Annotated in this window: 49 protein-coding genes (1 of these 49 running past the window's edge); 26 read left to right on the forward strand and 23 right to left on the reverse strand. The window is 41.6% G+C overall.

What is annotated here, in order from left to right; genetic code table 11:
* The 3 genes from Q0192_RS14070 to Q0192_RS14080 form a co-directional block, all read right to left on the reverse strand.
* Positions 1-758 (reverse strand): efflux RND transporter permease subunit (locus Q0192_RS14070; protein WP_299290189.1); only part of this gene is annotated, 758 nt, incomplete at its 3' end.
* A gap of 240 nt (positions 759-998) precedes the next feature.
* Complete coding sequence (locus tag Q0192_RS14075) at positions 999-2093, reverse strand: efflux RND transporter periplasmic adaptor subunit (RefSeq protein WP_299290191.1); 1095 nt, start codon at positions 2091-2093, stop codon at positions 999-1001.
* 24 nt (positions 2094-2117) lie between these two features.
* A complete protein-coding gene (locus Q0192_RS14080) occupies positions 2118-3389 on the reverse strand; it encodes a TolC family protein (protein WP_299290193.1) in 1272 nt (423 codons plus the stop codon).
* Between the two features lie 314 nt (positions 3390-3703).
* Between Q0192_RS14080 and glgB the strand changes: the two genes are divergently transcribed.
* Positions 3704-5794 (forward strand): 1,4-alpha-glucan branching protein GlgB, encoded by a 2091-nt coding sequence (glgB, locus tag Q0192_RS14085; RefSeq protein ID WP_299290195.1) that lies wholly within the window; start codon positions 3704-3706, stop codon positions 5792-5794.
* A 269-nt stretch (positions 5795-6063) separates the two neighbouring features.
* Here glgB and gap read toward each other — a convergent pair whose 3' ends face one another.
* Genes gap through pfkA form a run of 3 tightly spaced genes read right to left on the reverse strand, consistent with a single transcriptional unit; the run spans position 6064 to position 8896 of the window.
* Complete coding sequence (gap, locus tag Q0192_RS14090; RefSeq protein ID WP_299290197.1) at positions 6064-7059, reverse strand: type I glyceraldehyde-3-phosphate dehydrogenase; 996 nt, start codon at positions 7057-7059, stop codon at positions 6064-6066.
* Between the two features lie 4 nt (positions 7060-7063).
* On the reverse strand, positions 7064-7909 hold the full coding sequence (locus Q0192_RS14095) for a hypothetical protein (protein WP_299290199.1): 846 nt from the start codon (positions 7907-7909) through the stop codon (positions 7064-7066).
* Between the two features lie 6 nt (positions 7910-7915).
* Complete coding sequence (pfkA, locus tag Q0192_RS14100; protein WP_299290201.1) at positions 7916-8896, reverse strand: 6-phosphofructokinase; 981 nt, start codon at positions 8894-8896, stop codon at positions 7916-7918.
* Between the two features lie 107 nt (positions 8897-9003).
* On the opposite strand from pfkA, the gene Q0192_RS14105 reads away from it, so the two are divergent.
* Positions 9004-9699 (forward strand): NUDIX domain-containing protein, encoded by a 696-nt coding sequence (locus tag Q0192_RS14105; RefSeq protein ID WP_299290203.1) that lies wholly within the window; start codon positions 9004-9006, stop codon positions 9697-9699.
* Between the two features lie 108 nt (positions 9700-9807).
* Here Q0192_RS14105 and Q0192_RS14110 read toward each other — a convergent pair whose 3' ends face one another.
* Both Q0192_RS14110 and Q0192_RS14115 read right to left on the reverse strand, forming a co-directional pair.
* Positions 9808-10671, reverse strand: coding sequence for an N-acetylglucosamine kinase (locus tag Q0192_RS14110; RefSeq protein WP_299290205.1), 864 nt, complete (start codon positions 10669-10671; stop codon positions 9808-9810).
* A gap of 130 nt (positions 10672-10801) precedes the next feature.
* Complete coding sequence (locus tag Q0192_RS14115; protein WP_299290207.1) at positions 10802-11503, reverse strand: hypothetical protein; 702 nt, start codon at positions 11501-11503, stop codon at positions 10802-10804.
* 161 nt (positions 11504-11664) lie between these two features.
* Between Q0192_RS14115 and Q0192_RS14120 the strand changes: the two genes are divergently transcribed.
* From Q0192_RS14120 to Q0192_RS14130, 3 genes are all read left to right on the forward strand, one after another.
* On the forward strand, positions 11665-12684 hold the full coding sequence (locus Q0192_RS14120) for a GntG family PLP-dependent aldolase (RefSeq protein ID WP_299290209.1): 1020 nt from the start codon (positions 11665-11667) through the stop codon (positions 12682-12684).
* Positions 12685-12695: 11 nt separating this feature from the next.
* The gene (locus Q0192_RS14125) at positions 12696-13589 is read left to right on the forward strand and encodes an aldo/keto reductase (RefSeq protein WP_299290211.1); all 894 of its coding nucleotides are present in this window, start codon (positions 12696-12698) and stop codon (positions 13587-13589) included.
* Positions 13590-13671: 82 nt separating this feature from the next.
* Positions 13672-14577 (forward strand): DUF1338 domain-containing protein, encoded by a 906-nt coding sequence (locus Q0192_RS14130; RefSeq protein WP_299290213.1) that lies wholly within the window; start codon positions 13672-13674, stop codon positions 14575-14577.
* A gap of 26 nt (positions 14578-14603) precedes the next feature.
* Here Q0192_RS14130 and Q0192_RS14135 read toward each other — a convergent pair whose 3' ends face one another.
* On the reverse strand, positions 14604-15107 hold the full coding sequence (locus Q0192_RS14135; RefSeq protein WP_299290215.1) for a DUF6557 family protein: 504 nt from the start codon (positions 15105-15107) through the stop codon (positions 14604-14606).
* 330 nt (positions 15108-15437) lie between these two features.
* Positions 15438-16460 carry an aldo/keto reductase gene (locus Q0192_RS14140; RefSeq protein WP_299290217.1) on the reverse strand — a complete coding sequence of 341 codons (1023 nt, stop codon included), beginning with the start codon at positions 16458-16460 and terminating at the stop codon, positions 15438-15440.
* 176 nt (positions 16461-16636) lie between these two features.
* On the opposite strand from Q0192_RS14140, the gene Q0192_RS14145 reads away from it, so the two are divergent.
* The 4 genes from Q0192_RS14145 (at position 16637) to Q0192_RS14160 (ending at position 22684) form a co-directional block, all read left to right on the forward strand.
* Positions 16637-17722 (forward strand): DNA topoisomerase IB, encoded by a 1086-nt coding sequence (locus Q0192_RS14145; RefSeq protein WP_299290219.1) that lies wholly within the window; start codon positions 16637-16639, stop codon positions 17720-17722.
* A 287-nt stretch (positions 17723-18009) separates the two neighbouring features.
* Entirely contained in the window at positions 18010-21132 is a 3123-nt protein-coding gene (locus Q0192_RS14150; protein WP_299290221.1) for a TonB-dependent receptor, read from the forward strand.
* A 16-nt stretch (positions 21133-21148) separates the two neighbouring features.
* A complete protein-coding gene (locus tag Q0192_RS14155) occupies positions 21149-22543 on the forward strand; it encodes a RagB/SusD family nutrient uptake outer membrane protein (protein ID WP_299290223.1) in 1395 nt (464 codons plus the stop codon).
* A gap of 6 nt (positions 22544-22549) precedes the next feature.
* Complete coding sequence (locus Q0192_RS14160) at positions 22550-22684, forward strand: hypothetical protein (protein ID WP_299290225.1); 135 nt, start codon at positions 22550-22552, stop codon at positions 22682-22684.
* On the opposite strand, the gene Q0192_RS14165 is transcribed toward Q0192_RS14160, so the two are convergent.
* Together Q0192_RS14165 and Q0192_RS14170 are read right to left on the reverse strand one after the other, a co-directional pair.
* On the reverse strand, positions 22674-23348 hold the full coding sequence (locus tag Q0192_RS14165; protein ID WP_299290227.1) for a MarC family protein: 675 nt from the start codon (positions 23346-23348) through the stop codon (positions 22674-22676). The two genes, Q0192_RS14160 and Q0192_RS14165, sit on opposite strands and share 11 nt — an antisense overlap.
* A gap of 222 nt (positions 23349-23570) precedes the next feature.
* Positions 23571-24905 carry a Gfo/Idh/MocA family oxidoreductase gene (locus Q0192_RS14170; protein WP_299290229.1) on the reverse strand — a complete coding sequence of 445 codons (1335 nt, stop codon included), beginning with the start codon at positions 24903-24905 and terminating at the stop codon, positions 23571-23573.
* Positions 24906-25116: 211 nt separating this feature from the next.
* Here Q0192_RS14170 and cdaA point away from each other — a divergent pair, with 211 nt between their 5' ends.
* A complete protein-coding gene (gene cdaA / locus Q0192_RS14175) occupies positions 25117-25902 on the forward strand; it encodes a diadenylate cyclase CdaA (protein WP_299290231.1) in 786 nt (261 codons plus the stop codon).
* An 84-nt stretch (positions 25903-25986) separates the two neighbouring features.
* Here cdaA and Q0192_RS14180 read toward each other — a convergent pair whose 3' ends face one another.
* The 3 genes from Q0192_RS14180 to Q0192_RS14190 all read right to left on the reverse strand — a co-directional run bounded on the left by Q0192_RS14180 (position 25987) and on the right by Q0192_RS14190 (position 30869).
* On the reverse strand, positions 25987-27528 hold the full coding sequence (locus tag Q0192_RS14180) for an ATP-binding protein (protein ID WP_299290233.1): 1542 nt from the start codon (positions 27526-27528) through the stop codon (positions 25987-25989).
* Positions 27529-27851: 323 nt separating this feature from the next.
* The gene (locus tag Q0192_RS14185; RefSeq protein ID WP_299290235.1) at positions 27852-28235 is read right to left on the reverse strand and encodes a hypothetical protein; all 384 of its coding nucleotides are present in this window, start codon (positions 28233-28235) and stop codon (positions 27852-27854) included.
* A 120-nt stretch (positions 28236-28355) separates the two neighbouring features.
* Complete coding sequence (locus Q0192_RS14190; protein WP_299290237.1) at positions 28356-30869, reverse strand: M1 family aminopeptidase; 2514 nt, start codon at positions 30867-30869, stop codon at positions 28356-28358.
* A 93-nt stretch (positions 30870-30962) separates the two neighbouring features.
* Between Q0192_RS14190 and Q0192_RS14195 the strand changes: the two genes are divergently transcribed.
* Positions 30963-31205 carry a hypothetical protein gene (locus Q0192_RS14195; RefSeq protein WP_299290239.1) on the forward strand — a complete coding sequence of 81 codons (243 nt, stop codon included), beginning with the start codon at positions 30963-30965 and terminating at the stop codon, positions 31203-31205.
* Between the two features lie 32 nt (positions 31206-31237).
* Here Q0192_RS14195 and Q0192_RS14200 read toward each other — a convergent pair whose 3' ends face one another.
* A complete protein-coding gene (locus Q0192_RS14200; RefSeq protein ID WP_299290241.1) occupies positions 31238-31444 on the reverse strand; it encodes a hypothetical protein in 207 nt (68 codons plus the stop codon).
* A gap of 74 nt (positions 31445-31518) precedes the next feature.
* Complete coding sequence (locus tag Q0192_RS14205) at positions 31519-31929, reverse strand: BrxA/BrxB family bacilliredoxin (RefSeq protein ID WP_299290243.1); 411 nt, start codon at positions 31927-31929, stop codon at positions 31519-31521.
* A gap of 153 nt (positions 31930-32082) precedes the next feature.
* Here Q0192_RS14205 and ahcY point away from each other — a divergent pair, with 153 nt between their 5' ends.
* Both ahcY and Q0192_RS14215 read left to right on the forward strand, forming a co-directional pair.
* Positions 32083-33396, forward strand: a complete 1314-nt coding sequence (ahcY, locus tag Q0192_RS14210) for an adenosylhomocysteinase (protein WP_299290245.1) — start codon at positions 32083-32085, stop codon at positions 33394-33396.
* Between the two features lie 133 nt (positions 33397-33529).
* The gene (locus tag Q0192_RS14215; protein ID WP_299290247.1) at positions 33530-33706 is read left to right on the forward strand and encodes a type II toxin-antitoxin system HicB family antitoxin; all 177 of its coding nucleotides are present in this window, start codon (positions 33530-33532) and stop codon (positions 33704-33706) included.
* A gap of 42 nt (positions 33707-33748) precedes the next feature.
* On the opposite strand, the gene Q0192_RS14220 is transcribed toward Q0192_RS14215, so the two are convergent.
* Positions 33749-34738, reverse strand: a complete 990-nt coding sequence (locus tag Q0192_RS14220; protein WP_299290249.1) for a polysaccharide deacetylase — start codon at positions 34736-34738, stop codon at positions 33749-33751.
* A 207-nt stretch (positions 34739-34945) separates the two neighbouring features.
* Here Q0192_RS14220 and Q0192_RS14225 point away from each other — a divergent pair, with 207 nt between their 5' ends.
* From Q0192_RS14225 to Q0192_RS14260, 8 genes are all read left to right on the forward strand, one after another.
* Entirely contained in the window at positions 34946-35692 is a 747-nt protein-coding gene (locus Q0192_RS14225) for a hypothetical protein (RefSeq protein WP_299290251.1), read from the forward strand.
* A gap of 1 nt (position 35693) precedes the next feature.
* Positions 35694-38453, forward strand: coding sequence for a TonB-dependent receptor (locus Q0192_RS14230; RefSeq protein ID WP_299290253.1), 2760 nt, complete (start codon positions 35694-35696; stop codon positions 38451-38453).
* Between the two features lie 4 nt (positions 38454-38457).
* Positions 38458-39606 carry a DUF4249 domain-containing protein gene (locus Q0192_RS14235; RefSeq protein ID WP_299290255.1) on the forward strand — a complete coding sequence of 383 codons (1149 nt, stop codon included), beginning with the start codon at positions 38458-38460 and terminating at the stop codon, positions 39604-39606.
* A 136-nt stretch (positions 39607-39742) separates the two neighbouring features.
* Complete coding sequence (locus Q0192_RS14240; protein ID WP_299290257.1) at positions 39743-42136, forward strand: hypothetical protein; 2394 nt, start codon at positions 39743-39745, stop codon at positions 42134-42136.
* 50 nt (positions 42137-42186) lie between these two features.
* On the forward strand, positions 42187-42369 hold the full coding sequence (locus Q0192_RS14245) for a hypothetical protein (RefSeq protein ID WP_299290259.1): 183 nt from the start codon (positions 42187-42189) through the stop codon (positions 42367-42369).
* Positions 42370-42446: 77 nt separating this feature from the next.
* The gene (locus Q0192_RS14250) at positions 42447-43163 is read left to right on the forward strand and encodes a pyridoxine 5'-phosphate synthase (protein WP_299290261.1); all 717 of its coding nucleotides are present in this window, start codon (positions 42447-42449) and stop codon (positions 43161-43163) included.
* A gap of 199 nt (positions 43164-43362) precedes the next feature.
* Positions 43363-46254 (forward strand): aminomethyl-transferring glycine dehydrogenase, encoded by a 2892-nt coding sequence (gcvP, locus tag Q0192_RS14255; RefSeq protein ID WP_299290263.1) that lies wholly within the window; start codon positions 43363-43365, stop codon positions 46252-46254.
* A gap of 226 nt (positions 46255-46480) precedes the next feature.
* The gene (locus Q0192_RS14260) at positions 46481-46906 is read left to right on the forward strand and encodes a response regulator (protein ID WP_299290265.1); all 426 of its coding nucleotides are present in this window, start codon (positions 46481-46483) and stop codon (positions 46904-46906) included.
* On the opposite strand, the gene Q0192_RS14265 is transcribed toward Q0192_RS14260, so the two are convergent.
* The gene (locus Q0192_RS14265) at positions 46903-47676 is read right to left on the reverse strand and encodes an MBL fold metallo-hydrolase (RefSeq protein ID WP_299290267.1); all 774 of its coding nucleotides are present in this window, start codon (positions 47674-47676) and stop codon (positions 46903-46905) included. The genes Q0192_RS14260 and Q0192_RS14265 overlap by 4 nt on opposite strands.
* A 77-nt stretch (positions 47677-47753) precedes the next feature.
* On the opposite strand from Q0192_RS14265, the gene recJ reads away from it, so the two are divergent.
* Genes recJ through Q0192_RS14285 form a run of 4 tightly spaced genes read left to right on the forward strand, consistent with a single transcriptional unit; the run spans position 47754 to position 52946 of the window.
* Complete coding sequence (recJ, locus tag Q0192_RS14270) at positions 47754-49469, forward strand: single-stranded-DNA-specific exonuclease RecJ (protein ID WP_299290269.1); 1716 nt, start codon at positions 47754-47756, stop codon at positions 49467-49469.
* A 3-nt stretch (positions 49470-49472) separates the two neighbouring features.
* The gene (gene lptB, locus Q0192_RS14275; protein WP_299290271.1) at positions 49473-50210 is read left to right on the forward strand and encodes an LPS export ABC transporter ATP-binding protein; all 738 of its coding nucleotides are present in this window, start codon (positions 49473-49475) and stop codon (positions 50208-50210) included.
* A 6-nt stretch (positions 50211-50216) separates the two neighbouring features.
* Positions 50217-51743: a GH3 auxin-responsive promoter family protein gene (locus Q0192_RS14280; RefSeq protein WP_299290273.1), complete on the forward strand. Its 1527-nt coding sequence runs from the start codon at positions 50217-50219 to the stop codon at positions 51741-51743.
* A 54-nt stretch (positions 51744-51797) separates the two neighbouring features.
* Positions 51798-52946, forward strand: coding sequence for an acyltransferase (locus Q0192_RS14285; RefSeq protein ID WP_299290275.1), 1149 nt, complete (start codon positions 51798-51800; stop codon positions 52944-52946).
* 100 nt (positions 52947-53046) lie between these two features.
* Here the strand turns inward: Q0192_RS14285 and Q0192_RS14290 are convergent, their stop codons facing one another.
* Together Q0192_RS14290 and Q0192_RS14295 are read right to left on the reverse strand one after the other, a co-directional pair.
* Entirely contained in the window at positions 53047-54018 is a 972-nt protein-coding gene (locus Q0192_RS14290) for a polyprenyl synthetase family protein (protein WP_299290277.1), read from the reverse strand.
* Positions 54019-54337: 319 nt separating this feature from the next.
* Entirely contained in the window at positions 54338-54703 is a 366-nt protein-coding gene (locus Q0192_RS14295; RefSeq protein ID WP_299290279.1) for a hypothetical protein, read from the reverse strand.
* A gap of 152 nt (positions 54704-54855) precedes the next feature.
* Here Q0192_RS14295 and Q0192_RS14300 point away from each other — a divergent pair, with 152 nt between their 5' ends.
* Complete coding sequence (locus tag Q0192_RS14300; protein ID WP_299290281.1) at positions 54856-56118, forward strand: sodium:proton antiporter; 1263 nt, start codon at positions 54856-54858, stop codon at positions 56116-56118.
* Here Q0192_RS14300 and Q0192_RS14305 read toward each other — a convergent pair whose 3' ends face one another.
* Together Q0192_RS14305 and Q0192_RS14310 are read right to left on the reverse strand one after the other, a co-directional pair.
* On the reverse strand, positions 56119-57066 hold the full coding sequence (locus Q0192_RS14305) for an acetylornithine carbamoyltransferase (protein ID WP_299290284.1): 948 nt from the start codon (positions 57064-57066) through the stop codon (positions 56119-56121).
* Positions 57067-57258: 192 nt separating this feature from the next.
* Positions 57259-57671 carry the final stretch of an aminotransferase class III-fold pyridoxal phosphate-dependent enzyme gene (locus Q0192_RS14310; RefSeq protein ID WP_299290286.1) on the reverse strand. The gene runs 745 nt beyond the window's last position, so only the last 413 of its 1158 coding nucleotides appear in the window; the start codon falls outside the window, past its right edge; the stop codon is at positions 57259-57261.

The following is a 57671-nucleotide window of genomic DNA, read 5'->3' on the forward strand; positions in this document are numbered from 1 at the left end:
ACGTTGTTTACGTTTTTGATGATGATATTTTGGATCTCGCTGATGTTGTTGATCACCCCAATCCCTCTGACTACGTAGGCCTGGTTGTTTTTTTCGATCACATCGCCGCCCACATTGATATTGCTGCGGTTGATGGCAGTGTAAACATCTAATGAGGTTAGGCCATATTTTTGAAGTAGGGAAGGGTTTACGCTTATCTCAAAATCCTTTTCTTCCCCGCCAAAACTGTTTACATCAGCAACGCCGGGAATGGCCTTAAACTGGCGGTCTAAAACCCAATCTTGTATCTCGGTCAGGTCGTGAATACTTCTAATCTTGCTTCTCAGCGTGTAACGGAAAATTTCACCGGTTGGGCCGTACGGCGGTTCTACTTCCGGTTTTACGCCATCAGGCAAATCGGCATTCAGCAACCGGCTTAAAACCTGCTGGCGGGCAAAGGCATCATCCACATCGTCATCAAAAATTATGCGGACGTAAGACAAGCCGAAAGAAGATGTGGTGCGCAGGTTGGATTTTTTTTGGACCGAATTCAGCACCGTTTCCATCGGGATGGTGATCATCCTTTCCACCTCTTCTGCACTACGGCCGGGCCATTGCGCAATAATGATGATCTGGGTATTGGTTACATCCGGGAAAGTTTCGATCGGTGTATTCAGATAGCTCCAAACGCCAAGCAGGGCAAGTACCCCCGTTAAAAAGAACACTAAAAAACGGTGCCTTAACGAGAAGTAAATTATATTTTTAATGAAACTGTTCATTGTTGGTTATGAGTTAAAATCGTTCTCTTTTTTGAAAATGGTTTCATTGCAACTTGTCTTGCAATTACTTAAGCCTGGTTAAATTTTGTCTTGTTTGTTTCCGATGCTTCTTTTAGCACCTAAATTTTGAAATCCCGGTGCTTTGTTCTACCTGTGCCATTTATGGAAACCAATTTTATAGGCATAAAAGAAGCATGTTGGTTTTAGGGCAGAAATTTAAACAGGCCCTTGCTAAAGCTTTTATTCTTCGGTCAGCGCGTCGTACAACAACAATTGGTTTTTGGAAACCAGCATTTCGCCGGCTTTCAATCCTGATGACAGGTAGCTCACGTTATCTACTGTTTTTATCACATTAACTTCGCGCACCTCTAATTCGCACTTGCTTTTGTACACCACCACAAAGTTTTTGCTGTCGTTAAAAATAATGGCAGAAGCAGGCACGGTTACCGATCGCGTTTGCTCGCTGTTGGTGATGATAACTGAAGTAAACATTTCCGGTTTCAGCAGCATATTGGGGTTAGGCAAAGTGATTTTTACTTTCATCACTTTGTTGTCCGGGTCCAGCACTGAACTTACTTCGTTTACTTTGCCCGGAAAAATTTTGCCCGGATAAGCAAGCGTAGATACTTTGGCTGCATAACCTTGTTTTACTTTAGAAATATCGCTCTCAAAAACGTTGGCCCAGATCCAAACATCTTTCATATCCGAAATGGTGAACATGCTGGCTGCATTGTCCTGCCGGATAAAACTTCCAGGCGTAACAGTTTTTTCTACAATATAACCGCCTTCTGATGCTTTGATTACATATTGGCCGCTTGCGCTCGTGTTGCCACGGCCGTTAATAGAAAGCTGTTCCTGGATTTTCGTGCTGGCGGCTTGCGCTTTGTTGTAGTTTTCTTTGGCTTCGGTATAATCGCGCTCGCTGGAAATACCGTTTTTATACAAGTATTCTGTTTGCGCTAACTGGCGTTTGGCAATAGCCAGGTCAGAATTTGTGGCCGATAAATCGGTATAGCTGCCTGCCACGTCCGCACTTCGCAGCACGGCCAAAACCTGGCCTTTGCTTACTTTATCGCCCAAAGAAACCCTCACATCGGTAACTTGCCCGCTGGAAAAAGGATAAACTTTGACCACGCGGTTTTCATCAAAAGAAACCTCTCCAGACAGTGTCAGCTCATCTTGCATATTGGTTGTTTTAACCGTATCAATACTGATGATCTTGGCCAAAGAATCGGTGATGCAAACCGCTTTTTTTTGTGCCACTTCTTCTTTTTTATGTTCGCAGGAAGTTAAAAACACCAATACGGAAAAACCGGCTATTAATTCTCTTTTCATTTTTTATAGAGTAGGGTTATTTTTTTAAGGGTTGATTACGGTAGAGCCAACATTAAAGTTAAGGTCGGCGATGGCTTTTTGCAGGTTGTATTCCTGCTGGATCACTTTCAGTTTGGTGTCTTTGTACGATTCAAAAAAATCAACAAATTCAACCAAACCCATTTGTCTCGAACGGTAAGCCTGAACCACGTTTCCAAACAACTTATCGTAAGTGTTATAAAACTCTAAATTGTTTTTTGAGAACAATTGCAAGCTTAAATTATATTGTTCTACAGCCGTTACCACATCATTGCGTACTTGCAGATCGCTGTTTTTAAGCACGTTTTCCTGGTTTTGGATATTAAATTTTGCCGATTTGATGTTGCCCTGGTTGCGGTTGAAAAACGGCAGCGGCAGGCTAATGGCCAAACCATAATAATTGGGCACGTAGTTACTGGCGCGGTCATAATCCACACCAACAGAAATATCAGGCACGGCAAGTGCTTTTTGGTACGATAAATTATGGCCGGCCTGTGCCAAAGCAAATTTGCTGGCCTGGTAATCGCCGCGGTTTGCCCTGGCCGTATCAATCAAAGCATTGATGTTTAACGAAACAGGGTTGGTGGTTGGCGTGCTGATATCCGGTACAATAAACGTGGTTTCCTTAACCACCAGCAAGGTTTTCAAGTCGTTCTCCAGTTCGTTGATTTGGCGTACATTCTCCACCAAATCATTTTCCAAACCAAAAGCAACAGCTTGAAGGCGAACCACATCCCGCAAAGAGGAATTACCAACGCTGTATTGTGTACTGATAGCTTTGACCAAATTATTGGAAGAAGCGATCTCGTACTGAAAGATACGGTTTTGTTCGATCAGGTTATGCAATTGTGCAAAATCAACCTGCATGTTGTAGCGCAGGTTGCGCAGCAAATCATTAAACTGGGCTTGCTGGATACTGGCATCGTCTTGCGCAACTTTTATTTGCTTGCCCCTTTTGCCTGCCGTTAAAAATACCTGGCTGATTTGTGCAAAAAGCTGTCCGTTGCCGTTAGAGTGGTTAAAAAAACCCAAGTCTCTTGAGTAAAGGTTCTGGTCGGTGCTTAAAGCCGGATTGTCCCAAAGCCGGGCCTGCTGGATCAGTGCTTTGCTGGCATCAACATTGTACCGCTGCGCAATCAGGCTGAAGTTGTTTACCAGGAACCTTTTTTCGGCATCCTGAAATTTTAGGGTTAAAGTGTCAGTTTGGTTTTGGGCATAAAGTGCTGCAGATAATGCCATAGCGGCAACTAAACTAACAGCATATTTTAGTTTGAACATATTATGTAACTCAGCGTGTTTTTAGTTAAAGTTTCGATTGATTTTCTTTCTACGTAAAAAGAATACGGCCAGTCTTGATATTACTGTAAAATATCAGTTAGCATGGCATCTTGCCCGAATGCTTCTTTTAGCAGCATAAAATTAGCATTCACAATTTTGTGTATTATTACGGCGAAAGTAGATATTATTCTAATTTTCAATTGCAACTTTATTGTTATTTACCTGTTAAAAACATCATGTTATTGTAAGCAAACGGTAAATTACGTTTACAATTGGTTTAAATATCTGTATTATATCAATAACCCAAAAATATTATGGCAAAAAAAGCAGTTTCCGCAACAGATAAAGCAATAACCAAGGATGCTTCCACCAGACAAAAAAAAGTACCGGCTACTAAAAAAGATGTGGTAAAAGAAGCATCGGCAGAAAGTAAAAAACCAGAAATTGTGGTTTCGGAAACCGGGTTTGCCAAAACAGAAACCAGCCAAACCATCAGCTTAAACCCGGTTGAAGTTTACAGCCGTTTTACCGATTTTGATATTAGTTTGTTTAAAGGCGGCAAGCATTACCGTTTGTACGAACTGTTTGGTTCGCACACGATGGAATATAAAGGTGTAACCGGAACATATTTTGCCGTTTGGGCGCCCAATGCAGAAAAAGTTGCCGTTATGGGCGATTTTAACGGTTGGGATAAACACAGCCATCCGCTTTTTGTGCGCTGGGATGGTTCCGGTATTTGGGAAGGTTTTATCCCGCACGTAGGCGATGGCGCAATTTATAAATATGCCATCCGCTCTTTTTATGGCGAAGAACTGGAAAAAGGCGATCCGTTTGCGTTGCGCTGGGAAGAACCGCCGCGCACCGCTTCCATTGTAACGCACACTTATTTTGAATGGCAGGATGCCGCTTGGATGAAAACGCGCCATCAGCATAACGCTTTAACTAGCCCATACTCCGTTTACGAGGTGCATTTTGGTTCCTGGGCGCGCAGCCCGGAAAACCCTGAACAATTTTTAGGTTACCGGGAAATGGCCGATGTGCTAGTGAAATATGTAAAAGACATGGGTTTTACCCATGTAGAGTTTATGCCGCTGGCCGAGCATCCGTATTATCCAAGCTGGGGCTATCAAATTACCGGTTATTTTGCGGCCAGTACGCGTTATGGTTCCCCGCAGGATTTGATGTTTTTGGTTGATCAATTTCACGAAGCCGGGATTGGTGTGATAATGGATTGGGTGCCTTCGCATTTTCCGGGCGATGCACACGGCCTTTTCCGTTTTGATGGCACCAGTTTGTACGAGCATGAGGATCCGCGTAAAGGATTCCATCCCGACTGGAAATCCTACATTTTTAATTACGGCCGCAATGAGGTTAAATCTTTTTTAATCAGCAACGCCTTGTTTTGGCTGGATCGTTATCATATTGATGGCTTGCGGGTTGATGCCGTAGCTTCCATGTTGTACTTAGATTATTCGCGCGAGGCAGGAGAGTGGGAGCCAAACATTTACGGCGGCAACGAAAACCTGGAAGCCATCCAGTTTTTGCGCGAATTTAACGAAGCTGTTTACGGTAATTATGCCGATGTGCAGACCATTGCCGAAGAATCTACTTCTTTCCCCGGTGTTAGCAAACCAACTTATTTGGGCGGCTTGGGTTTTGGTATGAAGTGGATGATGGGCTGGATGCACGATACCATCAAATATTTTCAGGAAGACCCGATCAACCGGAAATACCATCACCAGCAAATCACTTTCAGCTTGCTGTATGCTTTTACCGAAAACTTTATGCTGCCGCTTTCGCACGATGAAATTGTGTACGGTAAGCATTCCATGATCAATAAAATGCCGGGCGACGAATGGCAGAAATATGCCAATTTACGCGCTTTGTACAGCTACATGTTCACGCATCCGGGAGCAAAACTGCTCTTTATGGGCGATGAGTTTGCGCAATCAGCAGAATGGGCTTTTGGCAAATCGTTGGACTGGCATTTGCTGCAATACCGGCCGCACAAAGGCATGCAGGATTTGGTGAAAGCGTTGAACCAACTGTACAAAACCGAACCGGCTTTGTACGAAAAAGCTTTTACGGACGAAGGTTTTGAGTGGATTGATGACGGCAACGCTACGGACTCTGTGCTGCTTTACATTCGAAAAGGGAACGACCAAAAAGATGATTTGGTTGTGGCTTTAAATTTAACGCCGGTTGTACGCACCGGTTTTCGTATCGGCGTGCCTACCGCCGGAACGTGGAAAGAAATTTTTAATTCCGACGATTTGGATTTTTGGGGAAGCGGGATCATCAACCCGGAACCTTTAAGATCGGAAGACGTTGCCTGGAATTATCGAAACCAATCGGTGCAATTAACCTTGCCGCCTTTAAGCGTTTCGGTACTTAAAAAGGTGTGATAAAAACAGCATGGTTAAAATTGCAAAAAGCCGGCTTAGCAAGCCGGCTTTTTGTTAATACTTCTTTTATCTGGTAAAAAAGTTGGAAAGGTAAAAGGTATCAAATTATAATTCCCCTTTTGATGGGATCAGACTTGTTTTTTGTTAAACACAAAACCTTAAACTTCCATAATGCTTTTTTTATCGTATAAATTACCAGGTTAACAATATTTTTTTAACCTGTTTTTTCAAAAGCGATGCTTCTTTTAACACCTAAAAATTAGTGTAGGTTACAATTTGCCTACCACTTCTGCAATATCAACCAATTTGTTGGAGTAGCCCCACTCGTTATCGTACCAGGCCACCACTTTTACAAACTTATCGTTTAAAGCGATACCGGCGCCGGCATCAAAAATACAAGTACGTGGGTCGCCCAAAAAATCCTGAGAAACCACATCATCTTCTGTATAACCCATGATGCCTTTCAATTCGCCTTCCGAAGCTTCTTTCATGGCATTTTTGATGTCTTCGTACGAAGCTGGGTTTGTAAGTTTAACAGTTAAATCAACCACAGAAACATCAGGGACCGGAACCCGAAAAGACATACCGGTCAGTTTCCCTTTTAAAGCAGGGATTACCAACGTAACCGCTTTGGCAGCACCGGTTGATGACGGGATAATATTTTGTGAAGCGCCGCGGCCGCCCCTCCAGTCTTTGTGCGACGGGCCGTCAACCGTTTTTTGTGTTGCTGTGGTAGCGTGTACCGTGCTCATCAAACCTTCTTCGATACCAAATTTATCGTTCAGTACTTTGGCCAAAGGGGCCAGGCAATTGGTGGTACAGCTTGCGTTGGAAATAATGGTTTGGTCGGCTTTTAATTCTTTATCGTTCACGCCCATTACAAAAGTAGGCGTATCATCTTTTGCCGGGGCAGACATCACTACTTTTTTTGCGCCTGCATCAATATGTTTTTGGGCAAGTTCTTTGGTCAAAAACAAACCGGTTGATTCGATAATCACTTCGGCACCAACTTCGCCCCATTTCAGGTTGGCCGGGTCTTTTTCGGCGGTAACGCGGATGGTTTTGCCATCCACAACCAAATGTCCTTCTTTAACTTCGATGGTGCCGTTAAATTCGCCGTGGGTAGAATCGTATTTCAACATGTAGGCCATGTATTCCGGGTCTACCAAATCATTGATCCCAACGATTTCAATTTCCGGCCGGGTAATGGCAGCGCGGAAAGCCAAACGGCCGATACGGCCAAAGCCGTTGATTCCTATTTTCATAATTTTAATTTTTATTAAGATGTGTTAACAAGTTGTTGATAGGCTCTTTAATAATATTTGCGATGTAAATGTTTTGCTCTGAGGCAGTTTGATGTAAATATTCCTGATAAGTGGCCGCAATGGTGCCCACAAAATAAACAGGCGTTCCGGGGTTTTCCTGTAATAAAGGAACAGTGTACAACGATAAAAATTTGCGAAAACCTGTTTTTACCAGTTCGGCAATATACGGGTCTTTCATATTGTCTTTTGCAAAACCACGGAAAGAACTTAAAAATACGGCAGGCTGCGGCTGTTTGTACACTTTGTCCAGGATTTGTTTCCGGTCGAAATCAAACTTATCGGTAAATTTCTTTTCGAGTTCTTCCGACAGCGTTTGGTTTAGGTAAGCTTTCACAATTTTCGTTCCGATCCAGTTGGCCGAACCTTCATCTGCCAAAACATAACCTAAACCGAAATGATTAGGTTTGATTTTTTTGCCATCAAAATAAGCCGCGTTAGAACCGCTGCCGAGGATGCAAACAATACCGGGTTTGTCCTGACAGGTTGCCAGTGCCGCCGCGTAGATATCGTCTTTTACAATTACTTTTCCAAACCGAAAAAATTGCGAAAAAGCATTATAAACAATTTGTTTGTGTTTGGGCGAAGCGATGCCTGGTCCAAAGAAATAAATTTTTTTGATCTCTTCAGCATGGTGGATCAGGTGGATATTTTTGTTGAGTAAAAACAGTATGCTTTTTTCGTCACTGGCAAAAGGGCTGATGCCGTTTGTTTTGAAAGACCGGACAACATGTTGCTTTTGTGCCAGTTTCCAGTTTGCAAAATTAGAACCGCTATATACCACTGCAACCATACGGGATCAGATAGATAAAATATCAACCATGTCCAGCAAGTCCTGCTCCAGCTTAAACTCATGGTGCGAAATTGCTTCGTCCAGTTCGGCCAGTTGTATCGTGTTGCCTTTTAAACCAACCATTTTGCGCGTTTCGCCATCAATTAAAGCCCTTACCGCTGCATAGCCTAAACGACTGCCCAGCACACGGTCAAAACTGCTTGGGCTGCCGCCACGTTGCAAATGGCCCAAAATAGTTACTTTCACATCATAAGAAGGCACATGCTCTTTCACCCTTTTTGCAATGTCATAAGCGCCGCCGTTTTTATCGCCTTCGGCAACAATTACAATGCTGGACGTTTTTTTGTTACTGCCCGATTTCAGGTTTTCGATCAGTTCTTCAATCGCGGTTTCTTTTTCGGGCAACAAAATTGCTTCGGCACCACCCGCAATACCGGCACGCAAGGCAATACAGCCCGAATCGCGGCCCATCACTTCGATAAAAAACAAACGGTCGTGTGCATCGGCGGTATCGCGGATTTTATCCAATGCTTCAACAACGGTATTGGTAGCGGTATCAAAGCCTAATGTAAAATCAGAGCCGTACAAATCGTTGTCAATCGTTCCGGGAATGCCGATCACCGGGATATCGTAAATCCGCGAAAAACGTTCGGCCCCGGTAAAAGTACCGTCGCCCCCAATTACGATCAACCCGTCAACATCGCGGTTTTTTAAATTTTTGTATGCTTTTTCTAAGCCGCTTTCTTCTTTAAATTCCATACAACGGGCTGTTTTCAGGATCGTGCCACCCAAATGCAGAATATTGCTCACCGAACGCTCGTTCATATCATACATATTGTTGTTGATCAAACCCTGATAGCCTTGCTTCACGCCCACCACCTGCAGGCCGAAGTAGATACCTGTTCGTACAACCGCACGGATGCAGGGGTTCATCCCCGGTGCGTCCCCACCCGAAGTCAGTACGGCAATTTTGTTTACTTTAGACATTTTAAACCAACTCCTTGTAGCGCGAAGATAAGGTGTAATCTTTACACTAAGTAATATATTATTTATTAAATTTGAAAACACATTCGTAAGCCTGTAAAACAATTAATTTGGAAACATTACTGCCAAAATTTGATTCGGTATTCTCGGTGGATTGTGTCATCTTCGGGTTTCAGGCAAATGAACTAAAAATTTTGCTCATCGAACGCAACCAGGAACCTTACAAAGGCCGAAACGCGCTGCCTGGCTACATTGTTAAAGATGACGAAAGCATTGACGATGCTGCCGAACGTATTTTGTACGAACTGACTGGCCTGCGCGGCCTGCATATGGAACAGTTCCATACTTTTGGCGATGTGGACAGGCACCCGCAAGGCCGCGTAATTACGGTTGCTTATTATGCCTTGATTCGGATTGACGGGCACAACGAAGTAAAACCGGTTACCAATTTTGCCCGCAGCGCGTTTTGGCACCCGGTAAATAAGTTGGACAAACTGCCTTACGACCACAGTAAAATATTTGAAACCGGTTTCCAAAAGATACGCCGCCGGTTAAGTTACCAGCCCATCGCTTTTGAGCTGCTGCCCGAAAAATTTACCTTAACCCAACTGCAAACGCTTTACGAAGCAATCCTGAACAAGAAGCTGGACAAGCGCAACTTCCGCAAAAAAATGCTGAGCTACGGGTTTTTGAAAGAACTGGACGAAAAGCAAAAAGGCGTTTCGTATCGCGCCGCAACTTTGTACCGTTTTGACCGGCGGAAATACAACAAGATTTTTCAGAACGAATTGAACATTAATGGCTGATGCTTCTTTTACCGGCATAAATTTAGTGTGCTAAAAGAAGCATCAGGCTGAAATATAAAAACCTGCTTTAATTTATTTAAAGCAGGTTTCTTGTTTTGAAGGAAAATCTTATTTTGCTGATAAAGGCGAAAGTTCCAAATGGTATTTCACCAAATCATCTATTGGCGAACGGATGATACGGCCAAAAGGCATCCCGTATTCTTTAGCGGTTTCTTCCAAAACATTGCGAAAATTATAACCGACAGAACCAATACAGTTAAAAGAGTAATTTTTATAATCCGGGTAATGGCTTACCAGGTTGCGGAAAAAATCATCAAACGAAGTTTTGACCAAATTGCGCGAGTAGGCAATGTTGGCCGTATTGTCGTACACAAACTTGCTGAAGCTGGCGCAAAAACGGTTGGGCAAAGGCTTGGTATAAACAGTGTCAATAATATCATCGGGCGTTAACTGGAAAGTTTCCCAAAAAACGTCTTTCACTTCCTGCGGCATATAGCCACGCACATAATCCGAAAGCAGTTTTTTGCCGATATAGCAACCACTGCCTTCATCGCCCAAAATATAAGCCAAAGAATTGATTTTGAAAGTGATGTCTTTCCCGTCGTACAAACAGGAGTTGGTTCCGGTGCCTAAAATAGCCGCAAAGCCAGAATTAACGCCCAGCAAAGCGCGGGCAGCAGCCATCAAATCATGGCCAACAAATACTTTTGAAGACTTAAAAACCACCTTTATCGCATCTTCCACAATCTTAACCTTGTCTGCTACATCGCAACCGGCACCGTAGTAGTACAATTCGGTAATGTCGTCCTTTTTTAAATCGGAGGGAAGGTTCTCATTCAGCGAATTAATAATGTAGGCCGTATCAGAAAAAAAAGGATTATAACCTTCGGTGTTGAAATATACTTTTTTTCCGAATTCATTGATCAGGCACCAATTGGTTTTTGTGGAACCGCCATCCGCTATAATAATCATATCAATTAAACTTTTGTGTTAGGGTTTAAAAGTACAATAATAAATAATAAAGCTTATTTGGCTAAATAAAAAAATCCTGTTGTTTTATCAGCAACAGGATTTTTCAGGAAGGAATAAACCGGTAACAAATTTAGCCTGCCGTTTGTGGTTTTGGCGATGCTTCTTTTGCCCTATAAAAATCAAGCACCAACTGGTCTATGTTGCCGTAGCGGTATTTTTTATTCTTTATTTTTTCTACAATTTCGGGCTGGCTGGCCATAATTTCGCTCATAATTTCCACAAAATTATCTTTGCGCAGTTCGGTCAAACTGTTCGGGTCATCGCCGTAATAATAAACGGGTTTGCTTTTTCCGCCGCCACCGCCCAGGTTAATGCCCAAACCGCCACCAATGCCGCTGCCAAAACTGCCGCCGCCAATACCCAAACTTGGCCTGATGCCGGGCGACATGCCACGGCCTCCAGGTGCGCCGCCGGTTGTGGCGTACAGTTTCGTCGGTTCGTTTACCAAAACTTTTACAAAATCAATGCTTCTGCCAGTCCAAACACCTGTCCGTGGCGCATGTGCAACCGTAAAACTGTCTCTTCCGGCAACAAAAGAGTGCACCATCGAAGCGGTTAACTTCTCTTTTTCTTCGCCTTTGTCTTTTCTAAACAAAATAAAACCTTCGCTGTCTTGCGGGCTTCTTCCCGACGGGCTAACAACAATTTGTCCGGGTACTTTTTTGCCGTTGGCATCATAAAAATAACCGTCGTCCCATTGGTTCAAACCCAATTGTGCCGAAGCTGAAAGGGCAGTCAGCAAAAACAAGCCTGTTAAAAAAGGTAAGCGCATTGTGTGTAATTTAATTTCAGGAATAACCATGATTTTTTGCTTTTATTATGCTTGCTCAGACTGTTGTTTTTGTAAAACGTTTATGGCAGTTTAAAATTTTTGTTTTTTGGGGAAAGGATTGCTTTGAATTGCCTTTATTTTGCACCAAAATTAAAATCAGGATGACTGTTGATTTAAGAAGCGATACCGTAACCAAACCCACGCCAGGAATGTTGGAAGCGATGTGGAGCGCCAAAGTAGGCGACGATGTTTACGGCGAAGACGAAACCGTGAACGCACTGGAAGCCAAAGCTGCGGCGATGTTTGGGATGGAAGCCGCCATTTTTTGCCCTTCGGGAACGATGACGAACCAGATTGCCATCAAATGTTTTACACAACCTATGGACGAACTGATTGCCGACCAAACCGCGCACGTTTACCGGTACGAAGGCGGCGGGATTGCCTTTAATTCGGCTGTTTCTACACGTTTGTTAAACGGCGAACGCGGTATTTTAACGCCGGAAATGATCGAACCGGAAATTAACGACCCAAACAATATTCATTTCCCGCACACAACTTTAGTCGTTTTAGAAAACACGGTAAACAAAGGCGGCGGCAATTGTTATCGCTTAGAACAAATCAAACCAATTGCAAATTTATGTGCTAAAAGAAGCATTAAATTACATTTAGACGGCGCACGGATTTTTAACGCTTTAACTTTCACCAAAAACAAAGCCGCGGATTACGGACAGTATTTTGACGGGATTTCCGTTTGCCTTTCCAAAGGTTTGGGCGCGCCGGTTGGTTCTGTTTTGTTGGCCGATAAAAAAAGCATTGCGCAGGCCCGCCGCATCCGCAAAGTTTTAGGCGGAGGGATGCGTCAGGCCGGTTTTTTGGCTGCCGCCGGGATTTATGCTTTGGATAATCATGTTGAACGTTTGCAGCAAGACCATGACCACGCTAAATTATTGGAAGAAACTTTATTAAACTGCAAATGGGTTACCGGTGTTTTGAAAGTAGAAACCAATCTTGTCATTTTTGATACGGTAAAAGAAGCATCCTATTATCTGCAAAAATTAGCTGAAAAAGGGATCAAAGCTTCTGCCAATGATGTGCGCCGCATCCGTTTTGTAACGCATTTGGATGTTAGTCCGGATCAAATTCAATATACAATTGAAGCTTTAAAAAGTCTAAACGAATAAGCGAAGAAAAAATGGAATATTCCAAGTTGGGAAAATCAGATTTGTTGGTCAGCAAAATTGGTTTCGGTTGCATGTCGCTTCGCGGAAATACTGATGACAATAAAACTTTGCTAAACAAAGCATTGCAATTGGGCATCAATTATTTTGATACGGCCGATTTGTATGAAGACGGCGAAAACGAATCCAAAATTGGAACTTTGCTTAAACCCAACCGAAAAGATATTGTATTGGCCACCAAAGTTGGAAACCAAAAACAAGCCGATGGCAGCACAACTTGGAACGCAAGTAAAGCTTACATTTTGCAAGCTGCGAATAAAAGTTTAAAGCGTTTGCAAACCGACTACATTGATTTATACCAATTGCACGGTGGAACAATTGAAGATAATATTGACGAAACGATTGAAGCTTTTGAATTGTTGAAACAGCAAGGCAAAATAAGATATTATGGTAATTCTTCCATCCGGCCAAATGTAATCCGCGAAATTGTTGGCAAATCAAATATTACAAGTGTGATGATGCAATACAGTTTGTTGGACAGACGGCCGGAAGAAACTTGTTTTGAGCTGCTCGAAAAAAACCAAATCAGCGTGGTAACCCGCGGCAGCGTTGCGCAAGGTTTATTGGTTGATAAACCTGCAAAACCGTATTTAAACTTCACTGAAAAAGAGGTGGTAAAAACAGTATTGGCCATTCAACAAATTGCTGGCAAAACCAAAAGTAAAGCACAAGTTGCGTTGCAATTTGCTTTGGCACCAAAAGTTGTTGCCAGTGCGGTAATTGGAATCAGGACGGTTGCACAATTGGAAGATGTGGTTGCAACTTTGAATGTTCCGCAACTTAAACCAGGTGAATTGGATTATTTAAAAAATGCAATTGAACCAAATAAATATGAACAGCATCGGTAGCTTGATACTGTTTTTACCGGCATAATTTTGATATTCAAATTTTCTGTTCTTGCAATTGTCCAATGGTGATTAAAGTAATTGTATGAAATTTAACCAGCAAACAACTTTAGATACTTTTTTAAATATTTTGTTTGAACGTTATCAGTCAAAAGTTCCGGCGGTAAACCAAATTACGGAAGCTTTGATTAAACGGGGCGTGGTTAATTCTCAGCAGGAAATTGTAAACGATCATATCGCTTTTCGCACGTTGCGTGTCCCACATTTGGGCATTGCTTCTTTCGAAAAAATATTTTTGCACCACGGTTACCAAAAGCGCGATTATTATTATTTTGAAGGAAAGAAACTGAATGCTTATTGGTATGCGCCGCCTTCTCCAACTTATCCGCGCATTTTTATTAGTGAATTAATTGTTGATGAACTTTCCACTCATGCACAAGAAACAATTTATCGTTACACCAATGAAATAAATTTTGATCCTGCCGATCAGTTGGATTTAAATAACGGGCAAGAAATTGGCGAGTTTTTCCACCAATCTTTGTGGACATTGCCAACTAAGCAGGATTATTTAACCTTGTTGGAAGAAAGCGAATATGCGGCCTGGGTAATTTACAACCGCTATTATCTAAACCATTACACCATCAGCGTACATGCTTTAAAAACAGGCTACAATACAATTTTGGAATTTGATAATTTTGTGGAAGGCTTAGGCATCAAACTCAATACTGCGGGCGGAAAAATAAAAACAAGTGCCGATGGATTGTTGCTGCAAAGCAGTACGGTAGCCGAAATGCAGGAAGCAACTTTTGCCGCCGGCGAAACTTTAAACATTGCAGGAAGTTATGTAGAATTTGCAGAGCGCAAGGTTTTGCCAGAGTTTAAAAATTTGCCGATAAAAGAAGTACAAGCTTGGCACCGCCGTGATGGTTTTGAAACCAATAATGCCGATAAGATTTTTGAGAGCACTTATATTGGGCAGGTTAAAGGTTGATGGAAAATTAACTGTTAATTGTTTCTTTATTCGTTATCAAGTTCTTTTAAAAAATCTTCCAGTGAAGTTGAATTGTTTTTTCCTTCTTCCGGTGTCATATTTTCATATTCTTCTGCCGTTTTTTTAATTTCTGAAAGTTGCTTTTGGATTTCATTTTCGTCAAAACCCATAAAAGTCATTTCGTACAAACAATGGCTGATAATTTCTAATTCGTTAAATTGATTTAAAGCGTTGCTGCTAACGGTCATTCCCAACCATTCTGTCCAGGGTACAAATTCAATAGCCAAACCTTCTGTTGGATTGTCTTTTTTTAATCCCGAAACAGCAACATAACTTTCTTCATTGGTTTCATCGTCATAACATTGCTGCAATACAATTTCAATAGCACTATCAGATGGTTCCATTTGTAGAAGAATGTCATATACTTTTTCGTATGCTGTTAAACTTTCTTTTTGGTTTGGATAAAGGCTCGTTAAAGTTATGGAAATACTTAACCAATTATTGGTTTCTATCAATTCATTAAATTGCATATAGTTTGGTTTAAATCAATGCCAAGAAATAAAAGGAGTTATTTTGTACAATTCAAAAAATATTCATCTTAATTTATTAAACGCTATCAAATAAAAAACTATACAATTTTTAACAAAAAGTCGATTGAAATATCTTCATCCATCAATAGCTAGTGTATTCCGTAGCCTAATGGAGAAATTTCAAATAGGTTTCTTTGAATTTCAGTTGCAGATTTTGTAAAAAGAAAAACAAGTATCTACTTCTCAAATCGTTTAATAAAAAAAAGCTGAAACTCTCGTTCCAGCTTTTTTTAAAAACTCAATACTCTTTTTATCCCCCTAAAAACAGTATCATCCAATCTTCCGGTCACTTCCTTGCCGTTCTACCATCCAGCCCGGATATTCTTGTGGCAAAGCACTTACTTCATCAATCTTTTTCAATTCATCTGAAGTTAAAGTAAGTTCGGTGGAATGCAAGTTGGATTTCAATTGTTCCGGGTTTTTTGCACCGATAATGGTACTGGTAACGCCCGATTGTTGCCGAACCCAAGCCAGCGCAATTTCGGCTGCTTTAACATCGTATTGCTGGCCTACTTCGTTTAGCACATCAATAATAGCGTAACCTTTTTCTTTATTTACCGGCGGGAAATCAAAACTGTCGCGACGTGAGTTGCCTGCCTTTTCAGTTTCCCTTGTATATTTTCCGGAAAGGAAACCACCAGCCAGCGGACTCCAAGGCATCACGCCAATATTTTCGGCTTTGGCTAAAGGCAAAATTTCGCGTTCAATATCTCGGCCAGAAAGCGAATAGAAGTATTGCATGCCCACAAACTTGTTCCAACCGTGTTTTTCGGCAATTCCTAAACCTTTCATCACCATCCATGCCGGCCAATTGCATACGGCTACATAACGCACTTTTCCGGAGAGTACGATGTCGTTTAGCGAACGCATAATTTCTTCAATCGGCGTTAAAGGGTCAACGCCGTGAACGTACAAAATGTCAATATGCTCCACCTGCAAACGCTGCAAACTTTCATCCACAGAAGCAAAAATATGGTAGCGCGACAAGCCCACCTGGTTTTTGCCTTCGCCCATTTTGCCACGCACTTTGGTCGCGATTACCAAATCGTTTCGGTTCAAACCTAAATCTTTAATGGCTTGGCCCAGCATTTTTTCTGATTGGCCGAACGAATAAACATTGGCGGTATCAATAAAATTGATGCCTGCATCCACCACTTGTTTCATCATATCGTTTGCCCCGGCCTGTTCCACGCCACCGATAGCCGCCCACATTCCGCCTGAACCGAAAGTCATGGTTCCAAAACAAATCTCGGAAACTAACAAACCTGTATTACTTAAAACGTTGTATTTCATAATGCTGTTTTTATCGTATAAAAGTTTAACCTGTCAATGCTTGGTTTTGTTCTGAAAAAGCTTTCGGCGGTCAGCTATCAGCTTTCGGCCATCAACGATTAACCATAATCCATTAACAATCAACTATGAACCACTAACGTTAAAACCTATCAGCAAATATTCCGTTTATTAGCATCATGCAGCAACTCCGTAAACAGTTAGATAAAATTGGCCGCGACCCGCAAATTACCGCCAAAGCCGTAGGTTTAAGATATGTAAACGATTCTTCGCCAGGTTATACCCGCGAAAAAGTAGGCGAGGAATACATTTTTAAGGATGCAAAAGGGGCAGTGGTAGAAGATGAAGAGCTGTTGGAACGTTTCCGCAAACTCATTATTCCGCCAGCTTATACCGATGTCTGGATTTGCCCTTATGAAAACGGGCATTTGCAGTTTACGGGCGTGGATGCGGCGGGGCGGAAGCAATACCGTTACCATGCCGATTGGAACAAGATCCGCAACCAATCCAAATACCACCGCATGGAAGTTTTTGCCAACCATATCCCAAAAATCCGGGAAGTGATTGACCGGGATTTGGCACGAAAAAAATTAGACAAGCAAAAAGTGTTGGCTTTGGTGGTGAGGGTGATGGAACTGACGCACATCCGCATCGGCAACGAAAACTACCGCGAATTGTACGGCTCTTATGGTTTAACTACCCTGAACGATGAACACGTAGAAATTGAAGGCGGAACCGTAAAGTTTGGTTTTAAAGGGAAAAAAGGCGTTTATCACGATTTAAAATTAGAAAGTAAAAAGTTGGCCAAGCTGATTAAACAATGCCAGGATATTCCCGGCCAAGAGTTGTTTCAGTATTATGATGAAGACGGCAACCCGCAGGATATTAAAAGCGACGATGTAAACGCCTATTTAAAAGAAATTACGGGCGAGGATTTTACGGCGAAAGATTTTAGGACCTGGAGCGGAAGCGTACATGCTTTGTATGCGTTTAAAGCAGCAGGCGGGTTTGAAACGACCACGCAATGCAAAAAAAATATCAAAAGTGTTTTGGATGACGTGGCTTTTCATTTAGGCAACACGCGTACGGTCTGTAAAAAATATTACGTGCACCCAACCTTAATTAAGAGTTATGAAGAAGGCCGGATCGAGCGTTACTTAGAACAGATCACCGAAGACAAACCACTTTCTGAACCAGGTTTGAACCAGGCCGAAAAGGTTTTGCTGGAACTGATCGGCAAAGAAAAAATTGCAGAAGCTTTGTAAGAATTTATAGGGGTAAAAACAGTATCTGTATTATTTAAGCTGAAAATAGCTTAAATAATACTTGCTGTTCTTTTGATCTTTGGCCATAAAGGGTAATTCTGTGCTTTATTTCTGCCAAACACTTTCAAAATTTAACTACTGTTGCTAATAATAAAACAATAAATGCTTTTAAGCATAGATTTTTCTTTTTTATTAAAAAAATTGTAAAAATTTGATGGCAAATTCAATTTAAACATAACTTTGTTTTAGTTTTAACAAATTTTTAACATTTGTATTCTAAAACAAGTATGAAAAAACTTCTATTTTTTCTTTTATCGTTTACGGCTTCGCTAACTGTTTTTGCCCAAAACCGAACGATTACAGGTGTAATAACCGATGCAAAAGACGGTTCAGGTTTGCCTGGGGTTAGTGTTACCGTAAAAGAAATCCCAACGATAGGGACACAAACAGATGCAACTGGGAAGTACAGCATTTCTGTTCCTGCCAATGCCAAAACCCTCATTATAAATTATATTGGGTTTGGTACGCAACAATTACCCATTACCGGAAGTGTGCTTAATACAGCCATTCGCGAAAATGCACAGCAATTATCAGAAGTGGTGGTGGTGGGTTATGGCACGCAAACCCGGCAATCGGTAACCGGTTCGATAGCTGGCGTTACGGCAAAAGACATCGCCGAAACACCCGTGCCAAGTGTTGAACAGGCTATCCAGGGCAAAATCCCGGGTGTGGCCATCCAATCCAACAATGGTAAATTAGGGCAGGGGATACAAATACGGGTAAGGGGCACTTCCTCTTTATCTGCCAGCAACCAGCCTTTGTATGTTGTTGATGGTATCCCGATTACTTCTTCCAGCCAATCAGGCACAGATGCGCCAACCAACCCGATAGCCGACATTAATTTTAACGATGTTGAATCATTGGAAGTGTTAAAAGATGCTTCGGCATCTGCTATTTATGGTGCAAGGGCTTCCAACGGTGTTGTTTTGATCACCACAAAAAAAGGCAGGGCAGGCACGCCGCGCATCAATTTTACCGCACAATTTGGCGACAGCCAGCCTTCCAGACACCGCGATTTTTTAAACGCTTCGCAGTATGTGCAATTGGAAGAAAGGGCTGGGCTGGGGGCTGCTACACAGGATTTTAACGCCGGTTATTTTTCAACCTTGGCAGATGCACAAAGCTATTACAAATCCTACGTAGATCGTCGCCTTACGCGTTACGCCGCCGGAAGCACCAACTGGCAAACGTCAGCCGTAAACACAGATTGGGAAAAACTTGCTTTTCAAAAAGCGCCGCAATCGCAATATGATTTAAACCTGTCTGGCGGAACCGATAAAACAACTTATTACATCGGCGGCCAGTATTTGAACCAGGACGGTATTTTAATCGGCAATAATTTTAAAAGATATTCCGGCAGGATCAACCTGGACAGCAAGATGTACAAAAATTTTACGGTGGGCATGAACCTGAGCTTTACCAGGACGATCAACAACCGCGTATCTAACGATGATGCTTTTTCTACCCCGTTGCAAGATGTGGCTTTGTCGCCCATTACTCCGCAATTTGACCCGAGAACAGGCTTGTTAAGCGGTACTTTGCCAAACGGTGTTTCCAGTACTTCAACTTTGGGCGGCACGCTGGCCAGTACCTACCCGGTTTATTATAACCCATTGTTAAGCCTTGGCAATGCTTCTTTTATCACCAATGTTTATCACACTTTAGGCAATGTTTACGGCGATCTTAAAATTGCCAAAGGTTTTTCTTTCCGTACCGAGTTTGGGATTGATCAGATCAACCAAAACGAAGACAGCTATTACAACAGTTTGACTTTCAGGAATACCGGTACGGCCAATGGTTCCGGCTCAGATGGTTATAACCAGGTTTTAAACTATACCACCAACAATTACTTTACCTATAAAAACACTTTTGGCGATAACCACATTGTTGATTTTACAGGCGGCATGAGCTACCAGCTTTCGCAAACCAACTATAACCTGGCAACGGGCACACAGTTTCCTTCCGATGCTTACCGCACTATATCTTCGGCTGCGGTAACAACAGGCTCTTCCGGAAGTACAAATTATAGTTTTGTGGGCTACTTTTTGAGGGGAAATTATGCTTATAAAAACAAATATTTAGTTTCTGCAAGTATCCGCGAAGACGGTTCTTCCCGTTTTGGCAAAGGCAATAAATATGGTGTTTATCCGGCTGGGTCTATCGGCTGGGTTTTAACAGAAGAAGATTTTTTGAAACCGGTAACTGCTTTAAGCAATTTAAAAATCAGGTTGAGTTACGGGCTGACCGGCAATGCAGAAATTTCCAACTATGCAGCTTTAGGGTTGTTTACCGGTACGGCCAGTTACAACGGTGTTGCTGGCCAGGCAATCACACAAATAGCCAATCCGAATTTGAAATGGGAATCTACCGCACAGTTTGATGCCGGTTTAGATTTTGGTTTGTTCAATAACCGTTTGTCCGGTTCGTTTGATTTTTATCGCAAAAACACCTATGACCTTTTGTTTAATGTGAATGTTCCGGGTACTTCCGGTTTTTCTACCCAATATCAAAATGCAGGCAAATTGTACAACCAGGGTTTAGAGTTTGGCTTATCCACACAAAACTTAGTGGGCAAGTTTAAGTGGTCAACTTCTGCCAATATCGCTTACAACAAAAACGTGGTTACCGATGTAGGCGGGCAAATTTTGGGCACGAATGACCTGAACCGTGTACTTGAAGGGCAGCCAATCGGCGTTTTTTATGGAAGGGAATATGCCGGTGTTGACCCTGCAAACGGCGACGCGATTTATTATTTAAATACCACTAACCCCGACGGAACCCGTAACCGCAGCACAACCAACAATTATAATGCTGCCCAAAACGTAGTGTTAGGAAACCCAACGCCAAAGATTAATTACGGTTTTACCAATAATTTTGCTTTTGCAGGTTTTGACCTGGCCGTTACTTTTCAGGGTGTTTATGGCAACAAAATTTACAACAGCGGCGGCCAGTATATGAGCGCCAATGCCAGCAACGGTTTTGACAACCAGACAACTGACCAGATGAACTACTGGAACAAACCAGGCGATATCACCGATGTGCCTGAGCCGCGTCTGTTTCAGGGAAATGGGATTGCAGCTTCCAGCCGTTATTTGTCCAACGGATCTTATTTAAGGTGTAAAATTGTTTCTTTCGGTTATAACCTGCCTAAAGAATGGCTTAGCAAAATCAATGTGGCCAGGGCAAGGGTTTTTATGAATGCTTATAACCTGTTTTTAGTAACCAAGTATAAAGGCTGGGACCCGGAAGTTAATGCTGATTACCAGGCTTCAAACATCAACCTCGGTGTTGATTTTTATTCGGCACCACAACCGCGCACCATTACTTTCGGTTTAAATATTGGTTTGTAATCCCTCAACATAAACAATGATGAAAAAATTGAACATAAAATATACGGTTTGTGCAGGTTTAATGCTTCTTTTATCGGCTTGTAATAAGCAATTAGATTTAAAACCAACGCAAAGCATCGAGACTAGCCAGGCTTTGTTAACGGCGAAAGATGTACAAATTACATTGATTGGCGCTTACAGTAACTTGGCTACGCTTGATGCAAACGGTGTAGAACATTTGTATAGCGGCTCTGTATTTTTAATGCCAGACCTGTTAGGAACTGCCGGGCAAAACATCATAGAATGGGCAGGAACGTACCAACAATTAACGGAGATGGCCAACCAATCAATTACGGTTACCAATAGTTATGTAGCCAATACCTGGCTTACGGCTTATAACGATATCAACCAGCTAAACAATGTACTTTCCGCATTGAATAAAGTAACGGTTCAAGCCGATAAAGACCGGATAGAAGGGGAAGCCAAGTTTTTGCGTGGCATGATTTATTTTGATTTGGTAAGGCTGTATGGAAAAGCTTGGAACGATGGTGACCCGAATACCAACCTCGGCGTTCCGATAATTTTAACGCCGACTGCACAAATTGACGCTTCTTCTTATGTTGCCCGTTCTACCGTTGGCCAGGTTTATACACAAATACTTTCTGATTTGACAACGGCACAAACCAAATTACCGGCTTCTAACAGTTTTTATGCCAATAAATATTCGGCGGCAGCTTTACTTTCAAGGGTTTATATGCAGAAACTAGATTATGCCAATGCTGCAACCGCTGCAAATGTGGTTATCAGTTCGGGTGCTTTCGGTTTAATGCCGACTTACGCTGCCGAGTTTCCGTACAGTACAACCGGCCCGGCACATGCTGACAACACTTCCGAAGATATTTTTGCTGTCCAAATTACTTCGCAACAAGGTGTTAACGCTTTAAACGAATTTTATGGCGGACCAACTTATGGCGGCCGCGGCGATGCTGTCGTTTCACCTTCTTTTCCTGCCGAATTTGAGCCGGGAGATGCACGCGGTGCTTTCTTTTATAACGATGGCGGTTCTCTTTATTCCTCCAAATTTCAAAACCAATATGGCAACGTTAGGATAGTGCGTTTGGCCGAAATGTATTTAAACCGTGCCGAAGCCAATCTGCGTTCAAATACTGCCACCGGAGACACGCCTTTAAACGATGTCAACAAAATCCGTACACGTGCTGGTTTAGCCCCGCTTGCTTCCGTTTCTTTGGCACAGGTTTTAACAGAACGTAGGCACGAGTTAGCTTTTGAAGGCGGTTTCTTTTTGCACGATGCCAAACGGACGATGCAAAGTGTAGGCGCGCTTGAATGGAACTCGCCTAAACTGGTTTTCCCAATCCCGCAACGCGAAACCATTGCCAACCCCAATTTAAAACAAAACGCCGGTTATTGATTTCTGATGCTTCTTTTAGCAGGTAAAAATTGGCATCAAATTTATACCGATAAAAACAGTATGGCCGGAAAAATAGTTACCGGCCGTGCTTTTTTACCGGTAGAAAAACTTTTAAACCAAAGCATCGGTCTCAAAATTTAAACAGAATTTTTAAGCCGGTAAACGCAATTTGTAAGCCTACACAAAATATTAAAAAAGCAGAAATACGGTTTACAATATTTTCGCCGTTTTCGCCAAGAAAATTAATCAGCGTTTTGGTGTTGAAGTAGAAAATGTAAATCAGCGTACACATCACCAATACCGAAACCAGCAAAGCCAAGGTATTGATGAGATAACCGTTCGTGTTATTGGCCGCACTGTGCGCGCTCAAGGTAAAAAGTACCGAAATGGTACCTGGGCCGGTGGTAATCGGGAAAGCTATCGGGTAAAAAAGCTTGCTGGCCACTTGCTCATATCCGTCGTCGGTATTGTTCAATGCTGCATCCCTTGGCTGCACTTGTGTTGTTTTATCGGAAGACAAAAACCCCCAGCCAATTTTGCAGATCATAATGCCGCCAGCGAGTTGTATAATGGGTATGGAAATGCCGAAAAGCTTTAAAATCCATTGCCCGGCAAACAACGAAACCATGCAAATCAAAAAAGCATACAGACTTACATTTTGCACCACTTTGCGCTTGTCTTTTTTATTGAGGTTGAGAAAATACGGACTGACGATAAACGCTGAACCAATTGGGTTGATAACCGGGAACAGCGCAATGATACCGATAAAAACAAGGTTAATAAATGAATGGTAAAATTCGTCCATAAAAGAAGTACCGTTTTAACGTCAGGATGGATAAAGCTAATAGAACATTTTGGTTTTTAAACCTCTAATTATTTTTTCGTTATAAACCCAACTGGTCGGGATTTGCAAATCCCAGCTTTTAAGCTCAGGGTTTCCTAATCCTTTCTTGTGAATTGCCTAAAAAAAAAGAAGCATAACCAGGAGAAACTTCCCGGCCATGCTTCTTTTATGCCTATAATTTCATCAGCTTTCTTTTGGCGGCGTGCCCCGGAAAGCATCCAGTTTGTCAATGCGTTCTAATTGTACAGGTTTGCCGGTGCGGGCAGATTCATAAATGGCTTCCATAATTTTTTGGTCCTGCAAACCTTCTTCGCCGGGCGTATAAGGCGTTTTGTTTTCGATCACACATTCCGAAAAATGGTCAATCTCTAAAGCAAACTGGTTTTCTTCCGGCAACTTCGGGTTCGATTTGTTTTGAACTTTACCTTCTACATGTCCAACTTCTGGCATCAAACCTTTATAATCAAACGCCGGATCCATGCCAAACCAGCCGCCGTTATCAGCATAACAACGGTAATGTTTGGAGTTGTGCGCACCGTAACTGCAAGTATTATTGGCAATGGCGCCACTTGGAAAATACATCTGAAACATCACCGCTTCTTCCACTTCTTTAAAACGCGGGTCGTTGGGCGTGGTATAAGTGGTTGCGTTCACCATATAAGGTTCTTCGCCAAGCAAATAGCGGTTGGTGTTGATGTCGTACAAGCCAATATCAGGCAAAGAGCCGCCGCCCGATAGTGCTTTTTTCAAACGCCATTGGTTTGGGTCGCCGATGTTTTGCACATTAACGGAAGTAATCACTTTTACTTTTCCATATTTTTGCTGGCGGGTAAAATCCTTGATCTGCCGGTTGTTCGGTTCGTACTGGATGCGATAAGCAACCATCAGCTTTTTACCAGCTTTTTTGCAGGCATCAATCATCCTTTCTGCGGATTTGGAAGAAGTAGTCATCGGCTTTTCGCACAGCACATGTTTGCCTGCTTTGGCTGCCCGAACCACAAATTCTTCGTGCATCGCATTCGGCAAAACAATGTAAACGGCATCAATTTCCGGGTTGTTTTTGATGTTGTCGTAATTTTGGTAGTTGTAAATGTTTTTTGGGGAGATACCGTATTGTTGGGCCACTTTTTGCGCTTTTGCCGCATCGCCGCTTACCAAAGCTACCGGTTTCGAGTTTTTGCATGCACCAAAGGCTTCCATAATCTGGCCTAAAGTCAGTTCGCCCAAACCTACAATGGCATAGCCAACACGTTTTTCTTTTGGTAAGATCGAAGGCGCAGCGGGTTGCTCGCCTTCGCTTTTGGCGTGCTGGCTCGGCACTTCTACTTTTACCGCTGCCGACATTGGCCCCGGCCCACTGCCGATGTTTGTGCTTTGTGCGCTTGCCGTTCCGCTTGCTAGTAATTCGCCTGCAACGGTAGCGGCAATAATCCCTTTGCCTGCACTTTCTATAAATTGCCTTCTGTCATATGCTTTTTGGGTTGATGTTTCCGGCTTATGGTCTTTAAAATCTGTCATTTGTTTTGCTTTAGTTTTGATCAGTGTTGATTTCTGTTTCTCCATAAAAAACTCCCGGCCAATACTTTAGTTTACAATTAATTAAATTTTTACCGGTAAAAGAAGTATTGTTCTGTCGCTACAGGTTTTCGCACTAATTTTTTGCCGGTAAAAGAAGCATCAGTTAATTATTCGTGTACAAATCTTCAGCACAACTATTAACTTCGTGCAAATGGATTTGAGCTTTCTGCGTTTTTCTTTTTTTGATGTGCTGGATGTTATCCTCGTGGCTATTATTATTTACCAAATCTATAATTTGATCCGCGGCACCATTGCGGCCAATATTTTTATCGGTTTGGCCATTTTGTGTGCTTTGTATTTTGTGGTGAAAGCTTTGAACATGCGCTTGCTTACCGGCATTTTGGGCAATTTTATGAACGTTGGCATTTTAGCGCTCATCGTGGTTTTTCAGCAAGAAATCCGGCGGTTTTTGTTGCTGGTTGGCCGCAATGCTTCCCTTCAAAGAAATAAAGCCTGGTGGAAATATTTTTTTGGGCGGAAAGAGGAAGATAAAAACAACCTGGCACGTATCAAGCCGATTATTGACGCCTGCAAAACCATGAAAGACAGCCGAACCGGCGCATTGATTGTTTTTGCCAAATATTACGACGAAGAGTTTTTTCACAACAGTTGCGAATATTTGGACGCTAAAATTACCAAACGTTTGCTCGAAAGTATCTTTCAGAAAAACGGTCCGCTGCATGATGGCGCCGTCATTATCTCCGGAAACAAGATCAAATCGGCCAGTTGTATTTTGCCTCTGACCGATAATACAAACCTGCCGCCACAGTTTGGTTTGCGCCACCGCGCCGGCATTGGGATTTCGGAAGCAAGCGATGCTACGGCTTTGATCGTTTCTGAAGAAACCGGCGAAATTGCCTACGCCAAACAAGGAAAAGTGAAGATGGACATCAGTTTTAACGAACTGGAAAAACTGCTGAACAAAGATTTTGACTGATAAAAGAAGCATTTTTGTTTTTTGGTGATGCTTCTTTTACCGGCTTAAAATTGGTTTTTTACAACCGTGTTTTTTAAGTAATGCTTATTCTAAAATAGCTTGCGGCAGCGGTGCCAATGCATATTTTTTGATCAAAGCCAGCATTTGGTAAGGCTCAAATGGTTTTGAAATGAAATCTGTAAAACCGATCAGCATCAGTTCGGCCAGCATTTCCTGATCCATTAAAGATGCCGTAAATGCAATTACCGGTAAGTTCGGATATATTTTTTTCACCTCTTTGATGGCCGTAAAACCGTTCATCACCGGCATTTCCAAATCCATCAAAACCAAAGAATAATCTGCGTTTTGTTCTAAAATATCCAAAGCTTCCTGTCCGTTATAAGCACAAGTAACGGCAGCTTTGTAACCGGTTAAAATTTTCCTGGCAATCATCATGTTGATCTTGTTGTCTTCTGTAACCAGGATATTTAAGCCCAATAGGTCGTCTGTGTCCGGTTTGGCACTTAACAAAGGCGACTCCTTTTTATCGGCAAGTTTAAAATTGATGGTAAAGCTAAACTTGCTTCCCTGGCCTTTTTCGCTTTCTAATTTCAATGCGCTGTTCATCAATTCCAACAAACGGAGGCAAATAGAAAGCCCTAAGCCGGTGCCGGTGTATTTGCGGGTGCTTTCGTCATAAACCTGCCAAAAACTTTCAAATATTTTGCTTTGGTCTTCTTTTGCAATGCCTAAGCCTGTGTCTTGTACTATAAATTCTACCGAAAGCCCTGCACCCTCTTTTTGCCGGCAAAGCAAACTCAGCTTTACAAAACCTTTCTCGGTAAACTTTAATGCGTTTGACAGCAAATTGTTGAGGATTTGAATGATGCGTACATCATCGCCCCAAATCAGCACATCGGCCTCAGGCGCAATCTCCACCATCAGTTGCAGGTTTTTTTCTTCAAAACTGTTGTAAAACGGCAGGATTGCGTTGGTGATCAACTGCTTCAAATTGAACTCGACCAGGTGGACTTCCAGCTTGCCGGCCTCTATTTTGTTAAAGTCGAGTATATCGTTTACTAGGTTGAGCATGTGTTTAGAACAATACTTTAAAATTCGGTAATATTCGTTGTCTTCCGAAAGGTATTTTTCATCTTTTAACAAATTAACTGCGCCTAAAACACCATTGAGCGGCGTCCTCAGTTCGTGGCCCATGGTAGAAAGGAACCTGGTGCGGGAAGAAATGGTATTGTTTTTTTCTTCAATTAATTCTTCAAAGTTTAATTTTTGAGAACGGATGAACGCATAGGCAAGGCCAACCGTCATCACTACGGAGGAGAGGGCATTGCACATAAATATTACCGCGCCAATCCTGTGCGAGACTGGTTCTAACGGCTTAATATACAGCCCCAAAAAAATGCAGGTTAAAAAGGAAACCACGGTAATGGTAAAATTAAACAGCAAGGTGTTGTAGTTTGACTTTTCAAAATCTATCAGCACCGGCAAACAGATCAGCAGTGGGAAATAATAGAAGCATTGGCCAGACTGCGCCCCTTCTACCAATGTGCTGATTATCAAATGTGTGCTTACAATAAATAGAAATACGTATTCTGTTTTATTTAGAATGCCTGCCTTTTTTAAAAGCATTACAGATCCAAGGCAAAAGCAAAACAAGCTTGTTGATACACAGGAAAAGTTGAGGTGTAAACAAAAATAAACGATTGATAAAACGAAGCCGGAAATAAATGCCACAGAATAAACCAGGAAAAGCCTTTTAGAAAGATCCCTTAAATCAAATATTGACAGGAAAGAGTCTTTTGTGATGAAAGGCATACTTAATTTTTACGAACCGCTAATATTAATGTTTCAAAATCCCCTGCTATATTGCTGTCATTTAGGCAATTGCTTTTTGCTTTCGCATACACCAATTTTATAGGCATAAAAACAGTATGCGGGCTTTTAATTGATTTTTAAGGATTAAGTTTTGGCGCTTCCGTTTTTGGTTGAACAACCGGCGGCAAACGTTTAATTGGCATCGTGTAAATTACGGTTCCATCAGGTTTTACAATTGGCATATTCCAGTTGCCTTGGGGCGTGGCAATCGGCATGTTATCCAACGAAGCCGTTAAATTTTGGTTTGTTGAAGTGGATTTTTTTGGTTGAACACGAGGCGAAAACAATAAGTTCAAATCGTTTTGTTGCTGTTTAGAAAGCTTGTTTGATGGAACCGTATCGGAAAAACGATAAAGGCCAAGTACATCTTGAGGCGTACGGTTTGGCGTAATTGTATTTTGCTGGGCCTTCAGTGTAAGAACCGTTCCTGAAAACAAGATGAAGAAAATAGCTTTTTTCATAACCTCGGGATTTGATGTGTAATTTACAAATGTTTATCCAAAAACTTTGCAAATTAAATGCAAATAAAAAGAGCATCCAGATTTTTCCGAATGCTCTTTTTATGCCGGTAAAAACAGTATCTACTTAGCTGCTTTTATTTCATCAATGGCTTTGGCAATATAATCGGCCTGTGCATTTAACTGGCTTTTTAAATTTGCATCAGCGTTTTTGGCCTGGTTTTGTTTTTGGGTTTTCAGGTCGCCCAGCATGCCCATTACGTATTGGTCAACGCCGTATTGTTTGTATTGGATAGCCAGTTTTTTAAACGCATCAACCCGTGGGTTTACTTTTTGCGTGTCGTTCACTTTTCCCAGCATGGCAACATAACCTTGCATCACGTTGAATTTTGCCTGTACGCCAGCCTGGTCAAATGCTTTGCTCACAAAAGGCAATTCGGCTTCCGTTCCTTTTGTGGTGTAAAGCAGCACCATCGCTTGTGTAAGCGCGCCTTTGTTGTCTTTTTCAAAACCTTTTGCAATTTTTAAAGCTTCGTCCGGGTTTTGCGCTGCCAAAGCATTCAAAGCCGCACCTTGCACCGCGTACGACTGGCTGTTTAAAGCCGTCCTGAACAAAGGCAAATCAGTAGCGTTTTTAAGTTTGCCCAAAGCAATGATCGCTGCTGCTTTTACCGTATTGTTTTTATCGTTTTGGGCGATGTTGGTCAGTTCGGGCATGGCCGCTTGTTTAACTTCATCGCTGCTCAGGTTTACATTTCGGATAGCCAAAGTGCGCAGCCCGTAATAATTATCTTTTAATGCCGCCAATATTACTTTGCGCGCCCCGGCATCGCCTTGTTTGCCCGTTACGGCGTTCATCGCTTCCCAGCGGTCTAAATACAAAGGCGCGTTAAAGTACTGGAACACATATTCATCCGTAGTTTTATTGTCGGTTTTTTGGGCGAGCAAGGTTTTATCGCCATCCACATTTACCAAATTTGGTTTGGATGCAACTTTAAAACTCAGCGTGTCTGCTTTATCACGCATCCAAATCTGATGGCGTTCTTTCTTGCCACCAACATACAAATCAATGGCCATTGGCAAGGTAAAAGTCTGGCCTTCCTGCGTTTGCGTTAAATAAACAAACTGCGTTTTGCTGCCTTCGTCCCATTTATAATCAATCTTTAAATCCGGGTTGCCCGCGCCATAATACCATTGGTTAAAAAACCAGTTTAAATCCTGGCCGCTCACTTTTTCCAATGCCAAACGCAATTGTTGCGCTTCGCCGTTGCCCAAAGCATTTTGGCGGAGGTATAAATTTAGGCCGGCAAAAAAAGCATCCTCGCCTAAATAGTTGCGCAGCATATTTAAAATGCAGCCGCCTTTTTGGTACGTAACTACATCAAACATATCTTCTTTATCGGCATAATAAAAACGAACCAGGTTTTTTGTCCGCGCATCTTTAGAATTCAGGTAAGCCAGCATATTTTCGTTGATGTGCGCGCCGCCTTCGTCTTTTCCATAGCGGTGTTCGGCCCAAAGTGTTTCGCTGAAATCAGCAAAAGATTCGTTCACCGTCAAATTGCTCCAGCTTTCGCAGGTTACATAATCGCCAAACCATTGGTGGAAAAGTTCGTGCGCGATGGTGCTTTCGCCCTGGCTGTAGTTATCGTCCAGCATTTCGCGCGGCGTTTTTTGCACATATTCTCCATGTAAAGTTGCCGTAGTGTTTTCCATCGCGCCGCTTACATAATCGCGCACCACAATCTGGCTGTATTTGTTCCACGGAAAATCAACACCTAATTTCTGCGAATAAAAAGCGATCAGTTCCGGCGTAAAACCAAAAATTTGTTTGGCAAAAGGGGCAAAGGCAGGTTCTAAATAATAGCTTACTTCTTTGTCTTTCCATTTGTCTTTGTAGATTTTAAAATCGCCAACGGCCATCATAAACAGATATGGCGCATTGGGCTTGTCCATTTTCCAAGTGTCAGTCCGCAAACCAGTTCCGGCAGGTTTTTGGGAGATGAGTTTTCCGTTAGAAAGCGTAACGTATTTAGCAGGGACCGTCATGCTGATTTCTTCCAGCGTTTTCTGATCGGGCTTGTCAATCGTTGGAAACCAGGCGGAAGAACTTTCCGTTTCGCCCTGCGTCCAAATCTGGATCGGTTTGGTTTTGTCGGCGCCATCCGAATTGATAAAATACAAACCTTTGGCATCGCTGATGGCTGCGCTGCCTTTTACTTTTAATTCGTCAGGCTTTGCTGTATAACTTAAATACAGCGTGTAGTTTTCTGCGGAAGTATATTTTTTATCGAGTTTGATCTTCAATTGCAAACTATCATAAGTGTATTTCAACGGCATGTTTTTACCGTTTTTAACCACAGAAATATTGCTGATGTCCATTCCTTTGGCATCCAAAACCAAAGAATCGGTTGGGTAAAAATGCGGTTTCAGCGTAACCCATTCTTTGCCGTATAAATAGTGTTTGGCGTAATCAAAACGAACATCCAGTTTGGTGTTGACCAAATCGTTGATTTTTACCGGCGTGGCGCGGTAAATTTTTAAAGCCGGGTTATCATTGGTTGTTTGGGCAGATAAGGCTGAGGAAACCAAACAGGCTGCGCCGATTGCGACAAAGCGTTTAAAAAGGTTGATCATATTTTCAATAAAAATTACACAGGTTAAGAAACGTAAATTTACATTCATCCGGCTAATAACGCACAATTAGTTAATTTTGGATAAAACCAAACCATGGAAACTTCAGAAATCAAAAAAAAGCTGCACGATTACATTGAGTTTGTAGCAGAAGAAAAACTAAAAGCAATTTATATAGTTTTGGAAAGCGATATTGAAAGCGTTTACAACCATCAGAACGATCCAAGATTTGTTGCCGAAACGGAAAGCCGGACGAAAAAACCGGAAGCCGGAACTGAAAAGGAAAACACTTGGCAGGAAGCAAAAGCAAAGGCTATGAAAAGGATTGTTGAGGGTTGATAATTTCAGAATGCTTCTTTTACCGGCATAAATTAGGTGGAGTGGAAAGCAACTTCTTGTTTTTTAGAAACTTGCAGGGCCGCTTGTAAGGTATGCGCCCAGGAGCGTGGGGCTGAATGCCGCCCGGAGGCGATCCGGCATGCTTGATTTTTTGGTTCTTTTTTATCAAGAAAAAAGAACGGACAAAGAGAAAACAAATTTATACCGATAAAAACAGCATGTAAATAAACTTCCTGCACAAAAATTCAGGAAATAAAAAAATCCGGCAAAATCAAATTCGCCGGATTTTAATTTTATACCGATAAAAACAGTATTAGCAATATTGGTCGAAAGCACCAGCCAAATTATCGGCAATCATTTGTGCCGGGCGGCCTTCAATCTGGCGTCGTTCGATAATGTGCACCAATTTTCCGTCTTTAAACAAAGCCATCGCCGGCGATGACGGCGGATAAGGCAGCATATAATCACGCGCTGTATCTACGGCATCTGTTTCCATTCCCGCAAAAACAGTTACAAAACGGTCTGGCACTTTGCCGTTTTGCGTAGCCATTTTTGCAGCCGGGCGCGCATTGGCAGCCGCACAACCGCAAACCGAATTCACCATTACAAAAGTAGTTCCCGGCGATTCGATGGCACTTTTTACATCATCGGCCGTTTTTAATTCCTGAAAACCAACTCTGGTCAAATCTTCCCGCATCGGGGCAACTAAATATTCTGGGTACATTTTTTCTTTTCTTTTAATCTTCAACAAAGCTAATCAATCCAAATTGTTCGTGCCAAATGAAGTAAAATATTAACAAAACACTGACAACGATCATCATCCAAATTTCAAAATAAAACTTTTTTATACTTATTTTTGCACGATAAAAGAAGCATTATGGCATTAGTAGAAACCTACGTACCGTTTAAAGTAAAAGACATTAATTTGGCCGAGTGGGGCCGCAAAGAAATTGGCCTTGCCGAAGCAGAAATGCCTGGTTTGATGGCTTTACGTGCTGAATACGGCGCATCGAAACCGCTGAAAGGCGCGCGGATTGCAGGCTGTTTGCACATGACGATCCAAACCGCCGTTTTAATTGAAACGCTGATTGAACTGGGTGCCGAAGTTACCTGGTCGTCCTGCAATATTTTCTCCACTCAAGACCATGCCGCTGCGGCCATTGCTGCTGCCGGAATTTCGGTTTATGCCTGGAAAGGGATGAACGAAGAAGAATTTGAATGGTGCATTGAGCAAACTTTACATTTTGGCGAAAACCAGGAGCCGTTGAACATGATTTTGGATGATGGCGGCGATTTAACCAACCTGGTTTTTGATAAATATCCGGAACTGGTTGCCGGTATCAAAGGTTTATCCGAAGAAACAACCACTGGCGTGCACCGTTTGTACGAGCGCATGAAAAACGGTTCGTTGCCGATTCCTGCCATCAACGTAAATGATTCGGTTACCAAATCCAAGTTTGATAACAAATACGGTTGCCGCGAGTCTTTGGTTGATGCGATCCGCAGAGCAACTGATGTAATGATGGCCGGAAAAGTAGCCGTAGTTTGCGGTTATGGCGATGTTGGTAAAGGTTCTGCAGATTCTTTGCGCAACGCCGGTGTGCGTGTAATTGTAACCGAAATTGACCCGATTTGTGCGTTACAAGCTGCGATGGAAGGTTTTGAAGTAAAGAAACTTTCGACTGCCATTACCGAAGCCGACATTGTAGTTACCGCAACCGGAAATTGTGATATTGTAAAAGAACAACATTTCCGTGCTTTAAAAGATAAAGCCATTGTTTGCAACATTGGCCACTTTGACAATGAAATTGACATGGCTTGGCTGAACGAAAATTATGGCAATACCAAAATTGAAATCAAGCCACAAGTTGATAAATATACCATCAACGGTAAAGATGTAATTGTATTGGCAGAAGGCCGTTTGGTAAACTTGGGTTGTGCAACCGGACATCCAAGTTTCGTGATGAGTGCTTCTTTTACCAACCAAACTTTGGCACAATTGGAACTTTGGATGAATACCGACAAGTACGAAAACAAAGTTTATACTTTGCCAAAAACCTTGGATGAAAAAGTTGCAAGGTTGCATTTATCAAAAATTGGTGTGGAGTTGGAAGAATTAGAAAATTACCAGGCCGATTACATTGGTGTAAAAGTTGAAGGTCCGTTTAAACCGGATTATTATAGATATTAAGCTTTTAGGTGTGAGCAATCAGGTATCAGCTTTTGGGTATCGGAGAGCAAAACTTAAATAACAAGTATCGAGAAAATGGCTTCTAAATTTTGGAAGCCATTTTTGTTTTGCTATAAAAATTGTAACTTCAATTATGCAAAGAACATATCGTGTTTTATTAACGCCAGAAGCGGAAGGTGGATTTTCTGTTTCTGTTCCGGCTTTGCCTGGTTGTTTTACGCAAGGCGAAACTATTGAAGAAGCGATGGAAATGGCGAAAGAAGCTATTAGTTTGTATGTAGAAAGTTTGGAATTGGATGGTAAGTGTTAACCTTAAGCTAAAATAGCAACTACTGTTTTAAGAAAACAAAAATTACTTCTCAAATTCCTCATTCAAACTTTCGCGCAAATCATACAGCAACCACTGTTTTTGTGTTACATTTTTTTGTTCCAATTTCAGCAAACTGATAAAATCATTTACGCCAATTGGTTCATTGCCGTTGCCATGGATCAGCACGATACTTCCCGGCAAAGCTTTTTGTCCTTTTGCCAGCCAGGCATCGCTGCCGATCGGGATCAAACCAAAACCGGTAATCTCGTACAATAATTTCGCATCCGAAACCAATCCCGGGAACCGAAAAAACACCGACGGCAGCAACCCATTGCGCAACATCGCCTGCTCGGTTTCCAGCACTTCGTAGTTGATGTTGGTGCCAGGTTCCAGTAAAAAGTTCTCTTTCAGCGGCTTTTTCGGGTCAACGCGGTGGTTATAAGTATGGTTGATCCAGGTGATAAAAATATGGCCGTCCAGTTCCTGCTGTTTCAGCCAGTTCAAATCCGCTTCATGGTCCTTCATCCACAAACCCGAAACCGAAATGGCAACCGGCGGGTGCGGCTCCACTTTGTTAAATTCCGCAAAAACATCGTTAAAAATACGGCGGTCGAGTGTTTTATGAGACGGGCAAAGGTCAATCGTTAAACTAATCCCGGTTTCTTTCGGCATTCCCTGTACAATCCCTGCATCCTGGATGGTAGAAGACTGCTTCTCGGCAGCCGTTAAAGCATTGGTATAAGCCGTATTTTTGAAAGTTTGCCGCGCTGCTGCAAGCGTAGTTGGTTTCAGTTCATACAAATTGGCTTCGGCAACTTTGGTAGCCATTGTCCGCGGTTCTGCCATCAAAAGCCAGGTTTTCCCCGAACCCTCAAAACGGCGGATGGCCAGCCAGTTTTCGGTATTTCTTCTGGCCTCGGCATAATAAGTTTCATAATTGCGAATGTCTTTAAAAGCTGAAATTTGGGCGGATGCTTCTTTTACCGGTATAAAAATGGTGAGGAAAACGAGGAGTTTGAGTTTGAACGGCATTCGGTTTTTTAGCTAAAATGTTTTTAACGCAAGAGCAGGAGAAGTGGTTTTGGGATAATGAACGTCTTCTCTCTTTTTCTAATACAAGACAAATTTTATACCGGTAAAAGAAGCATTGGCATTATATCAGGAAAAATTTAAACAAGCCCGATGTGTTTGATTATTAAAAGATATTAAGTAACTTACGTACCTCCATTTACCTAAAAAATGAGCAGTCAAATTTTAAAATTCATAGCCGTATCTTTTATAAGTATGGTTTATGTTGAAACTTTAAAAGGGCAAAACCTGGTTCCGGATACTTCTTCCGGGCAACAAAAGATCAACAGCGTTATTCAAAATTTTACTACGGCCATCGGCGAAAATTCCAGGTTGTACAACGGGCCGGAATATGATCAGTATAATTTTTTTATTAAAGGAAATGCTTATTACGATGATGTAAATGTTTGGAAGTTTGGATCAGTAAAATACGATGATGTTACCTACAACAACGTGCCGATGATGTACGATGTTTACAAAGATTGCGTGGTGGTACTACATTACAATAAAGCTTTCAGTTACATTTTATTGAACGATAAATTGCATTATTTTAATTTAGCCGACCATCATTTTGTAGCTGTTAATGTGGATAGTTTGAACAATCCTGGCATCCGCAATGGTATTTACAACCAATTGTACAAAGGGAAAACAGAAGTTTTAACAAAAACATCAAAAACAATCCAGACCGGTACAACAGGAAATTTAGAAAGTTACTTTAGCCCAGGGAAAAAAGGAATTTACCTGAAAAAAGGGACGGAATATTATAACATCAACGGCCTATCTTCTATTTTGAAAGCTTTGCAAGATAAGAAAAAGCAAGTCCAGCTTTTTATCAGCGATAACCGTATTAAATATAAAGCAGACCCGGAACAGGCATTGGTAAAAATTGCTTCTTATTACGACCAATTATCAAACTAATATGAAAAAATGTTACTTGGTTTTTTTCCTGCTGATCCTTATAAAAGTTGCGTTTGCACAACAACCGCCAAAAACTTTTAGCGTCAATTTTCATGGAGCCAACATTGAACAGTTTGTTGCTGAATTGGAATTAAAAAGCGGCTATCATTTTTATTACAATCCAGTGCAATTTGACAGTTTGAAAATTACTTTGGAAGTTGTAAATGTGCCTTTGCAAACTATTTTAGATCGGTCTTTTCGCAATACAAATTTTCATTATGCCATCGTTGAGCAGCAAGTTTTCCTTACGAAAGGAAGGGAAATACAGACAACGCTTGCAGCCGGTTTTTTTAAAGGAAAGGCAGGAGATGTGCCGCATGAAACAATTCCAATAACAGATTATACCAACGATCAGGATAAAAAAATACCGGAAGCAACGACAGAAAACAAGCTTTACGAAATCGGGATAAAAACAAACGAAATCAAATCGGGAACGGCCACGCTTGCCGGTTATGTAAAAGACATTAAATCCGGCGAGGCGGTTATTGGTGCAAGTATCCGTGTGGTTGATTCTAAAATTGGAATTGCGACGGACCAGTTTGGTTACTATTCCCTCACTTTGCCGCGCGGCAGGCAAACATTAAGTATCCGGGGTTTGGGCATGCGTGATACCCGGCGGCAAATTATGTTGTACAGCAACGGGAAGTTGAATATTGAAATGCAGGAACAAATTACCTCGTTAAAAGAAGTACGGATTTCTGCGGAAAAAGTAGCCAATGTACGGAGCGGGGAATTGGGCGTAAACCGGCTGGATATAAAAGCGATCAAACAAGTGCCGGCAGTTTTTGGGGAAGCCGATGTGTTGCGGGTGATTTTGACACTGCCAGGCGTGCAATCTGTTGGGGAAGCGACTACGGGGTTTAATGTCCGTGGCGGCGCTGCCGATCAAAACCTGATCTTGTTGAACGATGCGACCATTTACAACCCGGCGCATTTTTTTGGTTTTTTCTCTGCTTTCAATCCTGATATTGTGAAGGATGTTCAGTTGTATAAAAGCAGTATCCCGGAGAAATACGGCGGCCGTTTGTCTTCTGTTTTGGATGTAACCGACCGCGAAGGAAACAAGAAGAAGTTTACCGGTTCGGCAGGTATTGGTTTGCTTACCAGCAGATTAAATATTGAAGGGCCGATTATCAAGGATAAAACTTCTTTTATTTTTGGCGGCCGCACCACTTATTCTGATTGGTTGCTGAAGTTGTTGCCCGAAGACTACAAACACAGCCAGGCTTCTTTTTATGATTTGAACCTGGATATCAGCCACCAAATCAACGACCGGAATAATATTTACATCACCAGTTACCTCAGCAACGATAAATTTAAGTTAAACAGCGATACGGCTTATGCTTACAGCAACAGCAATGTCAACATCAAATGGAAGCATAATTTTAGCAATAAGTTTTATAGTGTTTTTACGGCAGGAAATGATCATTACCAATACAATACTTCGAGTTCCGATAATCCTGTAAATGCTTATAAGCTGGGTTTTGATATCAACCAAACTAATTTTAAAGCAGATTTTACTTATTACGTCAACCCAAAAAATACGATTGATTTTGGGCTGGGCTCTATTTTGTACAAACTCAATCCCGGTGATTTTGAACCAAACGGAAGCAAATCTTTAGTAGTGCCAAATGTTGTACCGGCAGAACGGGCTTTAGAAAGCGCTTTGTATTTGGGCGATAAGTATGACATTACGCCTGATTTGTTAGTGAGTTTCGGCTTGCGTTATTCTTTGTATAATTATCTTGGCCCGCAAACGGTTAATTATTACGCGCCCAATTTGCCGAGGGAAAGTGTGAACCTGATTGACAGCACGACTTATAAAAAGAACCAGGTGATCAATACTTATCATGGCCCGGAGATCAGGGCTTCGGTAAGGTATAATCTGGGCGATAATTCTTCCATCAAAGCAGGTTACAATACGTTGAGGCAATACATTCATTTGCTTTCCAACACCACAGCTATTTCGCCTACCGATGTTTGGAAGTTAAGCGATCCGAACATCAAACCACAATACGGCGACCAGGTTTCTTTAGGTTTATACCACAATGCAAAAGCAAATACCATTGAGCTTTCTGTGGAAGTGTATTATAAAAGGTTGAAGGATTACTTGGATTATAAAAGCGGCGCAACCTTGGTATTGAACCATCATGTGGAAACAGATGTGGTCAACACACAAGGAAAGGCTTACGGCGCAGAATTTTTACTGCGCAAAACGGCAGGGAAACTTAATGGTTGGATGAGCTATACTTACTCACGTACTTTTTTAAAACAGGACGACCCGAATGCGGGAGATTTGATCAACAAAGGCAATTATTATCCGGCAAATTTTGATAAACCACACGATTTTAACTTTACCGGCAATTACCGTTTGTCGCACCGCTTCAGTTTTTCTTTAAATGCCACTTACAGTACCGGCCGGCCGATTACTTTGCCGATTGCCAAGTATAATTATGCAGGAGCTGAAAGGGTTTATTATTCGGACCGGAACCAATACCGTATCCCGGATTATTTCCGAATGGATTTTTCGATGAACATCGAAGGCAACCATAAAGTGCATCAGCGCACGCATAATTCCTGGACAATTGGCGTTTATAATTTAACAGGCCGGCAAAATGCCTATTCAACTTATTTTACCGAGCAGGGCGGCGCGATCAATGGCTACCAGCTGTCCATTTTTGCAAAGCCAATTCCTTTTGTAAACTATAACATCAGATTTTAAATTTATGAAAAGTAAGATGCTTCTTTTATGGCTGTTTATTCTAAGTTTAAATCTTAGTTGTAAAAAGCCTTATAATCCTCCTGCAGTAAATGCGCCCAATAGTTATCTGGTGGTAGAAGGTGTAATTAACGGCAATTCCGACTCCACCATTATCAAGCTTAGCCGCACGGTAAATCTCTCTCAAAATACAAAATCTTCTGCTGAAACCAAGGCAAAATTGAATGTTGAAGATATGTCGGGCAATAGTTATCCCTTAAATGAAGCAAGCAGCGGAAAGTACACTTGCGCCCCGTTAAACCTCGACAGCACGAAAAAATACCGGTTGCATATCCAAACTAATAATGGGAAAACTTACTTTTCGGACTACGTACAATTTACGTCCACACCTGCAATAGATAGTGTTGGTTATCATGTAACCTCAAACGGGTTGCAGATTTATGCCAACACCCACAATCCTAAAAACAATACCCGATATTACCGCTGGGATTTTGCAGAAACCTGGAAGTTTCATTCCAAGTATTATTCGGGCTACGTTACCAATGGTACTGCTATTGTTCAAAGAAGGGCAGACCAAATGTTTTATTATTGTTTCGGCAGCGATATATCAAGCAACATCATTTTAGGTTCTTCGGAGAAACTGCAACAGGATGTGATCTATCAAAACCCAATCACAACTATTCTTTCCACATCCGAAAAAATTGAAATGAAATACAGCATTTTGCTTAAACAATATGGCTTAACAAAAGACGCCTATTTGTATTGGCAAAACCTGCAAAAAAACACCGAACAGCTTGGAAGTATATTTGATGCACAACCTTCTACCAGTTCCGGAAATATCCACAATACTGCCGACCCTACGGAACCTGTTATCGGGTTTATCAGCGCTACAAATGTTAAAAGCAAAAGGGTGTTTATATCGAACGATGCTTTGCCACCGAGCTGGCAACCTGCATATCCTTATAATTGCGGCATGGATTCTATTAAAGTCAAAGATGTGGCAGCACTTCTTATTCCTATAGGCTCTACTTTTATCCCGATGAATCCATTCTCCTATCCTAAAAGTACTATGATAGATGGTTACATCAGTTCTAGCATTGAATGTACCGATTGTACAATTCGCGGAACAGTTAAACAGCCTGTATTCTGGAAATAAAGATAAGTAACAATGCTTCTTTTACCCATCAAATTTTGGTGTTTAAAAGTGATAAAAGTTTTAATGTTTTTTAGGTGATAAAAGAAGCATCAGCAACCAACTGAACAAAAGGAATTAGCGATAATAATTGAAAGATATGTTAAAAAATATTTTAGTCAGTTTTGTAATTGTGCTTTTGCTTTCGTTTGAAAGTAATGCACAAACCGCCACTACAATTCAAAACCGTTTTGAGGCTTATCAGCAAAACACTTTCCAGGAAAAGCTCTTTGTGCATACCGATAAAAGCACTTATTTAACCGGCGAAATATTGTGGTTTAAAATTTACAATGTTGATGCTGGGAACAATAAACCGATCAATATCAGCAAAGTAGCTTATGTAGAAGTGCTGGACGATAACCAAATCCCGGTGATACAAGCCAAAATTGCTTTAAAAGAAACCGGCAGCGGAAATGGTTCAGTTTACATTCCGGTTTCTGTAAACAGCGGCAATTATAAGTTGCGGGCTTACACCAATTGGATGAAAAATTTTAGCGCCGATAGTTATTTTGAAAAAAATATAACCATCATCAATCCTTTAAAATCTCCTGAAATAACTTTAAACAAAGCAAAGCCAACTTATGACATTCAGTTTTTCCCGGAAGGCGGAAATTTAGTTAACGGTTTAACCAGCAAAATTGCATTTAAAGTTTTGGGCGAGGATGGAAAAGGTGTAAACTTTAGAGGTGCAATTATAAACCAACACAACGATACCATTGCAAAATTTCGGCCTTTAAAGTTTGGTATCGGCAACTTTAGTTTCAAGCCCAATTTAAAAGATGTTTATAAAGCAGTTATTTATGTTGATGCAGAAAACAAACCAATTGTAAAAGAACTGCCTGCAATATTTGATCAGGGTTATGTGATGCAATTGGCAGACAATGCAAACCAATTAGCCGTAACGGTAAACAGCAATACCGAACATGGCGATGTGTATTTGTTTGCGCATACCAAAAGTACTTCTAAATCAATACAAAGTGCAGCTTTGGTAAACGGAACGGCCAAATTTTTAATTGACAAAGCTTTGTTGGGCGAAGGCATATCTCACTTAACGGTATTTAACAGCGACAGAAAACCAGTTTGCGAAAGGCTTTATTTTAAACGGCCAGCACAAAAAGTTGTAATCGCTTCTAACCCAAATCAGGAACAATATGGCGTAAGAAAAAAGGTTAACGTTGCTATTTCGGTTAAAGATTTGCGAGGCCAGCCTTTGGTTTCTGATTTGTCTATGTCGGTTTATCAAATAGATTCGCTTCAAACTACAGAACCAGGCGATCTAATTAATTATTTATGGCTCACTTCGGATTTAAAAGGCAACATCGAATCGCCGGATTATTATTTCAAAAATAAAGATGCAGAAGCAGACCAAGCCATTGATAATTTAATGCTTTCGCAAGGTTGGAGCAGGTTTAAATGGGAAGAAATATTAAAAAGTCTCCAGCCTTCATTTTCATTTCTTCCCGAATATACCGGGCATTTGGTTACGGCAAAATTAACCGGTATTTCCAACAACCAACCTGAAAAAAATATTACTGCTTATTTTGCCGTGCCGGGAAAACGTGTACAACTATATACTGCAAAAAGCGATTCGACAGGGAAATTGATCTTCAATACAAAAGATTTTTACGGTCCGGGAGAGATTGTGGTGCAAACCAATACAGAAAAAGACAGCACTTACCGCATTGATATTTTAAGCCCTTTTTCCGAAAAATATTCCAAAAGTACTTTGCCGGTTTTTACTTTAACCGGCCAAATGCAAAATGCACTTAAAGCGCGGAGTTTGGATATGCAAGTCCAAAACCTATATGCCGGGAATCAGTTGAAGCAGTTTTACAATCCGAAAATTGACAGCAGCTCTTTTTACGGCAAATCATTTTTCCCCTACAAATTGGATGACTATACCAGGTTTACCACAATGGAAGAAGTTTTGCGCGAATATATAAGATCATTGATTGTGGTAAAACAGCAAAAGCGGTTCCATATCAGGATTATCAGCGAAAAGGCAATGTTAAGCGGAGACCCGCTGGTGATGCTGGATGGCGTTCCGGTTTTTAACATGGATAAAGTAATGGCGATAGACCCGCTGAAAATACGAAAGCTGGAACTGGTTAAAAGCCCATATTTTTGGCAGTCAACGGAGTTTCAAGGAATAGTAAACCTAACGACTTACAAAGGCGATTTGGGCGGGTACGAATTTGACCCTCATGCGGTTATTGTGGATTACGAAGGCATGCAACTGGAGCGCGAATTTTATTCGCCCGTGTACGAAAGCAGCCAGCAAATGGCCAGCCGGCTTCCCGATTTTAGAAACGTGCTTTACTGGTCGCCATCCGTTTTTACCAATGCAAACGGAAAAACACAGATAAACTTTTATACTTCGGATAGAACCGGAAATTACATTGGCGTATTACAAGGCATCACCGCAGCAGGCGAAGCAGGAAGCCAGTATTTTAAATTTAGTGTGAAGCAGGATTACACGGCGGGGCTGAAATAAATTATAACTTGTCGTGATATTAGCAATATATATTGTATTTTATTTGATTTATGTTAAACAAAGAGCAGTTAATTCAAACTATTAAAGAATTGCCAGAAAGCTTTTCGTTTGATGATTTGTTAGATAGCCTTCTTCTGATTCAAAAAATAAAAACAGGACTTGAGCAGTCAGCAGCAGGCGAAACTTTAACAACGGAAGAAGCTAAACAAAAATTGAATAAGTGGTTGAAATAAGCTAAATCATACAAATTTTTACCCGATAAAAACAGCATTGCCCCAAACATCTTCCCCAATTCCCTACTTTTACCAGCATGACGCATCTTTCCGTAAACATCAATAAAATCGCAACCCTGCGCAATTCGCGCGGCGGCAATAACCCAGATTTGGTAAAAGTAGCTTTGGATTGCGAACGTTTTGGTGCCGAAGGAATTACCGTTCATCCCCGGCCTGATGAAAGGCATATCCGTTACCAGGATGTTTTCGATTTAAAAAAAGTTATTGCGACTGAATTTAACATCGAAGGCAACTGCCAGGAACAGAAATTTGTGGATTTGGTGCTGGCCAATAAACCGGCACAAGTTACTTTGGTTCCCGATGTTTTAGGGCAGATCACTTCCAACCACGGTTGGGACACGATCAAAAACCAGGATTATCTAAAACAAATTATTGCTGTTTTTAAGGCAGAAAATATCCGTGTTTCTATTTTTGTTGATCCTGTTGTAGAAATGGTAGAAGCGGCCGCAACCACCGGAACAGACAGAATCGAATTGTACACTGAAAGTTATGCTGCTAATTATCATCAAAACAAAGAACAAGCGATTGCACCTTACATAAAAGCTGCCGAAAAAGCAGTTGAATTAGGTTTAGGTTTAAACGCTGGCCACGATTTGGATTTGCACAATTTAAAATACTTCGCCCAAAATATTCCCGGTTTGCTGGAAGTTAGTATTGGCCATGCTTTAATTGCGGATGCTTTGTATTTGGGTTTGGAAAACACGATACAGATGTACAAGCGGTGTTTGGCGTAAAGCAATTTCCGTTGTTGATGCTTCTTTTATCGTGCAAAAATCACTGCAGCAGGTTTTCGCTTTTTTACCAATCTGAAAAAACAGTGCTAAAAGAAGCATTCCAAAACTTTATGTAAATCTCCTGTAACGATTGCACAAAACATTGACCGTCAAAACCCAAAGCCTTACCTTTGCGCCTTAAATTCATCCAGCAAACTACATGAAGTTAAATATCAATTACCAGGAAAAATTTCAACATCGTCATATCGCCCCGGATCAGCCAGAAACCGACGCAATGCTACATCAAATTGGTGTAGTATCGGTTGATGAACTGATCGATCAAACCGTTCCAGCCGCAATCAGACTTAAAAATCCGCTCAATTTGCCTCCTGCCAAAAGCGAATTTGATTATCTAAACAGCTTAAAAATTACGGCCTCAAAAAATAAAGTCTTTAAAAGTTTTATCGGAAAAGGTTATTACGATGTGATCGTTCCGGGCGTTATCCAACGTAACATTTTGGAAAACCCGGGCTGGTACACGCAATACACACCTTACCAGGCCGAGATTGCGCAAGGCCGTTTGCAGGCTTTGCTCAATTTCCAAACGATGGTGATTGATTTGACCGGAATGGAAATTGCCAATGCTTCTTTGTTGGATGAAGGCACGGCCGCTGCCGAAGCGATGTTTATGCAATACAGTTTGCGTAAAAATGCCAAAGCCAAAAAGTTTTTTGTTTCTGCGGAAGTTTTCCCGCAAACGATTGATATTTTAAAAACCCGTTCTCAACCTTTGGATTTGGAATTGGTGATCGGTAATCATGAAACTGCTGAGTTGGATGATAGCTTTTTTGGTGCGATCATTCAATATCCGGCCTCAAACGGTGAGGTTTACGATTACCGCAACTTTGCCGATTCCCTTCACCAAAAAAATATAAAACTAACTGTTGTTGCTGATTTGATGAGCTTGGTTTTGCTCACGCCTCCGGGCGAGTGGGGCGCAGATGTAGTGGTTGGCACAACGCAGCGTTTTGGTGTGCCGATGGGTTTTGGTGGCCCGCACGCTGCTTTTTTTGCCACAAAAGATGCCTATAAAAGAAGCATTCCCGGCCGTATCATCGGCGTAACGATTGATAATGCTGGCAATTATGCTTTGCGTATGGCTTTGCAAACCCGCGAGCAGCACATTCGTAGGGACAAAGCAACTTCCAATATTTGTACGGCGCAGGCTTTGTTAGCGATAATGGCCGGAATGTATGCCGCTTATCATGGTGCCGAAGGTTTAAAATTGATTGCAGAACGCATTCATGGTTTAACCGTTTTGCTGTCCGAATCGTTAAAAGCTTTAGGTTACCAACACCAAAATGAAGTTTATTTTGATACACTGACTTTTGAAACCGGGCAAATTGTTGATACAATTCATTCCGAAGCCTTGAACCAGGAAATGAACTTTTATTATCAAGGTTCGCTGGTTTCGATTGCTTTGGATGAAACGACTGCTGCGGAAGATATCCAAACCATCGTTAAAATCTTTGCCAAAGCCAAAGGAAAAACTTTGGCCGATACCAATTTTGATGCGATAAAAGAAGCATTGCAAACGCCGGTTCCAACGGAATTGCAGCGCACTTCTGAATTTTTAAACCATCCGGTTTTTAACACGCATCATTCTGAACACGAAATGCTGCGTTATATCAAATCGCTGGAAGCAAAAGATCTTTCTTTATGCAATTCGATGATTCCGTTGGGTTCGTGTACTATGAAGTTGAATGCAACTACAGAAATGGTTCCGGTTACTTGGCCGGAATTTAGCAAAATGCATCCGTTTGCACCAACTGACCAAGTGGGCGGTTACATGCAGATTTTTGATGAACTGAACCAATGGCTGAATGAAATCACCGGGTTTGCGGCGATGAGTTTGCAGCCAAATGCCGGTGCACAAGGCGAATATGCTGGTTTACTGGTGATTCGCGCCTACCATCATGCCAATGGCGACCACCATCGAAATATTGCATTGATCCCTTCTTCGGCACATGGAACCAATCCGGCTTCGGCAGCCATGGCCGGCATGAAAATCATCGTGGTAAAATGTGATGACAACGGAAACATTGACGTTGCAGATTTGAAAGCGAAAGCCGAACAATACCGCAATGAACTTTCTTGTTTGATGGTTACGTATCCTTCAACCCACGGCGTTTTTGAAGAATCTATCATCGAAATTTGCGATATTATCCATCAGCACGGCGGCCAGGTTTACATGGATGGTGCCAACATGAATGCACAAGTTGGTTTAACCAGTCCGGCCAATATTGGTGCCGATGTTTGCCACCTCAACCTGCATAAAACTTTTTGCATTCCGCATGGCGGCGGCGGCCCGGGCATGGGCCCGATTGGCGTAGCTAAACACTTGGTTCAGTTTTTACCGGGACATGCCATGGTTGATATCGAACAGGGAAAATCTATTCCGGCAGTTTCGGCAGCTCCTTGGGGTTCGGCTTCTATCTTGCTGATTTCTCATGCTTATATTGCCATGATGGGCAGCGAAGGTTTAACCAATGCTACCCGTTATGCTATTTTAAACGCCAATTATATTAAATCCCGTTTAGAAAAATATTATCCGGTTTTGTATGCCGGGGCAAACGGAAGATGCGCGCACGAAATGATTCTGGATTGTCGCGCTTTCAAAAATTTTGGTATCGAAGTAACGGATATTGCCAAACGGTTGATAGATTACGGTTTCCATGCGCCAACGGTTTCTTTCCCGGTTGCCGGAACGGTGATGGTGGAGCCGACAGAATCAGAACCTAAACACGAACTTGACCGGTTTTGTGATGCGATGGTTTCTATCCGGAACGAAATTGAAGATGTGGCAAACGGTATTTCTGATAAAGCAAATAACCCGCTAAAAAATGCCCCGCATACAGCTGCCGTTGTTACAGATAACGAGTGGGAGCATCCATACACACGGCAAAAAGCAGCTTTCCCGCTGCCTTATGTTGCTGCTTTTAAATTTTGGCCTTCTGTAGGTCGTGTAAACGATACACACGGCGACCGTACTTTAATTTGTGCATGCCCTCCTTTGGAAAGTTATGCTTTTGAAGAAAGTTTGACCGAATAAATGTATAATTGTAGTGTAAAAGTCATTTAGAATTACAAAAAAATCTGCTTTTCTAATTTCAGCGTAACAGTATTAATGTCTTTTATAGGATATTAAGCGCACGTTATTTCTCTATAGTCTAAAGAAAATCGTTTTGTGCCGCTTGAGATTGTAATTTTATTAAGGTGCTAAAAAATTTATTATGCATGTACCGAACTTTCATGCTTTTACTTTCGTACAAACTTATATGAATGTGAATCAGAAGCCTGTCAATATTATGCTGGTTGACGATGATGAGATAAATAATTTCATTACCGTTAAACTGATCAGGAAGGGATTTGCCGATGCAGAGATTTCAACTTACTTGAATGGCCGTCTGGCAATAAACCGGTTAAAGGATATATTTAATAACCATCCGGAGCAAGTTCCTGATTATATTTTGCTGGACATTAATATGCCGATTATGAATGGCTGGGAATTTCTGGAGGAATATAAATCCTCAAATTTAGACCCCGATAAAAGGATTACGATTTACATCTTGTCCTCGTCTGTTTTTAGTAATGATATTGAAAAAGCCAGGTCATTTAGTTCTGTAGCCAACTTTATATCCAAACCGCTCAACATAGAGTCTATAAAAGAAGTATTTGGTGGCGTAAAAGTACACGCCGGCTAACTGTCCAGCGTTTTTACCGAAAACCCGTTATTGTCTGTAACCTTGCCAATGGCAAGGTTTTTTGCATGGTAAAAACAGCATATCCAATTTTCTTCGGCGGCTTGTTTTCCAAAACGTTCGCGCAGTTCCATTGATTTTTTTCCGTCAAAATCATATTTTGCAGCAAACTTTCTGATCAATTGTTCTGGTTCCGGCAAAACATCGCCGCCAAAAAAATAAATTTCTCCCGCTGACTCGATTTTAAAAACCTGGTGAAACGGGCAATGGCCACCAGTCAGTTCGTAAGTAATTCCGTTCCTGAAATTGCCGCTACCTTCCACCAAAGTTACGTTAACTGATTGTTGCAGCACTTCAAAGATCGGTTGCCGGTAAGAAGATGATTTTCCGGAAAAAGCAAACTCCCATTCGCCGCGCTGGATGATGTGTTCGGCATCCGGAAAAGACGGCTCCATTCTTCCGTTTCGTTCTACCACCAGGCCACCGGTATGGTCGTAATGCAGGTGCGACATTAAAATCAGCGTAACATCTTCCGGTTCAAAACCAGCGTTTCTGATGTTATCATGTAGCATCAGTTCGCCGTTCGGGTTTTTGAAACCTAAACCGGCATCCATCAAAATTAAATCGTGTTCGGTTTTGAGTAAAAACGGCTGAACGTGGATGAAAATAGAGCCTTTTCGGTCTGTAGGGCTATCGGTAAGCGGGTTAAAAGGGACAAACTTTTTGGTAGAATCAACAGAAAAAGAACCTTCGCCCAACGCATAAATATTCATAGCAATGCTAAAATCAGTTTAAACTTATTTAATGATAAGTCAATAACTATCTTTACTGTTTAAACTTTTTTAAAGATATGCAAAAGCGATGGGTTTTGGAGCAGGAGGGAAACCGCGAACAGGTTTTGGCTTTGGCAGAGGCTTTGCAAATTGACGAAGTGCTGAGCAACCTGCTGGTGCAGCGCGGCGTTACTACTTTTGAAGAAGCCAGATACTTTTTCAGGCCGGATTTAGGCCATTTGCACGATCCGTTTTTAATGCAGGATATGGAAAAAGCCGTGCTTCGGATTGAAAAAGCTATCAGCAACAACGAAAAAATATTGATTTATGGTGATTACGATGTGGACGGAACCACGGCCGTTTCTGTTGTGTATCAGTTTTTTAAGAAGCGTTACAAAAACATTTTCTTTTATATTCCGAACCGATACACGGAAGGTTACGGCATTTCTACCGCCGGGATTGATTTTGCTGCCGAGCATAATTTCAGTTTGATTATTGCTTTGGATTGCGGTATCAAATCCGTAGAAAAAGTAATTTATGCCGGTAAAAGAAGCATTGACTTTATCATCTGCGACCACCATTTGCCAGGCGAAGAACTGCCGCAAGCCGTTGCCGTTTTAGATCCGAAAAGAAGCGATTGCGGTTATCCTTACAAAGAGCTTTCTGGCTGCGGTATTGGTTTTAAACTGATTCAGGCTTATGCCGAAAAAAATGATACTCCGTTTGAAGAAGTCAATTGTTACTTGGATTTGGTTGCCGTCAGTATTGCTTGTGATCTCGTCCACATTAACGGCGAAAACCGCACGCTTACGGCTTTTGGCCTCGAAAAAATCAACACCAATCCTTCCATTGGTTTAAAAGCTTTGATGAATGTTGCCGGAAAAGCGGAAAATTATACTGTTTCTGATCTCGTTTTTACCATCGGCCCGCGCATCAATGCCGCCGGGCGGATTGATGATGCCAAACACGCGGTTAACTTGTTGATTGCGGATTGTTCGGTTTCGGCTTCTGATTTCGGCGAATCCATCAACCTGAAAAATACCGAACGAAAAGAGCATGACCTGAGCATTACCGGCCAGGCTTTGAATATGATTGATCAAAACCCGCTGCTCATCAACCGCCGTTCTACCGTGGTTTTTCAGGAAAACTGGCACAAAGGCGTGATTGGAATTGTGGCTTCGCGCTTAACCGAAAAATATTACCGGCCAACCGTTGTATTGACCAAAAGCAATGGCCACGTTACCGGTTCTGCGCGTTCTGTTTACGGTTTTGATTTGTACGAAGCTTTGTGCGGCTGCAGCGATTTACTGTTGCAGTTTGGCGGACATAAATATGCCGCCGGTTTAACTTTGCTGCCCGAAAACGTAACAGCGTTTAGCGAACGTTTTGAGGAAATTGTAGCTTCGGTAATTACAGAAGAACAATTGGTGCAACGGATCAGGATTGATGCTGAAATCAAATTAAACCACATTACACCGCGTTTTCTACGGATTTTAAAGCAGTTTGCGCCTTTCGGCCCGGAAAATATGACGCCTGTTTTCGTAACTAAAAATGTGTATGTTAGCGGCAATATAAACCTGGTGGGCGAAAAACACCTTAAACTTTGCGTAGTGCAGGAGGGTTCTGCAATTTTTAACTGTATTGGTTTTGGTATGGGCGACTATATTTATGCCATTAAAAACAGTATGCCGTTTGATATTTGTTATACCATCGAAGAAAACGTTTGGCGCGAACAGAAAACTTTGCAATTGAATGTAAAAGGGATTCGGTTTGAAGATACAACATCAGCATAAAAAATGATTTTAAGGGCAGAAAATTTAATTAAAAAATACAAGCAGCGCACCGTTGTAAACGATGTTACTTTTGATGTGCAGCAAGGCGAAATTGTAGGTTTGCTTGGCCCAAACGGTGCCGGAAAAACCACTTCTTTTTATATGATTGTTGGTTTGATCAAACCAAACGAAGGAAAGATTTTTCTGGAAGACGAAGACATAACCGATGCGCCGATGTACCGACGCGCACAAAAAGGCATTGGTTATCTGGCGCAGGAAGCTTCTGTTTTTCGCAAACTTTCGGTAGAAGACAACATCAAAGCCGTGTTGGAAATGGGCAAAATGAACCAAGCCGAACAAAAAGACAAGCTGGAAGAACTGATTGACGAATTTAGTTTGCAAAAAGTGCGTAAAAACCGCGGCGATTTGCTTTCGGGCGGAGAACGCCGCCGGACTGAGATTGCCCGCGCTTTGGCTGCCGAACCTAAGTTTATTTTGCTGGACGAACCTTTTGCCGGCGTTGATCCGATTGCGGTGGAAGAAATTCAATTTATGGTAGCCAAATTACGAACGCGCAACATCGGGATTTTGATTACCGACCACAACGTGCAGGAAACTTTATCCATTACAGACCGCGCTTACCTGCTTTTTGAAGGCAAGATTTTGCGTTATGGCGAACCGGAAGTGTTGGCAGAAGACCCGATTGTACGCAAATTATATCTGGGTTCTAACTTCGTTTTAAAAAGAAAAACTTTCGCCTAAAGCCCTATGACTTTCATCAATTCATTAGTTACCTGGATCATGAAAAAGCGGATGCACCAGATCGAGCTTTTTATCAAATATCCAAATGAGGTGCAGGAAGAATGGTTTGAAAACTTAATTACCAGCGCAGAAAATACCGAATGGGGCAAAAAGTACGGTTATAAAAGTATCGAAAATGCAAATGATTTCCGGCAGCGTTTCCCGATTCAAACTTATGATACTTTAAAACCTTACATCGAGCGGATGATGAAAGGCGAGCAAAATGTGCTTTGGCCTTCGGAAATTAAATGGTTTGCCAAGTCATCCGGCACCACAAGTGATCGCAGCAAATTTATTCCGGTAAGTGAAGAAGCGATGGAAGAATGCCATTTTAAAGGTGGCAAAGACATGATCACGCTGTATTGCAACAACCGCCCGGAAGCCAAATTATTTACTGGTAAAACATTAGTTTTAGGCGGAAGCCATCAAATTAACCAATTAAATACGGACTCTTTTTATGGCGATCTTTCTGCCGTTCTCCTAAAAAATTTACCGCTTTGGGCTGAGTTTTACCGAACGCCGGAATTGGCCATTACGCTGATTGAGAACTATGAAGAGAAGATTGAAAAGATTGCTAACATCACCAAATTGGTTAATGTTACAGCAATCAGCGGCGTGCCAACTTGGAACATTGTGCTGGCAAAACGTTTGTTGGAACTGACCGGGAAAGACAACTTGTTGGAAATCTGGCCAAACCTTGAACTATACGTTCATGGTGCCGTTTCTTTTACGCCTTACCGCGATCATTTTAAAAAGCTGGTTCCAAGCGATGCAATGTATTACATGGAAACGTACAACGCTTCGGAAGGGTTTTTTGGGATTCAGGACCAGTCGGATTCGGAAGAAATGCTGCTGATGCTGGATTATGGCGTGTTTTACGAATTTTTGCCAATTGAAAATTTGTTTGATGATGACCCGAAAACGCTGCTGTTGCATGAGGTTGAAACCGGTAAAAACTATGCTTTGATCATTTCTACCAATTCCGGTTTGTGGCGGTACATGATTGGCGATACGGTTCAGTTTACGTCGCTTTCGCCTTTTCGCATCCGCATCACCGGCCGCACCAAACACTTTATCAATGCTTTTGGCGAAGAAGTGATTATTGATAACAGCGAAAGGGCTTTAAAAGAAGCATGTACGCAAACCGGTGCCATCATCCGCGAGTACACCGCAGCACCACTTTATTTTGACGGAAACAAGGCCGGCGGGCACGAATGGATCATCGAGTTTGAAAAGCAGCCGGACGAATTTGAGCGTTTTGTGGATCTGCTGGACGAAACCCTGCGCAAAGTAAACTCGGATTATGACGCCAAACGGTTTAAAGATATGGCTTTAAAAAGGCCGCTTGTCCATATTGCTGCCGACGGTACATTTTACAAATGGCTCAAACAAAAAGGCAAACTGGGCGGCCAGCACAAAGTGCCGCGCCTGGCCAATAACCGCGAATATGTAGATTCTATTTTATCAATTATGAATATTCAGGTAACAATTTGATTTCTGTTACCGTAAGAAAGGAGGTAGAAGACACTAAGCTTAACAAATTTATTAATGAAGTATATCAAGGAGTTGGACAGTCTGAGAGCACTGGCTATATCCACTGTTATTGTAACGCATTGGTTCCCTAAAAATTCTTTATTGCAATCTGTTGCTTCAGGCTTTGATGCACCTACTATATTCTTTGTTATCAGCGGCTTTTTAATCACAAGTATTTTATTAAAGGATAGGAAACGTGCAGAAGTTCTTAACATTAATAAGATTACACTTTTCAAGAACTTCTTTTTTAAGCGCGCTATTCGGGTTTTTCCAGGTTATTTTTTAGTAATTGCAATTTGGTATTTTACTCAACCCTCTAACGATCCTATTAATTACAACTATTTCTTAATGTTTATTTCTAATATTTACATCTATAAAATAAAGGAATGGCCTGCACTTACACATTTATGGACTATGTCTGTAGAAGAGCAGTTTTATTTTTTATGGCCGTTGCTTGTATTATATATTAACAAGAAATTTTTGCCGCATTTAATTTTGCTGTGTGTGGGTATTAGCATTATTAGCCAATGTATTACTGCACCGTTGAACGAGTTTTCTATGGTTTTAACGACCAATTGCTTTGGCTTCCTTGCAATAGGTGCCCTGCTTTCCTGGATAACCATTATAAAGCCAAAAAAGCTTCCTGCTTTTTATAAAATTGTTTGTTATGTTGCTATTTTAAGCTTTACGATCATCTTAGCTCAGATTATCTTTCACCTGTCAAATTATATTAAAAGTCCAATTGTAAGGGCATTAATGACAATGTGTAAAAGCAGAATTTTAATTTCCTTTATAACTGTGTGGGTTATTACCTTCTTTGTTGTAAGAAAAGATGAAAAATGGTATTTATTTGCGTTTTTGCTGGAGAACAAAATTCTGATGCGTGTTGGTAAAATTAGTTACGGAATTTACCTTTACCATTTGATCATTCCTTATTACACCTATCATCCTACTAACATTATCTTATACAAGTTTTTACATATATCGCTAAGTGCCGGAGTTTATAACTATGTAATGATTGCTGAAAATTTTATTTCATTAATGCTTATTTCAATATTTTCTTACAAGTTTTTTGAATTGCCGCTTTTACAACTTAAAAAGCATTTTAATACATCAAAATTAAAAGTGGCACCCGGAACAATAGATATTGTTTTAGACGCATAAGACAACCCGTATTTTAATTTATTGGAATACTTGATAAAAGTTCGTACCTTTTAAATAATTCAAATACTATATGTAAAACTTGCCATACTTCTTTTACCACCTATTTTTTACGCTCGGTCGTGAAACGTACCAGTTGCTCCAAACCAGTCCGAAATTCATTTGGAGGGAAAGTGTTTAAAATCGCAAAAGCTTCTTCCTGGTATTTTGCCATTTGGGTTGAAGCATAAGCCAAACCGCCGGAACCTTTTACAAAATCAATAATTTCGGCTACTTTTTTGGGTTCTTCGTTGTGGTTTTTAACAAGGTTGATGATGTTTCGCCGATCGGTTTTTGATGCTTTGTTTAAGGCATAAATCAACGGAAGCGTAATCTTTTTCTCCTTGATATCAATGCCCAAAGGTTTGCCTACATCGTCCAAACCGAAATCAAACATATCGTCCTTGATCTGGAAAGCAATGCCAATCTTCTCCCCAAAAAGCCGCATCCGTTCAACCGTTTCTGCATCTGCACCGGCCGAAGCTGCGCCGCAGGCACAGCACGAAGCAATTAAAGAAGCTGTTTTCTGGCGGATCACTTCGTAATAAATCGGTTCGCCCACATCCATTTTCCGCACTTTCTCGATCTGCAACAGTTCGCCTTCGCTCATTTGTTTTACCGCTTCGGATACTATTTTTAGCAGTGAAAAATCATTGTTGTCCAGCGAAAGCAGCAAGCCTTTTGATAACAGATAATCGCCAACCAAAACCGCAATTTTGTTTTTCCACAAAGCATTGATGGAAAAGAAACCGCGCCGCTGATAGGAATTGTCAACCACATCATCATGCACCAGAGTGGCCGTGTGCAGCAGTTCAACCAAGGCTGCACCGCGATGCGTGGATTCATTGATCCCGCCGCACAAACCGGCACTAAAAAACACAAACATCGGCCTGATTTGCTTGCCTTTTCTTTTGACAATATAATGGGTGATGCGGTCGAGCAGCGGAACCGAACTGTGCATTGAAGCTTTGAACTTGTCTTCAAAAACATCAATTTCGGCAGCTATCGGTTTTTTAATCTCGTCTATGCTTGGCATTTACCGGTTTGGTGGGGTTAATATCGAAATAAGTAAAACCAGCATAGCAAGGTAAATTCTGTTCGGGTTTGTGCTCAAAGATACAAATCGGAAACAAAAAAACGCAACAAGCCACATTGTGGCCAATTGCGTTTTTAGCTAAAACCTGTTTAAACTTATTCTTTTGTATTTTGCACAATGCTTCTTTTACCCTACAAAAATTGGTATGCCCTGGTTTCTGGTTTGTTCAGGCTGAATGTATGCACCAATTTTTATAGGGTAAAAGAAGCATCAACTTAAAAAAAGTTTAAACATCTTTTGAATCAGAAAAAAAACGGGTTTATTCTTCTCCGCCTACTTTTGCCTGGTCTGGCTCTTCGCGGTAACCGGCGCCTTCCGTTTCAGGTTGTAAAGTTGCAGCGTCTTCTTCTGGTGTATTGGTTGATGGCGAAGGCACTTCTTCCAGTTGTTCTTCGGTTAGGTTTGTGCTTCCGCTAATGTTTTCCCAAGGCTTTTCGCCTTCTTGTTCTATCGTCATGGCTTTTGGTATTTGGTGTCCTTCTTCATGTTCAACAACTACATTGCCGCTTTCTGTGTCCTGCTCTTCGTCGCCCAAAAAACCGGCGTCAAAATGGCTGCGGTTGTTATCATCTTCCCTGCCCTGGTCGTCCAGGTCGCGGAAAACTTCGTCTTTAGGATCTATCATTTTTTGCTGGTTTAAGTTTAAAATTTATTGCCATAAAAGAAGCATCGAAACCGCAGATTGTTTGCGTTGAGGTTATAAAATGGGTTTTTTGAAAACCACCTCTGCCATACCGATAAACAACATGCCTTTGCCTCCTTTCAGTATCTTTGTTGATGGATTCATTTGTGGTGATAACAATACTGGTTGTTGTAAGCGCTGTTTTTTCGTTTGTTAACGCCCGCTTTTTTAAATTGCCCGGCGCAATCGGTGTCATCAGTATTGCCGTTGCGGTTTCTGTGATTGCTATTTTTATCGGCAAAGTTTTTCCGGGTATGTTCAAAACCATCACCGGGTTTAACAACAAAATTAATTTTTCGCAAACGCTTTTATACACCATGCTCGGCTTTCTGCTTTTTGCCGGTTCGCTCCGTTTTAACTGGAACGACCTGAAAAAGCAAATGCGGCCAGTGTTTATTTTAAGCACTTTGGGCGTGGTGCTTTCTACTTTTGTTTTCGGGATATTGTTTAACTGGTTTACAATTTTGATTAAAGTTGAAATCCCTTTAAGCTATTGCCTGCTTTTTGGCGCGCTCATTTCGCCAACAGACCCGGTGGCCGTTTCTGCGATATTGAGGACATCTAAAATACCGAAAAATTTAGAAACAATCATCACCGGCGAATCCTTGTTTAACGATGGCATCGGCCCGATACTTTTTATCAGTATTTTAGAATATATTACGCAGTCTGGCCAAGTCCACTCCACCGGAATTGCAGTTTTATTTGTCAGGGAAGTTTTTGGCGGGATTTTATTGGGCGGTTCCCTGGCTTTTATTGCCTATAAATTAATGCGCAAAGTGGATGATTTTCAAACGCTGGTGATTGTTTCGCTTGCTTTGGTGATGGGCATTTCTGTTCTGGCCAACAAATTTCATTTTTCTATTCCCCTGGCCGAAATAGCGGCTGGTTTGCTGGTGGGCAATTTAAGTTTTGGCAAAGACCCTTCGGGGAGGATGAACGAATTTTTAGAAAGGTTTTGGACGCTGATAGACGAGTTGTTGAACACAGTTTTATTTGTGATGATTGGTTTACAAATCGTGATGATGCCGTTTTTAAGTGCTTACTGGCTGGTTTGTATGGCCGCGATCCTGGTTATTACCATCGCCAGAATCCTGAGTGTTTTTGTGCCGATCGTTTTTCTGCGGAGAACTTTGGACATCAATTACAACAACATCGGAATATTGACTTGGGCTGGCGTTCGTGGCGGAATATCAATTGCATTGGCACTTTCCATCCCAAACAATAAATGCAAAGAAATCGTCGTGGCAAGCTGCTACTTTATCGTTATTTTTTCGATTGTAGTTCAAGGGCTTACTTTAAATAAAGTCGCCAATTATTTTGTAAAAGAAGCACCGTTGCCTATGCCAAACCCAGCTTAGTTACATCGTTTCCAGCATCCGTTTTAAAACCGCTTGTGCCGCCCATTCGCGGTTGGCTGCTTCTTTTATCACGATAGAATTTGGCCCGTTCAGTATTTCTGCAGACAGTTCCAGGTCGCGGCGGACGGGCAAACAGTGCATCACTTTGGCGTTATTGGTGTTTTTGAGCTTTTCATTCGTCATCATCCAATCTTCATTTCCCGGGATCACTTTGCCATAAGGCTCAAAAGCCGACCAGTTTTTGACGTAGATAAAATCCGCATCCTGCAAAGCCTCGTTTTGGTTGTGGGTGATCGTTGCGCCTTTTGTAAATTCCGCAGAAAGCTCTAAACCAGCCGGATGCGTGATGGTAAAATCAACATCTGCTTTGCACATCCATTCCGAAAACGAATTCGGAACAGCTTGCGGCAATGCTTTTACGTGCGGTGCCCAGGTTAAAACTACTTTTGGGCGAGGCTTGGTTTTCAGTTCTTCAATCGTAACTAAATCAGCCAGGCTTTGCAACGGATGCCGCGTTGCCGATTCCAAACTCACTACCGGGACTCCGCATAATTCTACAAACTTGTTAAAAATAACCTCGCTGTAATCTTCTTCCCGGTCTTTCAATCCTGGGAAAGAACGCAAACCGAGAATATCAACATATTGTCCCATCACCGCTGCCGCTTCACGAATATGTTCTACCGTTGTGCCGTCCATTTTTACGCCATCGCGCAACTCCAAGGCCCAGCCTTCTTTATCAATGTTCAAAACCATTACGTTCATGCCCAAATTCATGGCCGCTTTTTGCGTGCTCATGCGTGTGCGCAAACTTGGGTTGAGGAAAACCAAACCCAGCGTTTTGTTCTTCCCCAAATGCTGCAAAGCGAACGGATCTTTTTTCAAATCCAATGCTTCTTTTACCAGTGCATTTATATTGGCAACATCGTTTACAGAGGAGAAGAGTTTCATGGAAGTTGTATTGAAAGGCTTTTTATTTGGGTTGAATTATGCGTTCTGTCATTCCGACGATAGGAGGAATCTTCTTTGAAGCGTTAGTTATTTTAAGGTGATAAAAGAAGCATACTTTCTGCTTTGAAGAAGATTTCTCCCGTTGGTCGAAATGACAAGATGCTTCTTTTACCGGTGTTTTTTTAGAATTTTTTACATGGAAGGATTAAAAACCGCAACCGGTGCATTTTTCATTGCCAAACTAAAAGCTTCCAAAAAACGGTCAGCATGAGCTTTAGTCAAATTTAAAGCAGGCAGCAAACGGATCACGTTTGGTTTGGCTTCTCCTGTAAAAATATGGTATTTAAATAAAAGTTCCGCTTTAACATGTGCCAACGTATCCGGCAAATCAATCCCGATCATCAAACCACGGCCGCGTACTTCTTTTACCTGCTCAAATTTGCGGAGTTCTTCGATTAAATAACTGCCAACTTCGGCTGCATTTTGCATCAGGTTATCCTGTTCCATTACTTCTAAAACCGCTAAACCGGCAGCGCAAGCCAAATGGTTTCCGCCAAAAGTTGTTCCGAGCATGTAATAAACCGGTTTTATTTTGGGCGAAATCG

The organism is uncultured Mucilaginibacter sp., from assembly GCF_937859865.1.
Classification (GTDB): domain Bacteria; phylum Bacteroidota; class Bacteroidia; order Sphingobacteriales; family Sphingobacteriaceae; genus Mucilaginibacter_A.

Bases quoted from the DNA above. Each gene is read 5' to 3' on its own strand.
- Q0192_RS14135 (WP_299290215.1), bottom strand. From the start codon at position 15,107: ATGCAATTTAATGAATTGATAGAAACCAATAATTGGTTAAGTATTTCC.
- Q0192_RS14130 (WP_299290213.1), top strand. From the start codon at position 13,672: ATGAAATTTAACCAGCAAACAACTTTAGATACTTTTTTAAATATTTTG.
- Q0192_RS14245 (WP_299290259.1), top strand. From the start codon at position 42,187: ATGTTAAACAAAGAGCAGTTAATTCAAACTATTAAAGAATTGCCAGAA.
- Q0192_RS14150 (WP_299290221.1), top strand. From the start codon at position 18,010: ATGAAAAAACTTCTATTTTTTCTTTTATCGTTTACGGCTTCGCTAACT.
- Q0192_RS14285 (WP_299290275.1), top strand. From the start codon at position 51,798: ATGAAGTATATCAAGGAGTTGGACAGTCTGAGAGCACTGGCTATATCC.
- Q0192_RS14120 (WP_299290209.1), top strand. From the start codon at position 11,665: ATGACTGTTGATTTAAGAAGCGATACCGTAACCAAACCCACGCCAGGA.
- Q0192_RS14195 (WP_299290239.1), top strand. From the start codon at position 30,963: ATGGAAACTTCAGAAATCAAAAAAAAGCTGCACGATTACATTGAGTTT.
- Q0192_RS14180 (WP_299290233.1), bottom strand. From the start codon at position 27,528: ATGCTTTTAAAAAAGGCAGGCATTCTAAATAAAACAGAATACGTATTT.
- recJ (WP_299290269.1), top strand. From the start codon at position 47,754: ATGCAAAAGCGATGGGTTTTGGAGCAGGAGGGAAACCGCGAACAGGTT.
- Q0192_RS14185 (WP_299290235.1), bottom strand. From the start codon at position 28,235: ATGAAAAAAGCTATTTTCTTCATCTTGTTTTCAGGAACGGTTCTTACA.
- pfkA (WP_299290201.1), bottom strand. From the start codon at position 8,896: ATGTCTAAAGTAAACAAAATTGCCGTACTGACTTCGGGTGGGGACGCA.
- Q0192_RS14110 (WP_299290205.1), bottom strand. From the start codon at position 10,671: ATGATTATTATAGCGGATGGCGGTTCCACAAAAACCAATTGGTGCCTG.
- Q0192_RS14095 (WP_299290199.1), bottom strand. From the start codon at position 7,909: ATGGTTGCAGTGGTATATAGCGGTTCTAATTTTGCAAACTGGAAACTG.
- Q0192_RS14240 (WP_299290257.1), top strand. From the start codon at position 39,743: ATGTTAAAAAATATTTTAGTCAGTTTTGTAATTGTGCTTTTGCTTTCG.
- Q0192_RS14165 (WP_299290227.1), bottom strand. From the start codon at position 23,348: ATGGACGAATTTTACCATTCATTTATTAACCTTGTTTTTATCGGTATC.
- Q0192_RS14220 (WP_299290249.1), bottom strand. From the start codon at position 34,738: ATGCCGTTCAAACTCAAACTCCTCGTTTTCCTCACCATTTTTATACCG.
- Q0192_RS14305 (WP_299290284.1), bottom strand. From the start codon at position 57,066: ATGAAACTCTTCTCCTCTGTAAACGATGTTGCCAATATAAATGCACTG.
- Q0192_RS14250 (WP_299290261.1), top strand. From the start codon at position 42,447: ATGACGCATCTTTCCGTAAACATCAATAAAATCGCAACCCTGCGCAAT.
- glgB (WP_299290195.1), top strand. From the start codon at position 3,704: ATGGCAAAAAAAGCAGTTTCCGCAACAGATAAAGCAATAACCAAGGAT.
- Q0192_RS14290 (WP_299290277.1), bottom strand. From the start codon at position 54,018: ATGCCAAGCATAGACGAGATTAAAAAACCGATAGCTGCCGAAATTGAT.
- cdaA (WP_299290231.1), top strand. From the start codon at position 25,117: ATGGATTTGAGCTTTCTGCGTTTTTCTTTTTTTGATGTGCTGGATGTT.
- Q0192_RS14170 (WP_299290229.1), bottom strand. From the start codon at position 24,905: ATGACAGATTTTAAAGACCATAAGCCGGAAACATCAACCCAAAAAGCA.
- Q0192_RS14115 (WP_299290207.1), bottom strand. From the start codon at position 11,503: ATGCGCTTACCTTTTTTAACAGGCTTGTTTTTGCTGACTGCCCTTTCA.
- Q0192_RS14295 (WP_299290279.1), bottom strand. From the start codon at position 54,703: ATGATAGATCCTAAAGACGAAGTTTTCCGCGACCTGGACGACCAGGGC.
- Q0192_RS14260 (WP_299290265.1), top strand. From the start codon at position 46,481: ATGAATGTGAATCAGAAGCCTGTCAATATTATGCTGGTTGACGATGAT.
- Q0192_RS14155 (WP_299290223.1), top strand. From the start codon at position 21,149: ATGATGAAAAAATTGAACATAAAATATACGGTTTGTGCAGGTTTAATG.
- Q0192_RS14125 (WP_299290211.1), top strand. From the start codon at position 12,696: ATGGAATATTCCAAGTTGGGAAAATCAGATTTGTTGGTCAGCAAAATT.
- lptB (WP_299290271.1), top strand. From the start codon at position 49,473: ATGATTTTAAGGGCAGAAAATTTAATTAAAAAATACAAGCAGCGCACC.
- Q0192_RS14235 (WP_299290255.1), top strand. From the start codon at position 38,458: ATGAAAAGTAAGATGCTTCTTTTATGGCTGTTTATTCTAAGTTTAAAT.
- Q0192_RS14230 (WP_299290253.1), top strand. From the start codon at position 35,694: ATGAAAAAATGTTACTTGGTTTTTTTCCTGCTGATCCTTATAAAAGTT.
- Q0192_RS14145 (WP_299290219.1), top strand. From the start codon at position 16,637: ATGCAGCAACTCCGTAAACAGTTAGATAAAATTGGCCGCGACCCGCAA.
- Q0192_RS14080 (WP_299290193.1), bottom strand. From the start codon at position 3,389: ATGTTCAAACTAAAATATGCTGTTAGTTTAGTTGCCGCTATGGCATTA.
- gap (WP_299290197.1), bottom strand. From the start codon at position 7,059: ATGAAAATAGGAATCAACGGCTTTGGCCGTATCGGCCGTTTGGCTTTC.
- Q0192_RS14265 (WP_299290267.1), bottom strand. From the start codon at position 47,676: ATGAATATTTATGCGTTGGGCGAAGGTTCTTTTTCTGTTGATTCTACC.
- ahcY (WP_299290245.1), top strand. From the start codon at position 32,083: ATGGCATTAGTAGAAACCTACGTACCGTTTAAAGTAAAAGACATTAAT.
- Q0192_RS14190 (WP_299290237.1), bottom strand. From the start codon at position 30,869: ATGATCAACCTTTTTAAACGCTTTGTCGCAATCGGCGCAGCCTGTTTG.
- gcvP (WP_299290263.1), top strand. From the start codon at position 43,363: ATGAAGTTAAATATCAATTACCAGGAAAAATTTCAACATCGTCATATC.
- Q0192_RS14075 (WP_299290191.1), bottom strand. From the start codon at position 2,093: ATGAAAAGAGAATTAATAGCCGGTTTTTCCGTATTGGTGTTTTTAACT.
- Q0192_RS14205 (WP_299290243.1), bottom strand. From the start codon at position 31,929: ATGTACCCAGAATATTTAGTTGCCCCGATGCGGGAAGATTTGACCAGA.
- Q0192_RS14280 (WP_299290273.1), top strand. From the start codon at position 50,217: ATGACTTTCATCAATTCATTAGTTACCTGGATCATGAAAAAGCGGATG.
- Q0192_RS14215 (WP_299290247.1), top strand. From the start codon at position 33,530: ATGCAAAGAACATATCGTGTTTTATTAACGCCAGAAGCGGAAGGTGGA.
- Q0192_RS14140 (WP_299290217.1), bottom strand. From the start codon at position 16,460: ATGAAATACAACGTTTTAAGTAATACAGGTTTGTTAGTTTCCGAGATT.
- Q0192_RS14300 (WP_299290281.1), top strand. From the start codon at position 54,856: ATGGATTCATTTGTGGTGATAACAATACTGGTTGTTGTAAGCGCTGTT.
- Q0192_RS14160 (WP_299290225.1), top strand. From the start codon at position 22,550: ATGCTTCTTTTAGCAGGTAAAAATTGGCATCAAATTTATACCGATAAA.
- Q0192_RS14225 (WP_299290251.1), top strand. From the start codon at position 34,946: ATGAGCAGTCAAATTTTAAAATTCATAGCCGTATCTTTTATAAGTATG.